Genomic DNA, 57,671 nt, shown 5'->3' with positions numbered 1-57,671 from the left:
CGGCTCGGCGGCCTCCTCGCTCACCACGGCCTGCATGGTGGTGAGCGGAGTGGTGCGCCGGAACGGCGACTTCCCCTCGACGGCCGTATAGAGCGTGGCCCCCAGCGACCACAGATCGCACCCGGGCCCCGGTTCCTGTCCGCGCACCCGCTCGGGGGCGATGTAGTCGACGGACCCGACGATCTCCCCGGTCCTGGTGATGGTCGTGTCGCCCTCGACCTGCGCGATACCGAAGTCGGTGAGCATGACCCGGCCGTCCTCGGCGAGCAGCACGTTCCCCGGCTTCACATCGCGGTGCAGCACCCCGGCGGCATGGGCGGCGCGCAGCCCGCGCACCACCCACATCCCGATCCGTGCCGCTTCCCGGGGCTCGACCCGCCCATGGTCCCGGATGGCGTCGGCCAGCGAGTCGCCCTCGACCAACTCCATGACGATCCACGGCCGGTTGTCGTGCTCCAGCACGTCGTGCACGGTGACCACGGCCGAGTGGTTGATCCGCGCCGCCGCGCGCGCCTCGGCCCGGGTCCGCTTCAGCAGGATCGTGTGCTCGTTCTCCGAGGCGTAGAGCGCGGCCGTCAACTCCTTGATCGCGACGGCCCGGTGGAGCACCACGTCGTGCGCGCGCCACACCCTGCCCATGCCGCCGCTGCCGATGACGTCGACGAGCCGGTAGCGGTCCGCGAGGAGCAGACCCTGCATCTGATTCACCTTGCCCCGCAATTTCTTGACAGGGTCAGATTAAGGAGCGGCCCTCACCCCGGGAAACCGGCACGGCCACACAGCAACAGCACTGTGACGGTTGTCGCAGCCCCCGCCCCCGCTCCCGGACGACAAGCTTCCGCTGCCCGGCATCCCGCTCAGCCGGTCTGTCACGACACGTCACGTCACGTCACCCGATACGTCGCCGAAGCCTGCTCGTACAGCCGTGTCACCTCATCCCGCTCGGCCTCCGGCCCCCGCAACTGCACCACGTGGTACCGCCCGTCGACGAGGATCGCGAGATTCCGTACGAAGATGCCGCGCCCGTCGGCGTCCTGCCAGGTGAACTGCCCCTCGGCCATGGTCACTCCACCGACCTCGATCAACCGCATCCCGGTGGAGGTGGCCCAGGTGGAATCCCGGAACGGCTGGAGTTCGCGCTCGTCCTCCCGCTGGTACGTCAGCGGATCGTCGCCGTACGTCTGCGCGCTGTCCCGCCCGGGGACGATGATCAGCTCGAACCGGCCCTGGGAGTACACGATCTGGCCGCGCCCGTTCTTGGCGCTGCGGCTCCACCCGTTGGCGACGGCGACCTCGAAGCCCTCGGGGTCCTTGCGCAGGGTGAACCCCTGGGCGACCTCGGTGTTGCCGTTCTCTGCCTCGCTCGCCCCGGACGACCCCGAAGGACTGGCCTGCCCCTCCCCCTCGCCCCCTCCATCCGGCGAACCGGTGTTCTGATCGGGCCGTGGCTCGCTGCTCGCCTGCGGCTCGGTGCTGGGCTGCGCGACGGTGTCGGTACGGGTGCCCGTGTCACCGCCGTCGCTGGTGCTCGGCTCGGCCTTCGGCATGAACACCAGGGCGTACGCGACGGCCGCGACCAGCGCCAGCAGTATCACCAGCAGCAGATTGCGGCCGAGGCTGCGAGGTTTCTGGGCCTTCTCCGGCCGGGCGCGGCGGTGACGGGCGTGGGTGCTGGTCGCGGGCAGCTTGGCACCGGCACGCCGCCGGCGCATACGGACCAGTTCGCCCCGGCGCCGTACGATCGGCAGCCGGCTCGCGTCGACGGGCGGTGCGGGGACGACATGCGTACCGGCGTCGGGCTCCGGCGCGGACCGTACGAGGGAGCGCAGCCAGCCGCGCAGTTCCTCGAAGTCCAGCCGCTCGGTGGGGTCCTGGCGCAGCAGCGACTCCACGACCGGCCGCAGCGGCCCGCACTCCTCGGCGAAGGCGGGCGGCTCCGAGCACACCAACTGCACCAGCTCGGCGGTGTTCTCCTCCGGATACGGCGCATGCCCCTGCACCGCGCGGAACAGCAGCGCCCCGAGCGCCCAGAGATCCGTGGCCGGTCCGATCGGCGCCGCCAACTGCCAGTTCTCATGCACCGGCCCGGCCTGCTCCGGCGCCCACCGCTCGGTGACGGGCCCCACAACCGCCATCCGAGCCTGCCGGGCCCGCTCAGCGGCCAGAGCGGTGGCCGGCCCCCGCCGGGGTCCGCCCCCGGAGGCGCCCCGATCCCAGGAGACGCCACCCGCCCCGGCACCGGCCTGCGCGGAAGCGGTGTACCCACCGTGCGGCGGCGTGGGCGCGACCACATGCCCATGGGCGGGCGTGAAGTGCGCACCGTGCGCCGGGGTGACGGCGGTGCCGTGGGCGGGGGTCGCTTGTGCGTACGCGTCCTGGGGGCCGGGGGCGCCTGGGGTTCCGTGTGCGTCGCCTTGGGCGCCATGCGAACCCGGTGTTCCGTTCCCGCCTCGGGAGCCGTACGCACCCTGGGTGCCGGGGGCGCCCTCGGCGCGGGCGTCGGCGAGCCTGAAGGTGTCGTCGCCGCCCCGGCCACCGGCGGTACCGGACGGGCGTCCGTACGGGCCGCCGCCGTAAGGCGAGTGGGGGCTGCCGAGAGCCCTGACGCCGAACTGGCCACCGCTGCCGGAACCCGTCGCGCCGCCTCCCCGGACACCGGGCCCGAGCGCGCCGCCGCCTTGAGGGCCGCCGTCACCGAGCGAGCCGTCGTTCCGCGTTCCGTATGCGCCGCCGTCGGGGAGCCCCTGGGAACCGCCACGGCCGGTGCCGTGGCCGCCGCCCCTGCCGGTGGCGCCGGTGTCATCGGCGGCAGGAAGGACCGGCCTCCCCGACCCCGCTTGGGCACCCTGCTCGTTGCCCTCGGCTTCGGCTCCGACGGCCGCTCTGTCCCCGGCCCCGGTCGCCCCGCCACGCGGCAACGCCCCGTGCCAGGCACCCCCGGAAACCCCGTTGGCGCGAACCCCGTAAGGGTCGGCTATCTGCCCGGGCGGCGTCGTGTTCGGCCCCGAGCCGACGGTCAACTCCCCCGCCTGGTCCTGGGTCAACTCACGAGCCTGCCCCGGGGCCGGTTCTCCGGCAGCGTCGCCGGCCGTCTCTCCGGCGGCGCCCTGGTCCAGCGCTCCGGCAGTACCCGAAGTCAGCTCCCCGGCGCTGCCCGAGGTCAACTCCCCCGCAGCCCCCGCGACCAACTCCCCGGCCCGGCCCGAAGTCAGCTCCCCGCCCCGGCCGCCGGCCGCAGACGGCACCGTGCCGTCCCGATCCGCCCCGGGCGCCGACCGCTGTACGGGCAACCCTCTGCCGCCGCCGGTCTGCTGATCCACGTTCACACGAGCCGCGGCCCGCGCCCCCGCCCGGTACGCCGCGATCGCCCCCGCCCGCGCCGCCCGGACATCGCCCCCGCTCTCCAACGCGCGCTGTCCCCCGGAGGCGTCCGCCACCGGCGTCGCGCTCCCGGCCCGAGCCTCTATCGCGGCCCGCCGAGCGGCCTCGGGATCTTCGACCCCACCACTGCCGGCGGCTCCGGTCCCCGTCCCGGCCCCGGCCCCGCCGAAGGTCCCACCGGCGACGGCTCCACCGCCCGCCCGAGCCCCCCCGGCCACGCCACCACCGGCACCCGACGCCCCGAGCGCTCCGACCGCCCCGGCGCCACCACGCCCTACGGCACCTCCGGGCGCCACCACGCCGCCACCGGTCCCGGCACCCCGAGCCATCCCGGAGCCACCACCCGGCCCCCCATCACGCCCCGGCCCGACAGCGCCCCGGGGCACCCCCGAGCCACCGCCCCGTACCCCAGCGCTCCCCGGCCCACCGGCGTTCCCCGGACTCCCAGGGCCCTCAGCGTCCCCAGGGCTCCCCGGGCCCCCGAACTCCCCCTCCCGCACCGGCACCGGGTCATACCCGCAAAGCGCCTCTTCCGCCGCCCCGACGGCCAGCCCGGTCAGCATCACCCGGCCGTCGTCGCAGACGAGCACGGTCCGGGCGGTGATGTTCCGGTGCACCCACCCATGCGCGTGCAACGCCCGCAGCGCGGTGAGCACATCGGAGGCCACCTCGGCCGCCCGGTACGGCGTCAGCGGCTGCTCCTCCAGCAGCGTCTGAAGCGTCCGCGCGGACACCCACTCGCTCACTATCCACAACGAGCCGCCCTCGGCGAACACGTCGAAGACCTGGTCGAGCCGTGGATGGTCGGGTATCTGCGCGGCGGCCTGCGCGGCCTCGACGGCCCGTCGCACGGCCGGATCGGTCGGCCGGCGGGTCGTCCGCGACGCCCCGCGCCGCGCCCCGCCGTCCCGTGGCACATACCCCTCGGGCAGCCCGTCGGCGCCGAGCACCTCCGCCTCGACGACCTCGGGCAACGGCACCTGCCGTATCAGTACTTCCTGCCCGCTGTAGGTGTCGAACGCCCGGGTCTCGGCGGCGGGTTCGTACTCGTCCGAGGGCGGCAGCGGCAGGCGGTAGCGGTCGGCGAGCACTCGCCCCGCGTATTCGTCCACGACACCCTCCCCCGGTCGCCCTGTCGGTCAATCCCGGTCGCCCTGCGTCCCGTTCCGTGCTGGATGCATCCGATCCGCAGCCATTCACGATACGTGCCGGAGGCAACTCCCATTGAGGGGATGGGACATCTCACCCGCCCCGAAAGCCCTCGAACGCCCTCGGTCTTCCCCGGAACACCCGTCCCCGAACTCGCACTCCGGGCACAACTCTCCACGCCGAACTCACATAGCCGAAGCTCACACCGCCCCGCGCCCCCTCACGCCCTTGCACGGCGGACCGAGCGCGACCAAGGACTCTCACATGTCGGTAACGACATGGGCACCGGCGCACAACGGCCCTCCGCCACCACCCGCCCGAGGTCCGTCCCCCATCCTCGAACACCCCGCGGGCGCATACCGTCGCACGGACGCACACCCCCGCACCGCCCGGCGGCAACCCCGCCCACGCAGCGCGTGTCTCAGGCCTTCGGCTGGAACGTCGTCGTGAACGTCTTCCAGGTGTCCTCGCGCAACTCATCGCCCCACGAGGCCGACTTGGCGGCGTACATCAACGCGTACCCCTGCGAGGAGTCGACCACGAACCCCCGGTCGATCGAGCGGAACTTCGTGCCGCTCTCCACATAGGTGAACTCCCAGTCGGCCGTGTTCCAGCCCCGGTAGTCCACCGCCTCTATTCGAATGCGCTTGTACTGCGAGCGCGTCATGTACCCCTCTTGGTTCTTCCAGTCCGCGACCGGGTCGTCCTTCGGCGTACTGGTCCACCCGACGAGCAGCCACTGCCCGTCGGGCCCGGAAAACCGCGCGCCCGCGTCACCGGTCGACTGGTACTTCCAGCCGTCGGGGAGCCCGATCGAGAACCCCTGGCTGCTCTTGTACGTCTCGGTGGCGATGGTCCCGGAACCGGTGGACCCGGAGGTGTCACCGCTGTCCGACCCGCTCGACGTACCCGACCCGCTGTCCGGCGACCCGCTCGCCGTCGTCCCGGCGGACCCGTCGGCCTCCTGTGTCCGGTCACCGTCCGGGCTGGGAACGGACTTGCCGGTGTCGGTCCCGTCCTGGTCCTCGCCGTCGTCGGCGCTCCCGGACTTCGCTCCGCTGGAGGCGGCGACCTTGGTGTCGCTCTTGCCCTGGCTGTTGTTCGAGCTGTTGTCGTCGCCGCCGTAGGTGAGCGCCAGCACGGTGCCGAGGACGGCCAGCACCACCGCGACCGCGATGAGCGCCAGCGTCCGCCGTGACACCACATCGGTGATCGGCGCCCTGGGCACGGGCCTCGGCGGCAGATCCGGCGGCGGCACCTGGGGCCACCCCGAAGTCCGCCCGGCCGAGACGGAGTTGCCCCCGCCGACCTCACCGCCTCGTGCCCCGGCCGTCGCGCCGACCGCCGTACCCGAGCCCGGCCCCGACCCGGCGCCGGCCTTCTCCCCGCTCGCCCGGCTCCCGGCGACGGACTCCGACGAGGCCCTGGGTGCCCCGATCCCACCCGAAACGGCGGTCGCCCCGGCGGAGCCCGAAGCGACGGCGGAGCCGGAGGTGCCGCCGGCACCGGCCGCCCCCAGAACACCCGAAGCGGCAGCCGGGGAAGCCCCCTTGACGCCACCGCCGCCACCGGAGCCACCCCGAGCGGAGCCGGTGGGCGCGGCGGCCGCAGCCGCCGAACCGGCCCCGGCCGCGGCCGCGGCCGCCGAGTCCCCGCTCCCGCTCTTCCGCATGGACCACCGAGGCGCCCGCGTCCGCTCGCCGCCCTTGGCCCCCGAGTCGGCCCCCCGCCCCGAGGCCCCCTTCTTCGAGCCCGACCCCGAACCGGAACCAGAACCCGACCGCGACCCGGACCCGGACGCCGAAGACTCCTCGGGGATCACCGGCAGCGGCACGAGCCTCGTCGCGTCCAGCGGCTCGGCCTCCTTCGGCTCCGGCGCGTGGATGACCGTGTTGAGCATGGCCCGCGCACCGGCGTCGTCGAGTCGTCGCTCGGGGTCCTTGGTGAGCAGCCCGAAGATGACGTCCTTCAGCGGCCCGGCGCTCTTCGGCTCGGGCACCGGCTCGGTCATCACCGCGGTGAGTGTCGCTATGGCCGAGCCCTTGTCGTACGGCGGTACGCCCTGGACCGCCGCGTAGAGCAGACCGCCGAGCGACCACAGGTCGGCCGCGGGGCCGGGCTTGTGACCGCGCGCCCGCTCCGGGGAGATGTAGGAGGGGGCGCCGACGAGCATGCCGGTCGAGGTGATGGAGGGGTCGCCCTCGACCTGGGCGATACCGAAGTCGGTGAGCACGACCCGGCCGTCGTGCTTGTCGATGAGCACATTGGACGGCTTCACATCGCGGTGCAGGATGCCCTCGCGGTGGGCGGCGCGCAGGACGTCGAGGATGGCGAGCCCGACCTCGGCGGCCCGCCGGGGCTCCAGCACCCCGTCCTCACGGATCACCTCGGCAAGGGACTTGCCCTCGACGAGTTCCATGACGATCCAGGGCCGGTCGTCCTCGTGCACGACATCGAAGACGGTGACGGCGGCGTTGTTGCGGATTCGGGCGATGGCCTTGGCCTCCCGCAACGTACGCGTGATCAGCCGTCGTTTCTCGTCCTCGTCGATGCTGGACGGGAACCGCAGTTCCTTGACGGCGACCGTACGGCCCAACGTCTCGTCCTTGGCCCGCCACACGGTGCCCATGCCGCCGCGACCGAGCACCCCTCCCAGCCGGTACCGCCCGGCGAGGAGACGTCCGTCCGTGTCCTGACGGGATTCCCCAGCCCGCTCCGCCTCCGACATGCGTCCCCTCATACAACCCGCCCTGACAGAGCCTCCATTGTCACCCACCGGGAAACCCCCCACACCCAGGGCCCCCCTCAACAAGCCAAGGCCTGCCGACATCAGCACCTCGACGGCCCCCTCAGCCAGCCGGCCACCCCTCCCGGCCCGTCCGGCGTTTCTCAGCCCGTCCGGCGTTTGAGGACGAGCCCGAAGGACCAAAGCGGGGTCTGGGGGCGCAGCCCCCAGGGACGGGTCGGGCAGGGGCGGCGGGGGCGAAGCAAAATCGGCCGACTACAGCGGCACGATGTCCGGCGCCCCCAACCGCGCCGCATCCGCCGTCAGATCATCCGGCTGACGCTGCGACTCCCGCTCCGCCTCCACCCTCTTCTCGTAATGCTGGACCTCCCGCTCGATCTGGTCCGCGTCCCACCCGAGCACCGGAGCCATCAACTCGGCGGCCTCCCGCGCACTCCGCGTCCCCCGGTCGAACGTCTCGATCGAGATCCGCGTCCGCCGGGTCAGCACATCATCGAGATGCCGAGCCCCTTCATGCGAAGCCGCGTACACCACCTCGGCCCGCAGATAGTCGTCGGCACCTCCCAGCGGCACCCCCAACGACGCGTCGGCCGCGATCAGTTCAAGCACCTCCTCCGCCGCCGACCCGTACCGGTTCAACAGATGCTCCACCCGCACCACATGAAGCCCACTGCTGGCGGCGATTCGCGCCCGCGCATTCCACAGCGCCCGATACCCCTCGGCCCCGAGCAGCGGCACATCCTCCGTCACACACTCCGCCACCCGCTGATCCAGCCCGTGCACAGCCGCGTCGACCGCGTCCTTGGCCATCACCCGATACGTCGTGTACTTGCCCCCCGCGACCACCACCAGCCCCGGCACCGGATGCGCCACGATGTGCTCCCGCGACAGTTTGCTCGTGGCCTCCGACTCTCCCGCGAGCAACGGCCGCAGCCCGGCGTACACCCCCTGCACGTCGTCCCGCGTGAGCGGCACCGCCAGCACCGAGTTCACATGCTCCAGCAAGTAGTCGATGTCCGCGCTGGACGCCGCCGGATGCGCCTTGTCGAGATCCCAGTCGGTGTCCGTCGTACCGACGATCCAGTGCCGCCCCCAGGGGATCACGAACAGCACGGACTTCTCGGTCCGCAGGATCAGCCCCGTCGTCGAGTGGATGCGGTCCTTCGGCACGACCAGATGGATGCCCTTGGACGCCCGCACATGGAACTGCCCGCGCTCGCCCACCATCGCCTGGGTGTCATCGGTCCACACCCCGGTGGCGTTCACCACCTGCCGCGCCCGGACCTCGTACTCACCCCCGGCCTCGACATCCCGCACCCGGGCCCCGACGACCCGCTCGCCCTCCCGCAGAAACCCGGTCACCCGCGCCCGGTTGGCGACCTTCGCCCCGTACGACGCGGCCGTCCGCACCAGTGTCGCCACATAACGCGCGTCGTCCATCTGGGCGTCGTAGTACTGCAACGCCCCCACCAACGTGTCCTTCTTCAAGCAGGGCGCCACCCGCAGCGCGTGCCGCCGCGTCAGATGGCGATGCAGCGGCAGCCCCCGACCGTGCCCCCGCGCCATCGACATCCCGTCGTACATCGCGACACCCGAGCCCGCGTACCACCGCTCCCACCCCTGATGCCGCAACGGGTAGAGAAACGGCACCGGCTTCACCAGATGCGGCGCCAGGCGCTCCAGCAGCAGCCCCCGCTCCTTCAACGCCTCCCGTACGAGCGCGAAGTCGAGCATCTCCAGATAGCGCAGCCCGCCGTGTATGAGCTTGCTGGAGCGGCTGGAGGTGCCCGAGGCCCAGTCACGTGCCTCGACCAGCCCCGTGGACAGACCGCGTGTCACGGCGTCCAGAGCCGTGCCCGCGCCTACCACTCCGGCGCCCACGACCAGCACGTCCAGCTCACGCTCGGCCATACCCGCCAGTGACTCGGCACGCTGTGCCGGTCCCAGTGCCGCTGTCCTCACCGCTGCCTCCCGCTGTCGTGTCGCGCCGGTCCCATCCGCCTCGATACCTGTCAGGCGGGACCCTGCTCACATTCCCCGTGCTCAGAATTCTGACCGCCTTGCCCGAATTCGGCCACCACCGGCCCTCAGCCTGTGGATAACTCCACGGAACCCACGGGACCGCACCGGAAACCCACCGGGACGCGCACGGAAAAACAACGCCCCCAATCCCGCATATCGGTCATATTTACTCCTAGTCTGACATTGCGCTCGCTCATCCAGTCCACAGGGCTTGCGCGTCTGTCCCGCTTCGGTTACTGGGAAGGACGGCCCACGCCATGCCCGCAGATCTCGCCGTCATCGGACTCGGCCAACTGGGGCTGCCGCTGGCCCGTGCCGCCGTGGCCGCCGGCATCCCGACCCTCGGCTACCGCGCCGGCCCCGATTGCGGCTCCCTCACCCCCGCCGAACTCCGCCACATGCTGAAACGAGGCTTCAAGCCCACCACCGGCTCCGCCGAACTCGGCCGCGTCCGCACCGCCGTCATCTGCGTCCCGACCCCCCGCGGCACGGACGGCGCCCCCGACCTCACCCAGGTCGAGGAGGCCGCCCGCACCCTGGCCTCCCGGCTGCGCCCCCACACCACCGTCATCCTGGAGTCCCCGGTCCACCCGGGCACGACCCAGGACTTCCTGCGCCCCCTCCTCGAAGAGGGCTCAGGTCTGCGCGCGGGCCGCGACTTCCACCTCGCCTACTCCCCCGTCCGGGCCGACCCCGGCAACCGCGACTTCGGCCTCGCCAACACCCCCAAGGTGATCGGTGGCCTCACCCCCGCCTGCACCGAGTCGGCCGCCGCCTTCTACGGCCGTCTCACCGACAAGGTGGTACGCGCGCGTGGCCTGCGCGAGGCGGAGACGGTCCACCTCCTGGAGACCAACTACCGCCACGTCAACATCGCCCTCGTCAACGAGATGGCCGTCCTCTGCCACGACCTCGGCATCGACCTGTGGGACGTCATCCGCTGCGCCGAGACCAAACCGTTCGGCTTCCAGGCCTTCCGCCCCGGCCCCGGCGTGGGCGGCCACGCCCTCCCCCAGGACCTCTCCGACCACGCCCCCCGCTCCCTGCGCATGGTCGAACTCGCCCAACGCGTCAACAACCGCATGCCCCAGTACGTCGTCCAGCGCGCCGCCGCCCTCCTCAACGAACACGGCAAGTCCGCCCGGGGCGCCCGCATCCTTCTCCTGGGCATCACCTACAAGCCCGACGTCCCCGGCCAACAGGGCACCCCCGCCCACGAGATCGCCCTACGCCTCCTGGAACTCGGCGCCCACATCAGCTACCACGACCCCCACATCCCCACCTGGCACATCCTCGACCGCCCGGTCCCCCGAGCCGACTCCCTCTACGAGGCCACAGCCGACGCCGACCTGACGATCCTGCTCCAGCAGCATCGGACGTACGACCTACAGGGGCTGTCGGTGAAGGCGCAGCTGCTGCTGGACACGCGGGGGGCTACGCCTACGGGGGCGGCGCATCGGTTGTGAAGGGGGGCGCATAGGCGGGGGTGCCTCTGAAGCTGGTGGCCTACGGGGCGCGCCGCGGGTATCTTACGGAAACAGGTGGGGTCAGCCGCAGCGGGTACTGCGGCAGGCTCGTGGATGGACCACGGAATGTCCGCCCCTGGGTTTTACAGGGACGGCCGTTCACCATCCCGCCAACAAGGTGGAGCCCACCGCAGTGGGTGCTGCAGCGGGCTCCTTGCCGGTTTACGGGTGTCCGCCCCTAGCTCACGTGGGGGCGGCCGCTCACCGGCCGTAAATTCGCAAGATCCACCTCCTCCGGAACTTCACCAGCCGAAGCCGAATCTGATCCCATCGAGTGGGCTTGCGGTGACGGCCCATGGGCACGCCCCCTTCCACGACACCGCCCTTATCCCGGTAGGCGGTCCGATTGGAGTTCGGGCCGGGCCCCGAGGGCGGGGTCCGGAACGTGCTCCTTGGAAGGGGGCGCCCCAGAGAGCGGGTCGCCGAACACAGACAGTACCGCCCCGCTACGCCCATTCAGCCCACATTCGCCCCAAACGCAACCACGCACCCCCTCCCCCAACTCACGCCCCCACCACCCCACTTGGCCACACAAAAGGGCCCGGTCACCCCCACGGGCAACCGGACCCCTCTCCCCCCCCTCAAGCCAACCGCAGCGTCACCTCACCGCCGGTGCTGCGAGTCCGCCACCGTCACCTCGACCCGCTGGAACTCCTTCAGCTCGCTGTACCCGGTGGTGGCCATCGCCCGCCGCAGCGCACCGAAGAGGTTCATGGAACCGTCAGGCGTGTGCGACGGCCCGGTGAGAACCTCCTCGATCGTCCCCACAGTCCCCAGATCGACCTTCTTGCCGCGAGGCAGCTCCTCGTTGACGGCCTCCATACCCCAGTGGTGACCGCGACCCGGCGCGTCGGTCGCCCGGGCCAGCGGCGAGCCCATCATCACCGCGTCCGCCCCACAGGCGATCGCCTTCGGCAGGTCACCGGACCAGCCCACACCACCATCGGCGATGACGTGGACGTACCGGCCACCGGACTCGTCCATGTAGTCCCGCCGGGCGGCGGCGACATCCGCGACCGCCGTCGCCATCGGCACCTGGATACCGAGCACATTGCGCGTGGTGTGCGCGGCCCCGCCGCCGAAGCCGACAAGAACCCCGGCCGCGCCCGTACGCATCAGATGCAGGGCGGCCGTGTAGGTGGCGCAGCCGCCCACGATGACCGGGACGTCCAGCTCGTAGATGAACTGCTTCAGGTTCAGCGGCTCGTGCGAGCCGGAGACGTGCTCGGCCGACACCGTCGTACCGCGGATGACGAAGATGTCGACACCGGCGTCCACGACGGCCTTGGAGAACTGGGCGGTGCGCTGCGGCGAGAGCGCGGCGGCGGTGACGACACCGGAGTCGCGCACCTCCTTGATGCGCTGCCCGATCAGCTCCTCCTTGATGGGGGCCGCGTAGATCTCCTGGAGGCGGCGGGTGGCGGCCTCGTCGGGCAGGCCGGTGATCTCGTCGAGCAGCGGCTGCGGGTCCTCGTACCGCGTCCACAGGCCTTCGAGGTTCAGTACGCCGAGGCCGCCCAGCTCACCGATGCGGATCGCGGTGGCCGGGGAGACGACCGAGTCCATGGGGGCGGCCAGGAAGGGCAGCTCGAAGCGGTAGGCGTCGATCTGCCAGGCGATCGAGACCTCCTTCGGGTCCCGCGTACGGCGGCTGGGGACGACGGCGATGTCGTCGAAGGCGTACGCCCGGCGGCCGCGCTTGCCGCGCCCGATCTCGATCTCAGTCACGTCTGTGGCCTTTCCTCTTCGTTTCTGCGCCTCCCAGTATCGCCGACGGGTCCGGCGGCGGCTGCCCCGGAGGCACGACAGGGGCGGCCCCGGAACTCCGGAACCGCCCCGACCGGGTCCGCTGCCTACTTCCGGTGCCTACTTCCGGCTGTAGTTCGGCGCCTCGACCGTCATCTGGATGTCGTGCGGGTGGCTCTCCTTGAGGCCCGCGGAGGTGATCCTTACGAAGCGGCCCTTGGTCTCCATCTCCTCGATGGTGGCGGCGCCCACGTAGCCCATGGTCTGGCGCAGACCGCCGACGAGCTGGTGCAGCACGTTGGCCAGCGGGCCGCGGTAGGGCACCTGGCCCTCGATGCCCTCGGGCACGAGCTTGTCGTCAGAGGCGACCTCGGCCTGGAAGTAGCGGTCCTTCGAGTACGACCGGCCCTGGCCCCGGGACTGCATGGCGCCCAGCGAGCCCATGCCTCGGTAGGACTTGAACTGCTTGCCGTTGATGAACTGCAGCTCGCCCGGGGACTCCTCGCAGCCCGCGAGGAGGCTGCCCAGCATCACGGTGTCGGCGCCGGCGGCAAGGGCCTTGCCGATGTCGCCGGAGTACTGCAGACCACCGTCGCCGATCAGCGGGACACCGGCCGGGCGGGCCGCGAGGGATGCCTCGTAGATGGCGGTGACCTGCGGGACGCCGATGCCGGCGACGACCCGGGTGGTGCAGATCGAGCCGGGGCCGACGCCGACCTTGATGCCGTCGACGCCCGCGTCGATCAGCGCCTGGGCGCCGTCACGCGTGGCGACGTTGCCGCCGATCACATCGACGCCGACGCTCGACTTGATCTTCGCCATCCAGCTGAGGGCGTTGCTGTTGTGGCCGTGCGAGGTGTCGACGACCAGGAAGTCCACCCCGGCCTCGGCGAGTGCCTGGGCCCGCTCCAGGGCCTCGGGGCTGGCGCCGACGGCGGCACCGACGATCAGGCGGCCCTCGGCGTCCTTGGCGGCATTGGGGTACTGCTCGGCCTTGACGAAGTCCTTGACGGTGATGAGGCCCTTGAGGACGCCCGCGCCGTCGACCAGGGGAAGCTTCTCGATCTTGTGGCGGCGCAGCAGCTCCATGGCGTCGGTGCCGGAGATGCCGACATGCCCGGTGACCAGGGGCATCGGGGTCATGACCTCGCGCACCCGGCGGGAGCGGTCGCTCTCGAAGGCCATGTCGCGGTTGGTGACGATGCCGAGCAGCTTGCCCTCGCCGTCGGTGACCGGCACACCGCTGATGCGGAACTTCGCGCACAGCGCGTCGGCCTCGGAGAGCGTGGCGTCCGGGTTGACCGTGATCGGGTCGGTGACCATGCCGGACTCGGAGCGCTTGACCAGGTCGACCTGGTTGACCTGGTCCTCGATGGAGAGGTTGCGGTGCAGCACGCCGACGCCGCCCTGACGGGCCATGGCGATGGCCATGCGGGACTCGGTGACCTTGTCCATCGCGGCCGAGAGCAGAGGGATGTTCACCCGGACGTTGCGGGAGATGCGGGACGAGGTGTCGACCGCGTTGGGGAGCACCTCGGATGCACCCGGCAGCAGCAGCACGTCGTCGTAGGTCAGCCCGAGTGTCGCGAATTTACCGGGCACTCCGTCGACGTTGGCAGTCATGACACCTTCCCCAAATGGCCTTGATCGGTGCGGATGTCCATGCTAACGGGAAGCGCGGAGCACACATTCCACGGTACGAAGGCGACCTCGGGCTTCGTATATTCGTACGGAAAGGGCGCCTCGCCTGTTCATACGGGGCGCCCTGAGTAGCGTTTTCAGCCAGGGATCGAACTGCGTCCCTACTGCTCGGCCAGCGCCCGGAGTCTGCTCAGCGCCCGGTGCTGCGCCACCCGTACCGCGCCCGGGGACATCCCGAGCATCTGCCCGGTCTCCTCGGCCGTGAGCCCGACCGCGATTCTCAGGAGCAGCAGCTCACGCTGGTTCTCGGGGAGGTTGGCCAGCAGTTTCTTCGCCCATTCGGCGTCACTGCTGAGCAGGGCGCGCTCCTCCGGGCCGAGGGAGTCGTCCGGGCGTTCGGGCATCTCGTCCGAGGGGACGGCCGTCGAACCCGGATGGCGCATCGCGGCGCGCTGGAGGTCGGCGACCTTGTGGCCGGCGATGGCGAAGACAAACGCCTCGAACGGGCGTCCGGTGTCCTTGTAGCGCGGCAGTGCGAGGAGGACGGCGACGCAGACCTCCTGCGCCAGATCCTCCACGAAGTGCCGTGCGTCACCCGGCAGCCGCGACAGCCGGGTGCGGCAGTAGCGCAGGGCCAGAGGGTGGACATGGGCGAGCAGATCGTGTGTCGCCTGCTCGTCCCCGTCGACCGCGCGATGCACGAGCGCACCGATCACTGTCGTCTCGTCGTCGCGCATCGGTCCATGGTGCCCTGAGGCCGTCCGGTCCGTGACGCCACGCCCGTGGTTGTGCACCGAAGCGTTATGAGCAGGCGCGCCGGAAGTCATCTCCTGCGCCCTCCCCTCCCGCTTGTTCGACTGCTCCCCGAGGAACTCCACACATCAAGGATGCGGCATCCGCGGCGAAACGAGCAGCGGGCATCCGGCGAGCCGTGGTGCCACCCCCGCCCACCTGCTGGTAGGCGGGGATTCTCCTACCCCCGTGACGGCTCACTCAGCGAACCAGACCCCAGCGGAAGCCGAGCGCCACGGCGTGCGCGCGGTCCGAGGCGCCGAGCTTCTTGAACAGGCGCCGGGCGTGGGTCTTGACGGTGTCCTCGGAGAGGAACAGCTCGCGCCCGATCTCCGCGTTGGACCGGCCGTGGCTCATGCCCTCCAGGACCTGGATCTCCCGCGCGGTGAGTGTGGGCGCGGCGCCCATCTCGGCCGAGCGCAGCCGGCGCGGGGCGAGCCGCCAGGTGGGGTCGGCGAGGGCCTGCGTCACGGTGGCGCGCAGCTCCGCGCGGGAGGCGTCCTTGTGCAGATAGCCCCGGGCGCCGGCGGCGACGGCGAGGGCGACGCCGTCCAGGTCCTCGGCGACGGTGAGCATGATGATGCGCGCGCCGGGGTCGGCGGACAGCAGCCGCCGTACGGTCTCGACGCCGCCCAGACCGGGCATGCGTACGTCCATCAGAATCAGGTCCGAGCGGTCGGCCCCCCAGCGGCGGAGGACTTCCTCGCCGTTGGCCGCCGTGGTCACGCGCTCGACGCCGGGCACGGTCGCCACCGCGCGGCGCAGCGCCTCTCGGGCAAGCGGGGAGTCGTCGCAGACGAGGACGGATGTCATGACCGTCCTCCGCAGCTGATGCGCGTCACCTTGAGCCTCCAGGCTGGTACGAAATCGTCACCTGTGCGGTCGACACTCACGAGCGGACACGAACGCCTGCCCGAGCGCTTGTTGCTTCAACCGCCTCCGCCCGTCTCAACGACGGTCACTCGAAAGAGTTACGGGATGGCTGGTCACCTTCGGCACTCTACGTGAGGGCGTGGACACGGTGCAGACATGCACAACAGACCCTCAACGTTTCATCACAACCTATGCCCCATTCAGACGTTTTTGTTCCTCTTTGCTGGTGTCCGGGGCTAGATTCGCAATGAGTCATATTTTCATCTCCTTAGATGGTCGATGTACGGTCATGGGTACAGATGACCCGGTATCTGCCCGGAACAGCAACAAGGGGACACGTAATGGCAGATTTCTCCCGCCTTCCCGGACCGAACGCCGATCTGTGGGACTGGCAGCTCCTCGCGGCATGCCGAGGAGTCGACAGTTCGCTCTTCTTCCACCCTGAGGGAGAGCGCGGCGCGGCACGGAGCGCTCGCGAGAACTCGGCCAAAGAGGTCTGCATGAGGTGCCCCGTGCGCGCCCAGTGCGCGGCCCACGCCCTCGCGGTGCGCGAGCCGTACGGCGTGTGGGGCGGCCTGACCGAGGACGAACGCGAGGAACTGATGGGCAGGGCCCGCCACCGGCTGGTGACCGCGTCCGCGCCCGGTGGCGACGCCCCGTCAAACGACTGAACAACTGAAGGAACGTTTCTTCACTCGCCCTCTCGGGCGGGTCCACCGGGCCGGTCCATCGCGCCCGTCTATCGGACGGCGGCCTCGGTGAGTCGGTCCAGCGTCGCGGCGACCGCGGGGACCCGGGCCAGGTCGGGCAGGGTGAGGGCGACGATCTCGCGGCGTACCGCCGGTTCCACGGCGACCGCGCGCACCCCCTTGGGGCGTACGGACTCGATGGCCAGTTCCGGCAGGACGGCGACGCCGAGACCGGCGCCGACCAGGCCGACGACCGCCGGGTAGTCGTCGGTGGCGAAGTCGATACGGGGCGTGAATCCGGCGCTCTCGCAGACGCGCACCAACTGCCCCCGGCAGCGCGGGCACCCGGCGATCCAGGGTTCCCCGGCGAGTTCGCCGATGCCGATGGAGGGCGTACGGGCCAGCCGGTGCCCTTGGGGGACGAGGCCCACGAGCCGATCGGTGAGCAGGGGCCGTACGACCAGGTCGTCCCACTCCTTCTCGTCATCGTCGGCGTTTTCGGCGTTCTCGGCGCCCGTCGTGCCCTCGTAGCGGAAGGCGAGGGCGATGTCGCACTCGCCCTCGCGGAGCATCTCGACGGAGTGCGGCGGTTCGGCCTCCTCCAGGGAGACCCGGGTGCCGGGGTGGGCGGCGCGGAGGGCGGCCAGGGCGGTGGGGACGAGGGTGGAGCTGCCGCTGGGGAACGAGACCAGGCGTACGCGCCCGGCCCGCAGTCCGGCGATGGCGGCGACCTCCTCCTCGGCCGCGGTGAGCCCCGCGAGGATGCCGACCGCGTGCCGCACGAGCGCCTCGCCCGCCTCGGTCAGGCGCATCTCCCGGCCGCCGCGGACCAGCAACGGCGTACCCACGGATGTCTCCAGCGCCTTCATCTGCTGGCTGACGGCGGGCTGGGTGCAGCCGAGTTCGCGGCCGGCCGCCGAGAAGGAGCCGGTGGCGGCGACGGCGCGCAGGACGCGGAGATGACGGGCCTCGATCACGCCGTCGAGCATAAGTGCGGCTTGGGTGCGACGCCGAATAATGCGTCGACGCTTTGATGTCTGTCGGCCTAGCTTGCTGAGTATGAAGCTGCTGTCACTGAACGTCGGACGTCCCAGGACCGTCGACATTCCGGAGGAGTCGAAGCATGTGACGGGTATCGACAAACGGCCGGTGCAGGGGCCGCTGCGGGTGGCGGCGCCCGGGCCCAAGGGGGTCGGGGGCAGCGGGGTGGCCGGCGACGCGGTGTGCAACAGGGAGCATCACGGTGGGGACGACCAGGCCGTGTACGCGTTCGCCCGTGAGGATCTCGACGGCTGGGAGCGCGCGCTCGGCCGTACGCTGCCGAGCGGTTCCTTCGGGGAGAACCTCACCACCGAGGGCCTCGATGTCTCCGGTGCCCTGATCGGCGAGCGCTGGCGGATCGGCGCCGAGGTGATCCTGGAGGTCACCTGCGGTCGCGTCCCCTGTCTCAACTTCCAGCAGCACATCGGCGAGCGGGGCTGGGTCAGGCGTTTCACCCGGGAGGGCGCCCCCGGCGCGTATCTGCGGGTGATCAGGCCCGGCGAGATCAGCGCCGGCGACCCGATCGAGATCGTCCACCGCCCCGACCACGACATCACCGTCGCCCTGTCCTTCCGCGCCCTGATGGGCGAACGCGCCCTGCTGCCAAGGCTGTTGGCATCCGGGGAGGCGTTGCATCCGGAGTTGGCGGAGACGGCGCGGAAGTACGTGGCGGCACAGGGGGCCGAGGAGGTGAGGGGCGGGGCCGAGGAGTGACGCGGTGCGGCCGGCGGTGTCGGACGCCCCGCGCCCCGGCGGCACGCGGATCACCACAGTCCAGGTCACTACCCTTGCGCCATGACAACGGCTCTGATTACGGGATCGACCGCGGGGATCGGTGCCGCCTTCGCGCGGCGGCTGGCGGCGGACGGGCACGACCTGGTGCTGGTGGCGCGTGACTCCGGGCGGCTGCGGGAGCAGGCCACGGAGTTGCACGACCGGCACGGCATCGAGGCGGAGGTCCTGACGGCCGACCTCGCCACGGACCCCGGGATCGAGTCGGTCGGGAAACGCCTCGCCGACCGGAAGAACACGGTCGACCTGCTGATCAACAACGCGGGCTTCGGCAACAAGGGCCGTTATCTGGATGTCTCGATGGCCGATGAGCTGAAGATGCTCAAGGTGCACTGCGAGGCGGTCCTGCGGCTGACGTCCGCGGCGGCGGAGGGCATGCGGGAGCGCGGCCGGGGCGGGGTCGTCAACGTGGCGTCGGTCGCCGCGTTCCTGCCTCGCGGCACCTACGGCGCCTCCAAGGCGTGGGTCGTGCAGTTCACGCAGGGGGCGGCGCGGGACATGACGGGCAGCGGGGTACGGCTGATGGCGCTGTGCCCCGGCTTCGTCCGCACCGAGTTCCACGAGCGGGCCGGGATGGGCACCGACAACATCCCGAGCTGGATGTGGCTCGACGCCGACAAGCTGGTGGCATCCGCCCTGGACGACCTGGCCCGAGGCAAGACCGTCTCCATCCCCGACCCCCGCTACAAGGCCCTGATGGGCGTGGCGAAGGTGGTACCCCGTGGGCTGCTGGGCGGGGTCAGTTCGAAGGCGGGACGGAAGTACGGGCCGCAGTAGGTCACCTGTCGTCGCGGGAAGGCGCCCCTGCTGTGTCCGTGAGGGCGGTCTGTTCCTGTCGGTCCGGTCGGTGTGTGTTCCGAAGTGCGTCGATCGCGATGGTGGCCATGGTCGGGTCGATGCTCAGCAGCGCCGGGAGGCAGTCCGGCCACCGCCCGTGGTGGAGGGCCAGGGCCACATGGGTACGGGCCTTGGATGGTTTCGCAGCACGGGCAAGAGTGAGATACGCCCGTGCCGCATCCTTGCCGCTCGTGATCCTTTGAGCCAAGGACTCGGCTCGACCGAGTTCGCCATGACGTACGTACGCCTCCACTAGATCGGCCCGGGCTGCAGCCTGTGCGGAGGGGCCGAAGACTCTGTCCACGAGTGATTCGGCACGGGAGAACGCACCGAGCGCGACCATCGCGCGAACGAGGTCACTCACTTCCTCTCCGGTGGCCCGCCCACTCTCCACGATGACTTCCGCTTGCCCCAGCTGAATCCGGGCGGTCTCCGTGTCACCGGCGAGGATCAGTGCTCGGACCAGGCCGGCGGCAGCGCGTGTCGACGGCATCTTGGCGAGGGCCACGGCTTCCGCCAGATACTCCTTTGCCTCGGAGAACCGTCCGGCGGCCCACAGGTGGTACACGATCTCGGACAGGGCCCAGGCATCGTGCTGCGGTTCGGTATGCCCCCTGGCCAGGCCGACGGCTCGGTCGAAGTCTCCGGCAGCGGCGAGGGCCACAGCCACCAGGGCGGGCAGTCTGCTCCGGCTGAGCTTCAAAGGGATGCGCGCGACCCTCTCCGCGTCGTCGAACCTGCGAAAACCGATCATGGACTCGGCGATCTCGGCCCACATCCGCTCCTGGCTCCGGGGATCGCCGGCTCCGCGTGCCAGTGACTCAGCTCGTGACAGGAGGCCCGCTCCGGCAAGTGCCCGAACCAGCGGGACCTCCAACTCCCCACGCTCGGGCTGCCCGAGTACCCAACGGTCCAGCGTCGCCCCGAGACCTCGCCCGGCCTCTTCCAGCAGTAGCCGCGCTTCATCGACGAGCCCTGCTTCGGCCAACGCCCTGGCAATCACACAGACATCACGAACCCTCGCCCGGGTACTCACCGTTCGGCGAGCGAGTTCCTCGGCGCCAAGGAGAACCTCACGAGCTCGATCAGGTGACGCGCCCTCAGCCAGCTCGACGGAGACTCGAACCAGGGCATCGACAGAACCGTCCTCCTTGGCCAGTAGTCGGGCTATTTTCAGAGGCTCTTCCACTTGCCCGCCTCTGATCATGGCCAGGGAGATTTCGAGAAGGACCCGGGAGAGATTTTCATCCTCAGTGACCAGTCGGGCCACTCGAAACGCTGTGTCGATCTCACCGGCGCGACACAGGGTCACGGCAACAGCCGCAGCACCCACAGAAAGCTGAGGCCCATCGGGCAGTAATCGAAGCAATGCCCTGGCCTGACCGATGTCACCGTAACCGGCGATTTCTCCTACTACTCTCGAAACTAGCTCCGAGCGCCAGTCGTCCAGTATCACTGAATTGACGACGTCCAGCGCGGCGGCCACCTCCCCCGCTGCCGCCAACTCCCGGACCAGGTCTTCGTCCGACATATAGGACCGAATGGCGAGCGCATCCCGCACAAGGCTCCCGGCCCGATCCTCATGCTTCATACGATGACAAATTCCGGCCAGCCGGAAAAGCGCCCTCTTCCGCACAGCGGGCTCGACAGCGTTGCGAGCAATGGACTCCGCCTCGCTCAGCCTCGCGAGTTCTGCCAGTGCGCCGGCCATGTGGATCGGAGCCTCCTCGGCGATCCCCAAGATCTCCGCCATCGCCTGAACCTGTGCGATTTCCCCTGCTTTCACCATCGTATCGATGATTTGATGAGCGACGGCTGACGTTACTTTCGGGTCAACGAGATCCATCGCCAGTTCCCGGGCCCGCGCGAATTGTTCTGTCCGTACCAGGGCCACAACGATCCGCAAGAGGAGACGGTCCCTCGTAGCCTCGTCCGTTTCCTGGCGAGCAACGCCCTCGGCCTCGTCCAGGACTTTGACGGCCTCGGCACCGGCCAGTCGCTCGCCGACTCCGGCGAGCGCGAGCACCCGCTCGGCCCTGCCGGGAAAGCTCCGGGCAAGTTCCTCACCCCGCCTCCGCTCACCTATGCGCACCCACGCCACCGGTATCGCAGGTGTCACCTTCGAGATTCGTTCCTCGAGGGCACTCCGATGGATGGAAATCCTCAGCATGTCCTGAAGTCTCTCACCCCCCTCATCGATGATCAGACGGCTCGCCACATCGATTTCCGCCAGTGCGAGAGCATCGCTTCCCGAGAAATAAAGAAGTCGCTCATGCCGATCGTGATCCGCTGCACACACGGCCAATCGATCAACGTCTCGGTGCGCCTGCAGCATCTGAAAATAGCCGCGGAGCAAATAATCGGGCGTATGGGGAGGCCAAGACCTTCTCCGATACTCATCGCACCAGCGATGAATCAGCTGACGATACGAGTCGATGACCGCAGCCCCGAGAATTTCTGTCGCCTGCTCCTGGATCTCCTCGTGCGCCAGCAGGTATACACCGTGCCCCGAACTCCCCTCGGGAGACGCTTCACGCATTGCGAAGGTCCTGCCCGCTCTCGTCCGGAGAATATCCTGTACGTGATAGGGGCTTTCTCCGGAAAGGTCGGCCAGGTCGGAGACGGCCAATCCGCCTTCGGCAGCAACCACGAAGCCCAGAAGATCACGGGCCACGCTGCTCTCAGCCAGGCATGCCTTCAACTCTCGCTCCGCTTCCGCGCGGATTGCCTGAGCATAGGGGGACGGAGTGAGCTGACGTAGATTCCGCTGATCTCGAATCGGATGGTCATGCGACACGTCGCTGGGAAGGGGTGGATTGAGACGACCGGACACAATGACACGGAGACCGAACTCCGGTCGGCTCGGCAGAATGCCCGCGATGCTGTGGGCAGCCGGACCCGTGGTCACACCTCGGTCCTCGTCCAAACCGTCGACCAACAGAACCAGCCGTTCCCCCCGTTCTTCGCACACGCGCGCGGCCTGGCCGTACATGCGCAGCAGATGTGCGTCGCGCGTCGCTTCCGTCAGATGCGCCGGAATACTGTCCCCGGCCAGTTCAGCGAGTTGCTCAAGGACCACATCGGCATAGGCCACCACGTCGTTCTGTGCTCGCGACCTCGCGGTCACGAAGAACGGAACGATTCGCACCTTCGGGGGCGGATGGAGAGCGAACCAGGACAACAGCGCGGTCTTGCCCGCCCACGCACCGGCTCGCCACCATCCGTAAGCGAGACCGGGATCGTCGTCCTGCTGACAGAACTCAGCCAGTTCGCATAGCTCCCGCTCTCTGCCGAGGAGTTCCGCCGGGGCGATCCGACGCACCTGCTCCCAGTAGGCCGACCGAACCCTTGGGGCCAATGACACATGGTTGTTGTCACCCGTGATCGCCAGCCCGATGTCCCGCCCCGCCGAGACGGACTGCTCCCCGCGCGCATGCATGACGCCATGGTGACAAGCCCGGATGCGTTTGTCTGCACGCCGTCAAGGCTGCTCGGGCTGAAGGCGACCCTGACCCCCCGGTGGGACAATGAAGCTGTTCAACCGGACCTAAGGGGGGCCGGGAGGCGACGGCGTTATGACCTTTGTGCAGCTCATCGACTGTAGGACCAGTCGGTTCGACGAGATGAACCGGCTGATGGACAGGTGGGTCGAGCAGACCAAGGGGAAGCGGACCGCGACGCACAACATGATCGGGAAGGACCGGGGCGACTCGGCGCACTTCGTGGAGATCGTGGAGTTTCCCTCGTACGAGGAAGCGATGCGGAATTCCAAGCTTCCGGAGACCGATCGGATCTTCCAGGAGATGGTCGCGCTCTGCGACGCGATGCCGACGTTCACGGATCTGGATGTCGTGCGGGACGAGCAGTTGTACGCGGACAACTCACGCAGGTTCTTCGAGGCGCTGGGCGCCAAGGGCGAGCTGCCGCCACTCGACGGCCTGGTCATCGAGGACTATCACAACCACGATCCGGCCACTCCACAGGACGCCATCGGTATGGACGCGATGAGGCGCGAGGTCGGGATGTGGCGGGGCGGGTTCGACTTCTCGTTCACGATCGAGGATCAGTTCGCGCAGGGTGACCGGGTGTGCACCCGGTGGACCTGGAACGCGACGCACAAGGGCGAGTTCCTCGGGATCGCGTCCACCGGGAAGAAGGTCTCCATGACCGGGACCACCGTCCACCGGTACACGGCGGACGGGAAGATCGCCGAGGGCTGGTGGCAGTACGACCGACTCGGGCTGATGGGGCAGTTGGGGGCCCTGGAGGGGCTGGAGCGGTGACGCGGTGACGACGCGGTGAGGCCCGGCACCCCCCGAGGGGTGCCGGGCCTCAAGCGCGGCTTGCCGACGTGTGTACGTCAGTGGGCGTGGCCGTGGCCGTGACCAGCGGCGGCCGGCTCCTCCTCTTCCTTCTTCTCGACGACCAGGGTCTCGGTCGTGAGGAGGAGGGAGGCGATGGAGGCGGCGTTCTCCAGGGCGGAGCGGGTGACCTTGACCGGGTCGATGACACCGGCCTTGACCAGGTCGCCGTACTCGCCGGTGGCGGCGTTGTAGCCGTTGCCCTTGTCCAGCTCGGCGACCTTGGAGACGATGACGTAGCCCTCAAGGCCCGCGTTCTCGGCGATCCAGCGCAGCGGCTCGACCGCGGCGCGGCGGACGACGGAGACACCGGTGGCCTCGTCGCCGGACTTGCCGAGGTTGTCCTCCAGGACCTTCACGGCGTGGACCAGCGCGGAGCCACCACCGGAGACGATGCCCTCCTCGACCGCGGCGCGGGTCGCGGAGATGGCGTCCTCCAGACGGTGCTTCTTCTCCTTCAGCTCCACCTCGGTGGCGGCGCCGACCTTGATCACGCACACGCCGCCGGCCAGCTTCGCGAGGCGCTCCTGGAGCTTCTCGCGGTCCCAGTCGGAGTCGGTGTTCTCGATCTCGGCCTTGATCTGGGCGACGCGGCCCACGACGTCCTCGGAGTTGCCGGCGCCGTCGACGATCGTCGTGTCGTCCTTGGTGACCGTGATACGCCGGGCGGAGCCCAGCACGTCCAGGCCGACCTGGTCGAGCTTGAGGCCGACCTCCTCGGAGATGACGGTGGCGCCGGTGAGGACGGCCATGTCCTGCAGCATCGCCTTGCGGCGGTCACCGAAGCCGGGGGCCTTGACCGCGACCGCGTTGAACGTGCCACGGATCTTGTTGACCACCAGCGTCGACAGGGCCTCGCCCTCGACGTCCTCGGCGATGATCAGCAGCGGCTTGGAGGCACCGGCCTGGATGACCTTCTCCAGCAGCGGCAGCAGGTCCTGGATGGAGGAGATCTTGCCCTGGTTGATGAGGATGTAGGGGTCCTCCAGGACGGCCTCCATGCGCTCCTGGTCCGTCACGAAGTACGGCGACAGGTAGCCCTTATCGAAGGCCATGCCCTCGGTGAAGTCCAGCTCCAGACCGAAGGTGTTGGACTCCTCGACGGTGATGACACCGTCCTTGCCGACCTTGTCCATCGCCTCGGCGATCAGCTCGCCGACCTGCTGGTCCTGGGCGGACAGCGCGGCGACGGCGGCGATGTCGGACTTCTCGTCGATCGGACGGGCCGAGGCGAGCAGGTCCTCCGACACGGCGGCGACGGCGGCGTCGATGCCCTTCTTCAGGGCGGCCGGGGAGGCACCCGCGGCGACGTTCTTCAGGCCCTCGCGCACCAGCGCCTGGGCGAGCACGGTGGCGGTGGTCGTACCGTCACCCGCGATGTCGTTGGTCTTGGTCGCCACCTCCTTCACCAGCTGCGCGCCGAGGTTCTCGTACGGGTCCTCGATCTCGACCTCGCGGGCGATCGTGACACCGTCGTTGGTGATGGTGGGGGCACCGAACTTCTTGTCGATGACGACGTTGCGACCCTTGGGGCCGATCGTCACCTTGACCGTGTCGGCCAGCTTGTTGACGCCGCGCTCCAGGGCGCGACGGGCGTCCTCGTCGAACTTCAGGATCTTCGCCATGACAGCGGGAGCCCTCTCGGAAATCTGTGGGCGGAAAGCTATGGGTGGAAAGACACTGCGCCCCGGACGCCCGGCTTCTCAGTGGTCGCGGGGGCCAGGGGCGCAGCTCGAAAAAACTCTGAGGTGGTCTTACTTCTCGATGATCGCGAGCACGTCGCGAGCCGAGAGGACGAGGTACTCGTCGCCGTTGTACTTCACCTCGGTGCCGCCGTACTTGCTGTACAGGACGATGTCGCCGACCTGGACGTCGAGCGGCAGGCGCTCGCCGTTCTCGAACCGGCCCGGGCCCACGGCGAGGACGGCGCCCTCCTGGGGCTTCTCCTTCGCGGTGTCCGGGATGACCAGGCCGGAGGCCGTGGTCTGCTCGGCGTCGAGCGGCTGGACCACGATGCGGTCCTCAAGCGGCTTGATGGCAACCTTGGAGCTGGCGGTCGTCACGATCCGACCTCCCCCTTCGGAGATCTCACGGGGTTAACTGTCTGAGGTGGCGACCAGGTCGATCCGTCGTCGCGGGTGCCGGACCTGCCCGTCGCGTTGTTGGCACTCTCCAGGGGTGAGTGCCAGACCTGAGACTATGACCGTGATTAGCACTCGGTCAAGCGGACTGCTAATCGAGTACGAACGGCGCGGCGCCGGGGGCGGCGTGAGCGGGGGTGCCGGGGGGTGCCGGGTGTGGGGTGAGCGGGGGCTCCGGGGGCGGCGCGGTTCAGTTCAGGTAGTCCTCCAGGCGCCCCACCGTGAGCCCCTGTTCCTGGATGCGGCGCAGCAGCCTCGTCGTCGTCTCGGCCGGGGAGTGGGGGAGGGCCAAGAGGATGTCACCGGGGTGGAGGCCGGTGGCCGGTGTCGACGCGCGCCACAGGACGACCGCCTCGATGCCGCAGTCGGCGGCGGCGCGGAGCGTGGTGGTGTCGTAGACGCCGTACGGCGGCCGGAAGAGGGTCGGGCGGACGCCGAAGCGCTGCTTGAGCTTGTTCTGCTGGCCGCAGATCTCGGCGCGCTGCCCGGCGTACGGCAGACCGCGCAGGGCGGTGTGGTCGAGGGTGTGGTTCTGGACACTCGCCCCGACCGCGCGCAGCCGGGCGAAGTGCGCGTACCCGGGCCCGACGACGCTGTCCGTGAGGAACACGCTCACCGGAAGCCGCAGTTCACGGACCATGTCGACAAACCTCGGGTCCTTCTCGACCCCGTCGTCGTACGTCAGGAACACCACCTTGTCGCGGGTGGGGACGTGGTCGACGACGGGCGGCAGCCCCGGGCCGGCGCCGCGCGGCATCGGCGGCCGGTGCGGGGTTGCGGGCGCGGGGGCGAGGGGGGCGGCGAGTCCCCAGCGGCGGTACGGGGGTGGGGAGGCGGCGGCGTCCGGGAAGGGGTGGGGCGTCGTGTAGGGGTGGGCGGGGGCGTCATCGGGGCGGCCCGCCGCGTCACCGCTGACCGTGTCCTGACCGGCCGTGTCGGGGCGGGCTCGGGCATCCGGGCGGGCTCGCGCATCCGGATGGGTGGCGCAGCCGGGGAGCGCGGCGGTGAGGAGCGCGGTGGCGGCCAACGCGCTCAGCGTCAGGGCGCGCACGCGGTTCACGCCCGGCTCGCGGGTCGTACGCGGTTCATGCCCGGCTCGCGGGTCGTACGCGGTTCACGCCCAGCTCGTGGGTCGTACGCGCCCCGCGCGCCCTCACAGGCGCGGCGCCTGGGGCCGAGGCCGGGCGGGAGCGGGGTGCGCTTCCCGGCGCCGACAGCGTGCCGCTCTCTTCGGGGCGGGCGCCGCCCCAGCGGCACGATTGCCCGCAGCTACGACGGCTCCGGCGCTCCCCCACATGCCGCTCCCCGCCTCGGTACTCGTCCGCACGGCGCACCCCGCCCCGACGCTCTCCCGAAAGGCATTCACCCATTTCCCACTCAATCCATCATCTTGTCGTACAAGTCGCATGGCGCCGCATCCTCGCAGCCCGCCCCCTCCCCACCGCCCCGACACCGCCACCATGGGCGCACCATCCACCGACTGGCCCACAATGGCCCGGTGAACGACCTGGACCCCACCGCCTCCCTCACCTCCCTCCTCACCCCGGAGGGCCGTGCCCTGCTCGACGAGGTGCGCGGGGTCGAACCGGCGCGGGAGTTGGCGGTGGCGACCCGGTTGCGGCGGGAGCACCCGGCGGAGCTGGTGTCGGCGGCGATGGGGCAGGCGCGGCTGCGGCAGCGGGCGGTGGCGAAGTTCGGGGCGGCGGACGCCGAGCGGATGTTCTTCACGCCGAACGGGGTCGAACAGTCGACCAGGGCGAGCGTGGCCACGTACCGCGCCGAGTGCTTCGAGGCGCTCGGCGTACGCTCCGTCGCCGACCTGTGCTGCGGGATCGGCGGTGACGCGATCGCGTTCGCACGCGCCGGTATCCGTGTCCTGGCCGTCGACCGGGACCCGCTGACGGCGGCGGTGGCCCGCGCCAACGCCGACGCGCTCGGCCTCGCCGATCTGATCGAGGTGCGCGAGGCGGATGTGACGGAGGTGGACACGGCCGGATACGACGCGGTCTTCGTGGACCCGGCCCGGCGTTCCTCCAGGCGCGGCCGGATCTTCGACCCCGAGGCGTACTCCCCGCCGCTGTCCTGGGCCGTGTCGGCCGCGCTCAAGGCACCGCTCGGCGCGCTGAAGATCGCCCCCGGCATCCCGCACGAGGCGATCCCGGCGGAGGCCGAGGCCGAGTGGATCTCGGACGGCGGTGATGTGAAGGAGGCCGTGCTGTGGTTCCGGGAGGGCGGGACACCGGGCGCGCGGCGGGCGATGCTGCTCCCCTCGGGCGCCGGTGTCGCGGCCACGCCCGCGACCGCGCTGCCCGACCCCCCGGTCCGTGCCGTCGGGCGGTATCTGTACGAACCGGATGGCGCCGTCATCCGCGCCCACCTGGTCGCCGAGGTCGCCGAGGACCTGGCGGGCGGCCTGATCGACCCGACCATCGCGTACATCACCGCCGACGCCCACCACGTCACCCCGTACGCCACCGCCTACGAGATCACCGATCAACTCCCCTTCAACGTCAAGAAGTTGAAGGCCCTGCTGAGGGAGCGGGAGGTGGGGGTGCTGACGGTGAAGAAGCGGGGTTCGGCCGTGGAGCCGGAGGAACTGCGGAAGAAGGTGAAACCACAGGGGCCCAATGCGGCGACGGTGTTCCTGACGCGCGTGGCCGGGGCCCCGACGATGCTGATCGGCCACCCGGCCCGGTGACACCGCCGGGGCTCGGTGCGGGGCGGCGCGCGCGTCGGCGCCGAGGCCGGCCCCCTCCCCCGAGTTCACTCCCCGTCAGCCGACTCCGCCCGCTCCAGCAGCAGCTGCCGCTCGCGCTCGTTCCGCGCCAGCCCGGCCGCTCGTACGAACTCGGCGCGGGCCTCCGCCGTACGGCCCAGCCGTCGCAGCAAATCGCCCCGCACGCTCGGCAGCAAGTGGTAGTCGCGGAGGGCGGGGTCGGTGGCGAGGCGGTCGACGATCTCCAGGGCGGGTGCCGGGCCCTCGGCCATCGAGACGGCGACCGCGCGGTTGAGTTCGACGACGGGTGACGGGGAGCGGGCCGCCAGCAGGGCGTACAGGGTGGCGATCCTCGGCCAGTCGGTCTCCTCGTAGGTGTACGCCTGGGCGTGGCACGCGGCGATGGCGGCCTGGAGGGCGTACGGGCCGGGGGCGCCCGGGGAGAGGGCGCTCGCGCGGCCGAGGGCGGTGAAGCCACGGGCGATGAGGAGGCGGTTCCAGCGGCGGCGGTCCTGGTCCTTGAGCAGCACCGGTTCCCCGCAGGGGCCGGTCCGGGCGGCGGAACGGGACGCCTGAAGCTCCAGCAACGCCACCAGCCCGTGCGCCTCCGCCTCCTTCGGCATCAACTGGGCCAGCACCCGCGCCAGCCGCAGCGCGTCCTCGCACAGTGCGGGGCGCAGGAGATCGTCGCCGACGGTGGCCGCGTACCCCTCGTTGAAGATCAGATAGATGACCTCCAGTACGGAACCCAGCCGGGCCTCGCGGTCGGGGCCGTAGGGGACCTCGAAGGGGACTTTCTTGCTGGCGAGGGTGCGTTTGGCGCGCACGATCCGCTGGGCGACGGTCGCTTCCGGGGCGAGGAAGGCGCGGGCGATCTCGGGTGTCGTCAGGCCGCCGAGGAGGCGGAGGGTGAGGGCGATCCGGGCCTCGGCGGAGAGCACCGGGTGGCAGGCGGTGAAGACGAGCCGGAGCAGGTCGTCGTCGATGTCGTCGGGGTCGGACGGCTCGTCCCAGTGATGCGGGTCCGCCTCCAGTTCCCGGCCGACCTCGACCAGCTTCCGCGCGTACCGCTCCCGCCGTCGTACGAGGTCGACGGCCCGGCGTTTGGCGGTGGCCGTCAGCCAGGCCCCGGGGTTGTCCGGCACCCCCTCCCCCGGCCACTGTTCGAGCGCCGCGACCAGCGCGTCCTGCGCCAGTTCCTCCGCGATCCCGACATCCCGCACGATCCGCGCGACACCGGCGATGATCCGGGGCGACTCCATACGGAAGACGGTCTCGATGGCGGCGGCTGTGGTGGGCTGCGGTGTCACAGCCCACCATTCGACACCCGTACGGGTCTCAGGGCCAACGACCCCACGGGGTTCAGGGCCGTCAGCCCTCCTGGATCTCCCGCACCTCGCACGTCACCGTCCAGTGCTCCTCGTGCACCTTCAGGAACCGCTTGGACCACTCGACGGCCTCGGCCATGTCCTTGCACTGCATCAGGGCATAGCCGCCCACGACCTCCTTGGTCTCGGTGAACGGCCCATCGGTGACCGACAGCTCACCGCCCTCCCAGCGCACCCGCTTCCCCTGCGCGGTAGGCATCAGCCCGGCGGTGTCGAGCATGACCCCGGCCTTGGTGATCTCCTCCAGCAGATCCCCCATCCGCTGCATCAGCTCAGGGCTCGGCCCCTCGGCGGGCATGGTGGACTCGTCGATCCTGACCATCGACAGATAGCGCGGCATGGTGACTCCAAGTACTCGGGTGGCCGGGGCTTCTCCCCGCCTCTCACCCATACGTCGAACGAACACCACCGGAATCGACAGCCGCGCCGAAGTTCCTCGAAGATTTTTTGGAACGCCCGTCAGCTCGTTTCAGCTCACTTCAACGACTCCCACAGCTCGCTCGCCTCCGGCTCGTTCGCGACCACGCGGTTGCTGTCCGAGGGGGACGGGACCACCGGCATGGTCACCGTCCTCGTCTCGGTCGAGGACAGGTCCTTCAGACTTTCGGCGAAGGTCATCAGTTCGGTGAGGGAGTCCAGGCCGGTGTCGGTGGTGAGGCTGTCGGTGATGGCGTCGGCGGTTTTGTAGAGCTTGGTGGGGCTGGTGAGGAGGCTGGTCGAGGTGATCTGGTCCAGCAACGCCTTCACCAGTTGCTGCTGGAGGGTTATGCGGCCCAGATCGCTGCCGTCGCCCACACCGTGCCGGGTGCGGGCCAGGGCCAGCGCCTGTTCGCCGTCCAGGTGGTGGGTGCCGGCGTCCAGGGTCAGATGGCTGTCCTCGTCGTCGATGTCCTCGTCCGTGGTGACCGTTACGCCGCCCAGCGCGTCGACCAGCTTCGCGAAGCCCGAGAAGTCGATCTCGATGTAGTGGTCCATGCGGACGTTCGTCATCGATTCGACGGTTTTCACGGCACACACCGCGCCGCCCACCGCGTACGCGCTGTTGAACATCACGTTGTACGCCGTCCGCGTCGAGCCGCCGGACTCCAGCGGGCAGGACGGGCGGGTGACCAGGGTGTCGCGGGGGATGCTGACGACCGTCGCCTCTGTGCGGCCCTCGTCGATGTGGACGACCATCGCCGTGTCCGAACGGGCGCCCGAGTCCTCACCGCCACCGCCGAGTTCGGCGTTCTCCTCGCCGCTGCGGGAGTCCGAGCCGAGGACGAGGATGTTCAACGCGCCGCTGGGCAACGACTCGGTGGTGGTGGCGGAGGAGGAAGAAGAGGTCGAAGGCGAGGTCGTCGACCGGAGTTTCGCGGGGCGGTTGTCGCCGAGGGCGGCGTTGATGTCGACGCTCGTGATGTTGTCGTTGAGCCGCCAGAACGCCAGGCCCGCCCCGCCCGCGCCGAGTACGAGGACGCCGGCGAGTGTGACTCCGATGACCTTCAGCCACCGTGACCGTCCGCCCGCGCCCCCGTTGCCGTCGTTGTCGTCCTCGCCCCCGTACTCGCTTTCTTCACCAGTCACACACATGAACGTACGTCCGAATTGTTACGGGCGAGAACCGTCTGCCGCCTTTCCTTCGGGAATTCTCAGACTTCTCAGGCCCCGTAAGGGCGTCAGAAAGGGCCTCCGCAACGGCGTCAGAGGCACAGCTCAGCCCAGTGTCACCGTCGGCACCGGATTGCTGCCGCTCCACGTCGCGTTGAAGCCGAAGGACACCGAACCGCCGCTCGGGACGCTCCCGTTCCAGGAGGCGTTCGAGCAACTGACCGCCGTGCCGGACTGGGCGCAGGTCGCGTTCCATGCCTGGCTGATCTGCTGTCCGGCCCCGAACGTCCAGTTGACGCGCCAGGAGGAGAGCGAGGACCCGGCGGCGCAGCTGATCGTCACATTGCCGGTGAAGCCGGTGTTCCACTGGCTCGCCACGGTGTAGGCGGCCGTGCAGCCGTCCGTCGACGGCGGAGGCGTGGTGCCCGTACCGCCGAGCCCGGTGACGATGCCGTAGTACGCGGGTTTCGGGTTGTAGTTCTCGTCGTACGGGGTCGCCGCGCCCTGGCCCGGGAAGGTGTCCGGAATCCAGGAGTCGGAGTCGGTGAAGCCCCACACCGTGACGCCGGTGCACCGGGTCACCGCCACGCATGCCTTCACGACCGCGTCGTACTCGGTGCGCTGCTGGGCCAGCTTCGCCTCGGTGGCCGGGAGTTGCATCCGGATGTCGAGTTCCGTGATGGCCACGTCCACGCCGAGGTCGGCGAAGCGCTGGATGTTCTGCTGGAGCGTGGAGGGGACCTGGCCGAGGATGAGGTGGGCTTGGAGGCCGACGCCGTCGATCGGGACGCCTCGCGCCTTCAGGTCTGCGACCAGGTTGTAGAGAGCGGTGCTCTTCGCGTTGACGCCCTCGACGTTGTAGTCGTTGATGTAGAGCTTGGCGTCCGGGTCGGCGGCGCGGGCGGCGGTCAGCGCCTGGGCGATGTAGTCGGCGCCGAGGCCGTTGTACCAGAGGGTCTGACGGTAGGTGCCGTCCTCGTTGAAGGGCTCGTTGACCACGTCCCAGGCGGCCAGCCTGCCCTTGTAGCGGCCGACTTCGAGCGCGATGTGGTCGTTCATCAACTGGCTGAGCTGGGCGGACGTCCAGGTGCCGTTGGTCAGCCAGCTGGGGTTCTGGCTGTGCCAGACGAGGGTGTGGCCGCGTACGTCCTGGTCGTGGGCCTCGGCGAAGGCGACGATCTGGTCGGCCTCGGTCCAGTTGAAGGTGCCCTGGGTCGGTTCGACCGAGCCCCACTTCATGGCGTTGCCGGGGGTGAGCCAGTTGAACTCGCGGCCGGCGATCTCGCCGTATGTTCCGGTGAGCTTGGAGCCGGTCACCGCCGTGCCGATCGCCTTGCCCTTGGCGGCGGCGAGGTCTCTCAGGGGCGGGTCGGCCGCGTGGGCGGCGGGGGCCGCGACGAGCAGGGCGGCGAGCGCTGCCGCGCCGGTGAACAGGGCGGTGAGGGATAAGCCGGTTCTCAGAGTTCTCATGCGGGCGCCTCCGAAAGTTTCGGTTGTGCAACCGATTGGCTTCGGAGCAGTGTGGGGGGCCGCACCACACTCGTCAATACAGCAACACAACCACGCGGCTAAACCGCCGGAGGCACCCCCGTGCTGCTCCGCACCACCAGGCTCGTCGCCAGCTCCACCCGCGTCGCCGACGACGAACCGTCCTGGCGGCCCAGGTCCAGCACCAGCCGGGCCGCCGCCTCGGCCATCTCCATCAGCGGCTGCCGTACGGTCGTCAGCGGCGGGCCCACCCAGCGGGCCACCGGCAGATCGTCGAACCCGACCACGCTCACGTCCTCCGGGATGCGCAGCCCCAGCTCGCGCGCGGCCTCGTACAGGCCGAGCGCCTGGAGGTCGTTGCCCGCGAAGACGGCGGTGGGGCGGTCGGGGCGGCGCAGCAGTTCGAGGCCCAGCCGGTAGCCGGTCTCGTGGTGGAAGTCGCCCGCCTTGATCATGCCCGGGTCGACCGGTAGCCCGGCGGTTTCCAGCGCCGCCCGGTAGCCGTCCACGCGCGCGCGGCTGCACATCATCCGCGAGGGGCCGCTGATCGCGCCGATGCGGGTGTGACCGAGTTCGATCAGATGCCGGGTGGCGGCGAGGCCCCCCTGCCAGTTGGTGGCGCCGATCGAGGGCACGTCGTCGCCGGGGTCGCCCGCCGGGTCCATCACCACGAAGGGGATGGAACGGCTGGTCAGCAGCGCCCGCTGCGACTCGTCCAGCCCGGACAGCACGAGTACGACTCCGTGCGGGCGGCGGGCGGCGACCTGGTCGGCCCAGGTGCGGCCGGGGGTGAGCCGGCCCGCGCTCTCGGAGAGGACGACGCTCAGGCCCTCCTCCCGCGCCACGTTCTCGACACCCCGGATGACCTCCATCGCCCAGGCGCTCTCCAGTTCGTGGAAGACCAGGTCGATCAGCGGGGACCGGGTCGCCTCCGCGCGGCGGCGCCGGTAGCCGTACTCGCGCAGCAGCTCCTCGACCCGGGTGCGGGTGGCGGGGGCGACGTCCGCACGGCCGTTGAGCACCTTCGAAACAGTCGGAGCCGAGACCCCGGCCTGCCGGGCGATCTCGGCCAGCGTCGCCGTCTGTGTGGAGTGCGACGAACGCGCTCTTGTCTGAGCTGTCTGAGTTATCTGCGTTGTCTGCGTTGTCTGCGTTTCCTCGGACTTCACGGGCTTCATGGGCGGGATCGTATCCCTGCGCGACCTCTTGACGAACCCTTTCGACGGCCATACGTTCCCGGAACGTTCGAAGAAACAGCCGAAACATTCGCACCACCCCACGCACTCACCCTCCGGCAAGTCCCGCAATGCCCGTACTCGCCACCCGCAATGTTCGTGAGAGGTGCTGTCATGGAGTCGAACAGAGGCCGGACGTTCAGCAGGCGCTGGGTGCTCGGCGCCGGCGCCGCCTCATTGGTCACCGCCGGTACCACCGGCCTCACCGCCTGCGGCTCCGGCAGCTCCGCCGGAGGCGACGGCAAGACGATCACCGCGTTCGTGTACGGCGACGACGCGGTGAAGGTCCAGCAGGCCTCGGTGGACCGGTACAACAAGTCGGCCGCGGCGAAGAAGGCCGGCGGCACCGTCAAACTGACGGAGGTCCCCGGCTCCGACTACTCCCCCAAGCTCCGCACCGCCATGGGCTCCCCGAGCGCCCCCGACGTCTTCTTCAACTGGGGCGGCGGCTCCATCAAGGCGTACGAGGAGGCCGGCAAGCTCGTCGACCTCACCGACATCATCGAGGGCGACCCGGTCCTCAAGGACGGCTTCCTGCCCTCGATCCTCGCCGCCGGCGACCTCAAGGACCGCCACTACGGCATCCCCATGCGCGGTATGCAGCCGGTCATCCTCTTCTACAACAAGTCCGTCTTCGCCGAGCACAAGCTCCAGCCGCCCACCACCTGGGACCAACTCCTCGACACCAACGCCAAGTTGAAGAAGGCGAAGATCACCCCGTTCGCACTCGGCGGCTCCGACATCTGGCCGGAACTGATGTGGCTGGAGTACCTGGTCGACCGCATCGGCGGCCCCGAGGTCTTCAAACGCATCCAGAACGGCGACGCCGAGGGCTGGGGCGACCCGGCCGTCCTCAAGGCCGCCGAACTCGTCAAGGAACTCATCGACGACGGCGCCTTCGGCTCCAAGTTCACCTCGGTGTCGTACGTCAACGGCGGCGCCCCCGCGGTCTTCGCGCGCGGCAAGGCCGCCATGCACCTGATGGGCTCCTGGGACTACTCCACCCAGCTCGGCAAGTTCCCCGACTTCGCCAAGAAGAACATGGGCTGGGCCGCCTTCCCCACCGTCGAGGGCGGCACGGGCGACGTCCGCAACGTCGTCGGCAACCCCACCAACTACTGGTCCGTCAACGCCCGTACGAAGAACCAGGACCTGGCGATCGGCTTCCTCAAGGACTGCGCCTCGAAGGAGTACGCCCAGGCCCTCATCGACAACGGCGACGTCCCCACCACCTCCAACGCCGCCGATCTGCTCGCCTCCGCCCCCAACCCCGAGTACGCCACGTTCCAGTACGACATGGTCCAGCAGGCCCCCGCGTTCACCCTCTCCTGGGACCAGGCCCTCGGCGACGCGCTCGGCACCAAGATGCACACGGAGATAGGCAAGCTGTTCGCGGGCCAGTCGTCGCCGAGCGAGTTCGTGACGGCGTGCAAGGGGCTCAAGTGACCACGAAGGTCAGCCGGGTAGGCCGCCCGAGCGCCGCCTGGGCCCTCCCCGGCGTCCTCTTCTTCACCTTCTTCGCGGTCGTCCCGATGGCCCTCGCCCTCTACCTCTCCTTCACCAGCTGGGACGGCCTCGGCGACCCGCGACCCGTGGGCCTCGCCAACTGGCAGAAGCTGCTCGACGACCCCCGACTGACCCAGTCCCTGTGGCTGACGGTCGTCCTGACGCTCGCCAGCTGGGCGTTCCAGACGGTCGTGGCCCTGCTCCTGGGCGTCTGGGCGGCGGGCCGTCAACGCAACCGCGCCGTACTCTCCGCGATCTTCTTCGTCCCGTTCCTGCTCTCCTCCACCGCCATAGCGATCCTCTTCTACGCCCTTCTCGACCCGAACTTCGGCATCATCCAGAAGGACACCCTGGGCAGCCAGAGCGGCGCGTTCCTGGCGATCGTGTTCGTCGGCGGCTGGCAGTTCATCCCCTTCCACACCCTGATCTACCAGGGCGGGGCCCGCCAGATCCCCGACGTCCTCTACCAGGCCGCCGCCATCGACGGCGCCGGCCGCTACCGCCAGTTCTTCTCGATCACCCTGCCTCAGCTCCGCAACACGATCACCACGTCCACGGTCCTGATCGTCGTCGGCTCACTGACGTATTTCGAGACCGTCCTGATCCTCACCAAGGGCGGCCCCGGCACGGACACCGCGATCCTGCCTTACCTGATGTACGAGGCGGGCTTCAAGACGTACGACTTCGGCTACGCGTCCGCCATCGCGACCTTCCTGGTCATCGCGGCAACGGGCCTGTCCCTCGTCCTGGTCAGGCTGTCGGGCTTCGGCACCATGCGCAGTACGCGCGAAGGGATGTGACGAGGTGTCACACGATACGTTGCCGCGTCCCGCGAAGACCGAAGAGCCCCCACCGGAGCGCGCGATGAGCAGCCCCCGCCGCCGACGCCACTGGACGAGACGCGCCAATCCGGTGGCCGGCCTCGGCGCCTTCCTCTGGCTGATCGTCGTCCTGGTCCCCATCTACGCGATGCTGTCGGCGTCCTTGACGGGGGTCGACGACAGCGGCAGCAGCAATCCCCTCCGCCCGCCCTCCGACCCCACCCTCGACAACTACAACACGGTCCTCAACAACGGCTTCGGCCACCTGCTCAGCAACACGGCGATCGTCGCGGTGACGGTGGTCGGCATAGTCCTGGCCCTCGCGACCCCCCTCGCCTACGCGGCCGTACGCACCCGGAACCGCTGGTCGAACGCCGCGTTCCGCCTCTTCCTCCTGGGAGTGGCGATCCCGGCGCAAGCGGTCGTGGTCCCCCTGTACTTGCTGATCGCGAAACTGGACCTCTACGACACCCTCCTCGCCGTCATCCTCCCGACGGCGGCCTTCGCGATGCCGGTCTCGGTACTGGTCCTGGTCGGCACCCTGCGGGACGTCTCGGAGGACCTGTACGAGGCGATGGCCCTGGACGGCGCCTCACCCCTGCGGATGCTGTTCCAACTGACGATCCCCCTGGCCAAGGGCGGCATCAGCACGGTCGTCATCTACGCCGCGCTCCAGGCCTGGAACGGCTTCCTCTTCCCCCTGATCTTCACCCAGTCCGACGGCCCCCGAGTCCTCACCCTCGGCCTCTTCAACTACGTCAGCCAGTTCGGCATCAACATCCCGGCACTGCTGGCGTCCGTCGTCCTCTCCGGGGTTCCGATCTTCGCGGTTTATTTGGTGGCGCGGAGGGCGTTGGTGGGTGGGTTGATGGGGGTGGGGGGCAAGTGACGGATGACGGCTGACAGATAACAGATGACGAAATCTGTCATCTGAAATCCGACATCTGATATCCGTCGCCTGTCATCCGAAATCCGTCATCCGTCATCCGTCATCCACCGTCTGTCATCCGTCATCCGATCTCCGAAATCTGTCATCCGCCATCTGCCATCCGTCATCCGTCATCCGCCACTCGCCCTCCGACCCGGCACCTGACAGGAGTTCCATGACCACCGCCGCCTGGCGTGACCCCGATCTGTCGCCCGAGGTCCGTGTCTCGGACCTGCTCTCCCGGATGACCCTCGAAGAGAAGACCGCGCAGTTGTACGGCGTGTGGGTGAAGAGTGATGCGAACGGTGAGGACATCGCCCCCGATGAGGAGGGGATGTCGGAGGCGTTCGACTTCGATGAGTTGATCACCCGGGGCCTGGGCCAGCTCACGCGGGCGTTCGGTACGGCCCCCGTGGACCCGGCGCTGGGCGCGCAGGCACTGGCCCGCGCCCAGCGTCGCATCATGGCCGCGAACCGTTTCGGCATCCCGGCGGTCGCCCACGAGGAGTGCCTGGCCGGCTTCACCGCCTGGCGGGCCACCGCCTACCCGGTCCCCCTGGCCTGGGGCGCGACGTTCGACCCGTCCCTGGTCGAGGAGATGGCCCGGCACATCGGCGAGGACATGGCGTCGATCGGCGTCCACCAGGGGCTGGCCCCCGTCCTGGACGTGGTCCGCGACCCGCGCTGGGGACGGGTCGAGGAGACGATGGGCGAGGACCCGTACCTGGTGGGCACGATCGGCTCGGCGTACGTACGGGGCCTGGAGTCGGCCGGAATCGTGGCGACGCTGAAGCACTTCGCCGGGTACGCGGCGTCCGTCGGCGCCCGTAATCACGCGCCGGTGCGGGCCGGGGTACGGGAGTTCGCGGACATCGTCCTGCCGCCCTTCGAGATGGCGTTGCGGGAGGGCGGCGCCCGCTCGGTGATGGCGGCGTACACGGAGACGGACGGCGTCCCGGTGTCGGCGGACCCGAGCCTGTTGACCGAACTCCTCCGCGAGCAATGGAAGTTCACGGGGACAGTGGTCTCCGACTACTTCGGCGTCGGCTTCCTGGAGACGAACCACCGCGTGGCGGCGGACCGCGCGGAGGCGGCCCACGCGGCGCTCGCCGCCGGCATCGACGTGGAGCTGCCCACCCTGCGCTGCTACGGCGAACCCTTGGTGACGGCGGTACGCGCGGGCGAGATCCCCGAGTCCCTGGTGGACCGGGCCGTACGCCGGGTCCTGCTCCAGAAGTGCGAGTTGGGCCTGCTGGACGAGGACTGGACCCCGGAGCCCACCGCGACCGGAACCGCCTCCTCCGTCGCCTCCGTGCCCGCGGTCGACCTCGATCCCCCGGTGAACCGTGCCCTGGCCCGCCGTCTGGCCGAGGAGTCGGTGGTGCTGCTGGACAACCCCGACGCCGTACTCCCCCTCGCCCCCGACATCAGGATCGCGGTGGTGGGCCCACGGGCCGACGACCCCCTGGCCATGCTCGGCTGCTATTCCTTCCCCTCCCACGTCCTCCCCGCCCACCCCGGCACCCCCCTGGGCATCGAGATCCCCACGGTCCTGGACTCCCTGCGCACGGAACTCCCCGACGCGAAGATCACGCACGCGCACGCGTGCGACGTGGACGGCGACGACACAGGAGGCTTCCCGGAAGCGGTCGCGAGAGCCTCGGAGGCCGACGTCTGCGTGGCGGTACTCGGTGACCGGGCGGGCCTCTTCGGCCGAGGCACGTCCGGGGAGGGCTGCGACGCGGAGGACCTGCGCCTCCCCGGAGTCCAGGCGAAACTGCTGGACGCCCTGATCGCCACAGGCACCCCGGTGGTCCTTGTCCTCCTCACCGGCCGCCCCTACGCCCTGGGCCGCTGGCAAGGCCAACTGGCCGCCTCCGTACAGGCGTTCTTCCCCGGGGAGGAGGGCGGCCCGGCGGTGGCGGGAGTGCTGTCGGGCCGCGTCTCCCCCTCGGGCCGCCTCCCGGTGAGCGTCCCGAACCGCCCCGGCGGCCAGCCGTGGACGTACCTCCAGCCACCCCTGGGCCTGGTGGGCAACGCCAGCAACCTGGACCCCACCCCCCTCCATCCCTTCGGCCACGGCCTGTCGTACACGTCGTTCGAGTGGACGGACTTCGAGGGCCGGGGCTCTGAGGGCGAGGCCGCCACCGGCAGCCCGGTCCCGGAGATCGCCACGGACGGCACGTACGACATCTCACTCACCGTCCGCAACACCGGCGACCGCCCCGGCGCGGAAGTCGTCCAGCTCTACCTGCACGACCCGGTGGCCACGGTGACCCGCCCCGACATCCGCCTGATCGCGTACCACCGCCTGGAGTTGCCCCCGGGCGAGGCCTCCCGCATCACCTTCCGCTTCCACGCGGACCTGTCGTCGTTCACGAGCCGCGCGGGCAACAGGGTGGTCGAACCGGGCGCCCTGGAACTCCGGTTGGGCGCATCGAGCACGGACATCCGCCACACGGCCCGCCTGACACTCACAGGCCCCGTACGCGAACTGGCCCCGGATCGCCGCCTGCACTGCGAAACGGAGGTCCAGCCGACGGAGGGCTGACATCAGAAGCGCTGCTTCAACCGCCGCCCCGGCTGCCCCTCCGCGATCCCGGGGAGTACGACGTCCATCTCACACCACACCGCCTTGCCGACGGTCAGCTCGTCCACCCCCCACCGGTCGGCGGCCTCCCCCACGATGAGCAGCCCGCGCCCGAACCTGTCGTCCACGGCGGCCTGGCGCGGGCTCGGCATCAACTGACCGCGCGGCCTGTCGCCGGAACAGAGGACGCGTCAAACGCCCCGGAGAAGATCGAGGTCAAGAAGGCGGTTCGCCGCTGCAGCCGCCCGCCCACAGGTCCTCGTCCTGCTCGTCAGGCAGCAAACCCCTCCCTTCTCCGCAGGACTTGAGACCCCGGCCGGCAACGAGGCGATACGAACGGTTGTCGCTGACGAGCAGCACATCGCGGACCAGCGGCGTGAGAAGGGCGCGCTGCCCAACGAGCTCCGGGGCGTCCAGGAGCGGAACAGCCGCTTCCCGAACAACTGGGTCCGGAGCGTGGAAGAAAGCAGCCGCAGCCTGAAAGAGCCCGGGACGCAGTGCCCGGACCTGTACGGACTCGGGATGCTCCTCCAGGCAAAGCCCCACACGCGCCATGTGCGTCTCTGCCTCGCCACCGACCTCGGTGGCCACCGACTCCACTCAGCTCAGCAGATCCGTGATCGTCACACGTCGAGTACGGCTGTTACTCGCCCCCACCCCCTCAAGCCCCGCTGTCACAAAGCTCCGTGATGGTGCGCCACTCGCGAGGTGACATGCCGTATGCCATACGGAAGGCCCTGCTGAAGTGCGGGTAGCTCGTGAAGCCGTAGCGGTGGGCTATGGCCGTCAGGGCCGGGGGGTTGTGGGCCGGGCGGCTGAGGGCCCGGCGGCAGGCTTCCAGGCGGCGGTGCTGTATCCAGCGGCTCACGGTCGTGCCCTCGTGCTGGAAGAGCCTGTGGACGTGGCGTACGGAGATGTGGTGGGCGGCGGCGATGGTCCGGGGGGTGAGGTCCGGATCGGTGAGGCGGTCCTCGATGAAGCCCTTGATCCGCAACCGCAGCACCGTGCTCGCGACATCGGCGCCAGTGCTCGCGGGGTCGGCGCCGTCGCCGTTTCCGGCGCCGGCCCCGGAGCCACCGCCGCTGCGTACACCGTCCAGTTCCAGTCGCTCGGCGGCCAGCGTGGCCAGCAGGTCGGCCGTGTTGCGGGCGAGCAGGGGGCGCAGGTGGGGCCCGTAGGTGGCGGCGCGGTCGGCGAGGCGGGAGAGGAACGGGATGACCAGGGCGGCGGCTTCGGTGTGGGGCTGGACCGGCGCCTCGGTGATGCGCCGCCGGTCGGCCTCCCGTATGCCCAGCCACTGGGTCGGTAAGCGGAACGCGTGCGTGCGGGAGCGGTCCGGGCAGGTGAGGGTGTAGGGGCGGGTGGTGTCGGTGAAGGCGAGACTTCCGGGGCGGAGCAGGGTCCGCCGGTCGTTCTGGTCGATGATCACGGAGCCGCTGTCCTGGAGCAGCACCACGACGTGGTCGTCGCGCGTGGAGTGGACAGTCGTGCGTGCGGACTTCTGGACGCGCAGAGGGCCAGCCTCGGTCGAGGTGATGCGCAACGGACCGGCCTCGGTGGTCGTGACACGCAGGGGGCCGAACCGGTAAGTGGTGACGGTGTCGCCGAGCATGACCGTTCTCCTCACGAGCTGTGGTCTCTGCCGCAGCTAGACGGGTGGGGAGGCGGCCCGGTTCATGGCCGTGGAGGCGTCCTTGTGGGGCATGTCCTCTGGCGCGGTCGGGCAACTCGGCCCCCGCATTGGCCCATACCTTCGTGCCGCCCCTCCCAAGTCCCAGGAGTCGCGTGCGATGACCACTGCCCGCTACGAACCTTCGCCCGCGCACAGTGGACCCGCCGAGCCAGGCGCCCTCGGGGCACGGCAGTTGGAGACGGTCATCGCGTATATGCGGGCTCATCTCGCCGACCGTATCGGCCTGGACGATCTCGCCCGCGAAGTCGCGCTGAGCCGATTCCATTTCCTGCGTCTTTTCTCCGCGACGACCGGCCAGACACCCCATCGATTTCTCACCGGGCTACGGATCGAGACCGCGCGCCGATTACTGGAGTCCACCGACGAACCCGTCGGCAGAATCGGCCTGCGCTGCGGATTCAGTACGGCCAGTCATTTCACCGCGGTGTTCCGTCGGCATATCGGCCATACGCCCACGGGCTATCGACAATTCCGACGCGGCGTCGACTGAGCGGTGAACAACGAGGAAAGGCCCGGCCGTTGGGGACACCCGGCCGGGCCTGACGACAGAACCGATCAGAAGCCAACTCGGCTTCGACGATCAGACGCTCACTCCGCTTCGACCCACGTCGTGTAGAACCGCCCGACACCCAGATCGCGCAGCCTCTGGAACGCGGCGGGGCTGAGGTCCACGTCGTTCGGCGCGCACCCCGCGCACCTGTCGACGACCGTCACGGTGATGACCGGCTTCGACCAGCTCCCGGCCGCGTCGCTGAAGACGACCATCTTCCGCCCGCACACAGGGGAGTTGTTGGGGTTGGGGTAGCTGCCGTACACCTGCGGGGAGACGGCCGCCACCATCTCGTTGTCGCTGTTGTACCAACCGCACGCCCCGATCCCGGCGCTCGGGTTGTACCAGGTGGCGTCGCCCCAGTGCTGGGTGCCCGGGGTCCACGCGGCGGCGGGGGTGGCACCCACCAGGGCGGTGGCGAAGGCGCCGAGGGAGACGACGCCGACCGTCATGGAACGACGGGTGGTGCTCTTCATGGATCTGAGCGAATTCGCTATGCGGGACACGTTCAACTCCTGGAAGAGAAGGTCACTTGCTGTGGCCAGCAGTGACAATACGCACGTCCCGCACAGGAACTCTGTCGCGAAATTGCGGTCAACTATTGGGAAATTGCGGAGTTGATCCCATCGACTCGAACCGACTCGAACCGCCAACGATGGACCGCCCGGGTCACCAACTCACCCGCCGGCTCGGGCAATTCAGGCAGCTCGGCGTCGTACTCGGCGTCCCACCAGGTGATGACCAGTACGCGGTCCTGGGGCGCCCGGAAAATCTCGCGGCGCAGGAACCGGCCGCCGGATTCCTCCGGCAGTTCCTGCGCCAGCGTCCAGGCGAGCAGTTCGGCCCCGCGCCCCTCGACGGCACGGGCCTCCCACATCAACGCGACGGTCACGAGTACAGGTTCTCCCGCGCGACCTCGTGAACATGGTCATGTGCGTGCTCATGAGAGTTCCCCGGCACATGCGGGTCCGTCACCGGCAGTGAGGAGTCCGCCGACAGATCCCAGTCCGACGCGGCCCGCCCACGCGCCACCATCTCGGCGCCCAACGCGGCCACCATCGCCCCGTTGTCCGTGCACAACTTGGGCCGGGGCACCCGGAGTCGAATGCCGGCCGTCTCGCACCGCTCCCGCGCGAGCGCCCGCAGCCGGGAGTTGGCGGCGACCCCACCGCCGATCATCAGATGATCGACCCCCTGGTCCTTGCAGGCCCGCACGGCCTTGCGCGTCAGCACGTCAACAACGGCCTCCTGGAAGGACGCCGCCACATCCCGCACCGGCACCTCCTCCCCCGCCGCCCGCTTGGCCTCGATCCAACGGGCCACAGCCGTCTTCAGCCCGGAGAAGGAGAAGTCGTACGCGGGGTCACGGGGGCCCGTCAGCCCGCGCGGGAACGCGATCGCGCCCGGGTCGCCCTCGCGCGCGTACCGGTCGATCACCGGCCCACCCGGGAACCCGAGATTCAGCACGCGCGCGATCTTGTCGAACGCCTCCCCCGCCGCGTCGTCGATCGTCGCCCCCATCGGCCGTACGTCCGAGGTGATGTCCGTCGACAGCAGCAGCGACGAGTGCCCACCACTCACCAGCAGCGCCATCGTCGGCTCGGGCAGCGCCCCGTGCTCCAGCTGGTCCACACAGATGTGGGACGCCAGATGGTTGACCCCGTACAGCGGCTTGCCCAGTGCGTACGCGTACGCCTTCGCCGCCGACACACCGACCAGCAGGGCACCGGCGAGCCCCGGACCGGCGGTCACGGCGATGCCGTCGAGGTCCTTCGCGCCGACCCCCGCCTCCTTCAGCGCCCGGTCGATGGTCGGAACCATCGCCTCCAGATGGGCCCGTGAGGCCACCTCCGGCACGACCCCACCGAAACGGGCGTGCTCGTCGACACTGGACGCGACGGCATCGGCCAGCAGCGTGTGGCCCCGCACGATCCCGACACCGGTCTCGTCGCAGGAGGTCTCGATCCCCAGGACCAGGGGTTCGTCAGTCATGGTTCTTGTTCTCGGTTTCTTCTGCTTCTTCTACGGAGGTCGGTGCCGCTTCTTCTACGGAGGGCGGTGCCGCGCCGCTGTCCGACTTGGTGTCGAGGCGCATGACGAGGGCGTCGACGTTCCCCGGTTGGTAGTAGCCGCGGCGGAAGCCGATCGCCTCGAAGCCGAAGCGCTCGTACAGCCGTTGCGCGCGGATGTTGTCGACCCGGCATTCGAGCATCACCTGGGGGCACTCGAACGCGGTCGCGGCCCGCAGCAGTTCGGTCAGCAGCAGCGCGCCGAGCCCGGTGCCCCAGTGCTCCCGGGCGACGGCGATGGTCTGTACGTCGGCGATGTCCCCGGCGGCGGCCAGCCCCCCGTACCCGACGATCCGCCCGCTCTCCGGGTCCTCGGCCACGTAGTACCGCCGGGTCGCCCGCGGTCCGCGCGCATGGGCGAGGTCCGACCAGAACATGCCCCGGGACCAGGCGTCCTCCGGGAAGAGGACCTTCTCCAGCTCCAGTACGGGCTCGATGTCCCACCAGCGCATCTCGCGCAGCACAGGTGTCGTCACTTGGGGGTGACCACCTTGTAGTTCTTGGGCACCTGGGCGTCGGGCCGCCGCAGATACAGCGGCCGGGGCGCCTCCAGTTCCTCACCGGCGGCCAGCCGTTCGGCGGCGAGCGACGCGAGCGAGGCCGCCGACACATGCTCGGGCCCCCGCGCGTCCGGGAACGTGTCCGGATACAGCCGCGCCCCCGCCCCCACGGCCGGCATCCCGGCCACGACGTCCGCGATCTCACCCGGTCGATCGACGGCCGGTTCGGTCACCCGCGCGCGCGGACTCTCGTACCGCGCCCAGTAGACCTCTTTGCGCCGGGCGTCGGTGGCGACCACGAACGGCCCCTCGATCCCTTCGGCCCCGGCCTCATGGGCAAGACCGTCGAGGGTGCACAGGCCGTGGACGGGGACCCCGAGGGCGAGGCCGAAGGTGTCGGCGGTCATCAGCCCGACACGCAGCCCGGTGTACGGTCCGGGCCCGACGCCCACGACGATCCCGGTGACGGCGTCGAGGCGGACGCCCGCCTCGGCGAGGACCCGGTCGACGGCGGGCAGCAGCAGTTCCCCGTGCCGACGCGCGTCCACCTGGCTCGACGCGGCGACGACATCCGTCCCGTCGTGCAGGGCGACGGTGACGGCGGGGGTGGCGGTATCCAGAGCGAGCAAGAGCACGCAAACAGCCTACGGCGCTTCGGCCGGGCCCACGGCCGACCCAGTCCACCCTCCCTCTGCTGCTACCGTCACAGCACAGAGGTATTTCACAGGCGTACAGGGGTACGAGAGGTGGGCGCAGAAGGTGGCCAGTAGCAGCTCGGGATTCGTGGCCGGGCTCACGGCGGCGGCCATCGCCGCAGTCGGTTTCCTCACCTACCAGGCACAGGCGAGCGTGCCGAAGGACCTGGGCAAGCCGAACGCCTCCGAGTCCCCGGCGGCCAAGAAGTCCAAGGCCCCCGCCGAGAAGGAGAAGGACGACACCGAGTCCCTCCCCGAGAACTCGGGCACGGGCGAGCGGGTCGTCTACTCCCTCGACGAGGACCGCGTCTGGCTGATCGGCGCCAACGAGAAGATCACCCGTACGTTCGAGGTCACGCCCAGCACGGTCGACCCCACCCCCTCCACCTACGCGGTCACCTCCCGCTCGGCCGCCGTCACGGGCTCCGACGGCACCCCCATCGAACACGTGGTCCGCTTCGCGACGGTAGACGGAGTCTCGATCGGCTTCAGCGCGGCGGTGGACGGCTCAACCCCCCAGCCCGACCCGACCACCAAAACGGGCGGCATCCGGGAATCAAGGGCAGACGGCAAGGCGATGTGGGAGTTCGCGGCCATCGGCACACAGGTGGTCGTGGTCGAGTAGGAGTGCCTGGGAGCGTCGATGAGGGGCGCCTGGGGCAGATGAGGGGCGCCTGGGCGCCGAGGGGCCACTGCTGCTTTCAGGGGCGCGGGGCCGTATCGATATGCGGCTCCGCCGCGTGGGCGCGACCAGCCCCCACCCACCCGCAGCCGCGATACGCCCCCCATCACCCCTCCCAGGGCGCAAACAGTCACGCAGCCTCGGGGCACCGCCCAGCCACAGGGCGCCGTTCCACGGCCTTCACCGGCGGAGCCACAGGCGGAGCCGGAGGCGTGGACACCGCCTTCGCCGCCGCACAAGAAGCCAAAAGGTCCCGCATCGACACCCCACCCACCCCGGAGGGCTTCCGCTCAACGGTCGACATGGACGCCTCCTGGTGCACCCGGCGAACCAAGTTAGGTAGACCTAACCAAGGACTGGCTACCATGTGACCACGCCGAACACGCCCAACGCAACACGTTGCCGACACCTTGTCGGAACGCACACAAGCCCGGACACAGCCGCGTAAGCGAAATCCGCCCGGCGACAAGCGGCCTCAGGCCGAGAGCGCCCCCAGCTCCACCGATGCCCACCGCTCGCCCGCCCCGGTGACGGTGACATGCCGTACTTCGTCGGTCGTGTCCCCGACGGCCCGGTGGATGACGACATTCAGCCGGTCGTCGGTCAGCTCCTCGACCTTGCCCTCGCCCCACTCCACCACGATCACCGATTCGGGCAGCGAGACATCGAGATCGAGGTCCTCCATCTCGTCGAGCCCGCCGCCCAGGCGGTACGCGTCGACGTGGACGAGGGGCGGCCCGTCGCCCAGCGGGGGATGCACACGGGCGATCACGAACGTCGGCGAGGTGACGGCCCCCCGCACCCCGAGCCCTTCCCCGAGCCCACGCGTGAGCGTCGTCTTCCCGGCCCCCAGCTCCCCGTTGAGCATCACCAGATCCCCGGCCCGCACCACCTTGGCCAAACGACGCCCCAGCTCAAGCATCTGCCCGGGCGCATTGACGGTGATCTCGACGGACGACGAGGACGACGAGGACGGGAACGGGGACGACGAAGGCGACGACGCCGAGGACGGCGAAGACGACGACGCGGACGACGACGAGGTGGCGGGGGCCACGGTCTCACCCACCCCGCGCGGTGCTGCTGGCGCTTCCATAACCACTTACGGTAGCCCCCGCCGGCACGGCCCCCGCACGCGTGAGCAGATCGGCGAGCCGGTCCGTCACCACCTCGGGGTGCTCCAGCATCACCAGATGCCCGGCATCCGGCACCAGCACCAGCTCGGCGTCCGGCAGCACATCGGCGATGACCTCGCTGTGCTCGCTCGGTGTGATGAGGTCCTTGACCCCGGCCAGCACGAGCACCGGCAGCTCGGCGAACGCCGCCAACGCCTCCGTCTTGTCGTGGTCGGTGAACGCCGGGTAGAACTCGGCGACGACGTCGATGGGCGTGCCCTCGATCATCCGTTCGGCGAAGCGGGCGATCGCCGGATCGACGTCCCGTGACGCGAACGAGTACCGCTTGATGATCCCGGCGAACAGATCGGCGGTGGCCCGCCGCCCCCGCTCCACCAGCGCGGCCTGCTGTCCCATCGCCTTCAGCACCCCCGGCAGCACCCGCCGCACCGCGTTGACGCCCGCGACGGGCAGCCCGAAGTTGACCTCGCCGAGCCGCCCCGACGACGTACCGATGAGCGCGACGGCGACGACCCGCTCACGGATCAGCTCGGGGTACCGGTCGGCCAGCGCCATAACGGTCATGCCGCCCATGGAGTGCCCGACGAGCACGATGGGCCCCTCGGGCACGGCCGCGTCGATCACGGCCTTGAGGTCGTCGCCGAGTTCGTCGATGGAGACGGACGTACCGTCGCGCAGTTGGGTGACCCCGCGCCCGGAGCGGCCGTGGCTGCGCTGGTCCCAGTGCACGGTCCGGACGACTCCGCGCAGCGCGGCGCGCTGGAAGTGCCAGGAGTCCTGGTTGAGGCAGTAGCCGTGGCTGAAGACGACGGTGACCGGGGCGGGCGCCTTGCGGCCGAAGAGCCGGCGTCTGCGGCCCGCCGGTCCGCCCTGGGGTTCGACGTCGTCGACCTCGTAGTACAGCTCGGTGCCGTCGTCGGCGTACGCCTTGCCGGGGGTGCCGCGCAGCGCCCCGTACGGGCCGGTGGAGTCGAGGGCGAGGCGGGCCTTCCTGCGCATGCCGCGCCCCACCGTGAGGCGCTCTATGGCGACCCCGGCGGCGGCGCCCGCGGCGACCACGCCTATCGCCGCACCCGCGATGCCGGCCCGCCGCCAGATCCCGTCGGCGGCGGCCGACGCGGCGGACGCGGCCGTGGCGGCCGCGTCCGCGACGGCCTCCACGGCCTCCGCGTTGCTCTCGCTCACGTCCCGTTCCCTTTCGCCGACTTCCGGGCCCCGGTTCCGGTCCCGGACACTGCCATCCGACCGCTCCGCGTCCGTACGGAGCTACCCGTCCCGTTCGCCCTTCACTTACTCGTGTTCAGGCGTATTCACGCATTCCCGCGTCTTCATACATCCCCGATATCCATCCCGATCGGCGTACCTCCCGATCGGCGACTCGTGCCCCGCCCGGGACCCGTGCGCCGCTTGGGACCCGTACGCCCGGGGGCGCAGCCGTCTCACACCCCCGTGTCGACATAGACGCGCGGAACGCGGGTTCCGATGCGGGTGACGATCTCATACCCGATGGTTCCGGCCGCCTGCGCCCAGTCCTCGGCGGTCGGCTCGCCCTCGTCGCCCGGCCCGAACAGCACCACCTCGTCCCCGGCGGGGGGTTCGTCCCCGCCGAGGTCGACGATGAACTGGTCCATGGCGACCCGCCCGGCGACGGTCCGCCACTTGCCGCCGACCAGGACGGGCCCGGTGCCGGAGGCGTGCCGGGGGATGCCGTCCGCGTAGCCGACGGGGACCAGGCCGAGGGTGGTGGCGCCGGGGGTGACGTAGTGGTGCCCGTAACTCACGCCGTGCCCGCCGGAGACGTGCTTGACCAGCGCGAGGGAGGCGCTGAGCCGCATCACCGGGCGCAGTCCGAGGTCGGCGGAGCTGCCCAGCTCGGGGCTGGGCGAGATGCCGTAGAGGGCGATCCCGGTGCGGACGAGGTCGTAGTGGGAGTCGGGGAGGGTGAGCGTGGCCGGGGAGTTGGCGATGTGCCGCACCTCGGGGCGTGCGCCCCGCTCCTCGGCGTACGCGACCATCTCGCGGAAACGGTCGAGCTGGGCGGCGATGGACGGATGCCCGGGCTCGTCGGCGCAGGCGAGGTGCGACCAGAGGCCGGTGACGGTGAGGAGCCCCTCGGCCTGCGCGCGCAGCGCTTCCGTCACCAGTTCGGCCCAGTCACCGCCCGGCTGGCAGCCGTTGCGTCCGAGACCGGTGTCGGCCTTGAGCTGCACGCGCGCGCGTGCCCCCGCCCGCCGGGCCGCCTCGGTGACCTCGCGAAGGGCCCACATTCCGCTGACGGTGACGTCGATGTCCGCCTCGATCGCGTCCCGCCAGGGCCCGCCGGGGGTCCACAGCCAGCACATGATCCGCCCCGGCAGCCCCGCCGCGCGCAGCGCCAGCGCCTCCTCCGGGGTGGCCGTGCCCAGCCAGCCCGCCCCCGCCTCGACCGCCGCCCGCGCACACCGCACCGCGCCGTGGCCGTACGCGTCCGACTTCACGACGGCCATCAGGGCGGCGCCCGGCGCCGCCGCGCGGAGCGTGCGCACATTGGCCCGCAGGGCATCCAGATCGATCTCGGCCCGGGCCCGCAGGGGCGCGGTCGCGAGGGGTTCGTTCTCAGTCATGGCAGGGCCAGTGTCTCAGAGAGCACCGACGGCGCAGCGGGTCACCCGATCCCCGCGCGGGAGGTCACCCGATATGAGGGCGGCAGGTCACCCGGTGCGAGAGCGCACCGAGCACCCCATGAGGGCACACCGGACGCCCCGCTGTCAGACATGTCACGTACAGTCACAAGAGACACACCACAGGCCATGACCGGGACGGACGCAGGGGTTGATATGTGCGGAATCGTGGGATACGTCGGCTCGCAGTCCGCTCTGGACGTGGTCCTGGCCGGTCTGAAGCGGCTGGAGTACCGGGGGTACGACTCGGCGGGCGTCGCGGTGCCGGCCGACGGGGGCCTGGCCGCCGCCAAGAAGGCCGGGAAGCTGGTCAATCTGGAGAAGGAGCTGGTCGACCGCCCGCTGCCCACCGGCACGACCGGCATCGGCCACACCCGCTGGGCCACCCACGGCGCCCCCACGGACGCCAACGCCCACCCGCACCTGGACAACGCGGGCCGGGTCGCGGTCGTCCACAACGGCATCATCGAGAACTTCGCCGCACTCCGCGCCGAGTTGGCCGAACGCGGCCACGACCTGGTCTCGGAGACCGACACCGAGGTCGTCGCCCATCTCCTCGCCGAGGAGTTCTCGTCGTGCGACGACCTCGCGGAGGCGATGCGGCTGGTGTGCCGTCGGCTGGAGGGCGCGTTCACGCTGGTCGCGGTGCACGCGGACGCCCCGGACGTGGTCGTGGGCGCCCGCCGCAACTCCCCGCTGGTGGTCGGCGTCGGCGAGGGCGAGGCCTTTCTCGCGTCGGACGTCGCCGCGTTCATCGCCCACACCCGCTCGGCGATCGAGCTGGGCCAGGACCAGGTGGTGGAGCTGCGCCGCGACGGGGTGACGGTGACGACGTTCGACGGCCGCCCCGCCGACATCCGTTCGTACCACGTGGACTGGGACGTCTCGGCCGCCGAGAAGGGCGGCTACGACTACTTCATGCTCAAGGAGATCGCCGAGCAGCCGAAGGCGGTCGCCGACACGCTCCTCGGCCGGATCGACGCGGCGGGCTCGCTGACCCTCGACGAGGTCCGGATCTCCGCCTCGGAGCTGCGCGAGCTGGACAAGGTGGTCATCGTGGCGTGCGGTACGGCGTTCCACTCCGGCCTGATCGCCAAGTACGCCATCGAGCACTGGACGCGTATCCCCTGCGAGGTGGAGCTGGCCAGCGAGTTCCGCTACCGCGACCCCATCCTCGACCCGCGCACCCTGGTCATCGCCATCTCCCAGTCCGGCGAGACGATGGACACGCTGATGGCGCTGCGCCACGCCCGCGAACAGGGCTCCAAGGTCCTGGCGATCTGCAACACCAACGGCTCGACGATCCCGAGGGAGTCGGACGCGGTCCTCTACACCCACGCGGGCCCTGAGGTGGCGGTGGCGTCGACGAAGGCGTTCCTGACCCAGCTGGTGGCCTGCTACCTCGTAGCTCTGTACTTGGGCCAGGTACGGGGCACGAAGTGGGGCGACGAGATCTCGGCGGTCATCCGCGACCTCTCCCGTATCTCGGACGCGGTGGAACGGGTCCTGGAAACGATGGAGCCCGTACGGGAGTTGGCGCGCACCCTCGCCGCGAAGAACACGGTGCTGTTCCTGGGCCGCCACGTCGGGTACCCGGTGGCGCTGGAAGGCGCCCTGAAGCTCAAGGAGTTGGCGTACATGCACGCCGAGGGCTTCGCGGCGGGTGAGCTGAAGCACGGCCCGATCGCCCTGATCGAGGAGGACCTGCCCGTGGTCGTCGTGGTCCCGTCCCCCGCCGGGCGCTCGATCCTCCACGACAAGATCGTCTCCAACATCCAGGAGATCCGCGCGAGGGGCGCCCGCACGATCGTCATCGCGGAGGAGGGCGACGACACGGTCACGCCCTACGCCGACCACCTGATCCGCATCCCCGCCACACCGACCCTCCTGCAACCCCTCGTCGCCACGGTCCCCCTCCAGGTCTTCGCCTGCGAACTGGCGACGGCGCGGGGCAACGAGGTGGACCAGCCGAGGAACTTGGCGAAGTCGGTGACGGTGGAGTAGGGAGCACATCCGGAAATCCGTAGGTGCCCTAAGGTGCGGGGCATGCCCATCATCGGAGTCGGCATCGACGTCGCCGAGATCGACCGCTTCCAGGCCGCCCTGGAACGCACCCCCACCATGGCCGAACGGCTCTTCCTGGAGACCGAGTTGTTCCTCCCGAGCGGCGAACGCCGAGGCATCGCGAGCCTCGCGGCCCGCTTCGCGGCCAAGGAAGCCCTGGCCAAGGCCCTCGGCGCCCCCGCCGGCCTCCACTGGACCGACGCCGAGGTCTACGTCGAGGACTCCGGCCAACCCCGCCTCCGAGTAACCGGCACGGTCGCCTCCCGCGCCTCCGAACTGGGCGTCAAGTCCTGGCACATCTCCTTGAGCCACGACGCGGGGGTGGCTTCGGCAGTGGTGGTGGCGGAGGGCTGACCGGCGACCGCGTTGCTCCGCTTCGCCGCGGGCAATCGCGCCGCTGGGGCGGCAGCCCACCCAGCAGCCGCCATAGCCACGGGCAACCGCAGCCGTCGTAGCTGCGGGCAATCGTGCCGCTCGGGCGATGGGGGCACCTCCCGCGCGAGCGAAGCCGAGCGTGGGGGAGGGTGGGCGCAGCGGCACCCTGTAAGCGCCGGTAAGCGAAACCCCGGCCCGGCCGGCACCACCCCCGAGCACCCGACACCCAAGGCCCACCCCACCCTCGGCACCACCCCCGAGCACCCAACCCCCAAGGCCCACCCCACCCAAGCTGCACCCGGCCCCCACCCCAAGGCAGACTCACCCCATGCGCTCAGCCCACCGCGTAGAAACCGTCCGCACAGCCGAACGCACCCTGATGTCCCGCCTCCCCGACGGCGCCCTCATGCAACGCGCCGCCGCAGGACTGGCCGCAGCCTGCGCGACCACCCTCCCCCGCGTCTACGGCACCCGCGTCGTCCTCCTCACCGGCAGCGGCGACAACGGCGGCGACACCCTCTACGCAGGCGCCCGCCTGGCGAAACGAGGCGCGGGAGTGACGGCGATCCTCCTGAACCCCGGCCGCACCCACCCCGAAGCCCTCAAAGCCCTCCTCCGGGCAGGCGGCACCACAGCCCCCCACACCCCCGAAACCGCCGCCGCCCTCCTCGCCAACGCCGACCTGGTCCTAGACGGAATCGTGGGCATCGGCGGCAGGGGCGGCCTCCGCCCCGAAGCCGCCCACCTGGCCCCCCTCACCGCCACAGCCCGAGCCACCGTGATCGCCGTCGACCTCCCCAGCGGCATCGAACCCGACACCGGCGAGGTCCACGGCCCCGCCATCCACGCCGACCTCACCGTCACCTTCGGCACCCACAAGCCGGGCCTGCTGATCGACCCGGCGCGCGAGTACGCCGGTTCGGTCCGTCTGATCGACATCGGCCTGGACGACACCCTCCCGGCGACCCCCGCCCTGGAATCCCTCCAGCACACCGACGTGGCCGCCCTCCTCCCCCGCCCCACCCCGGAGAGCGACAAGTACCGCCGAGGAGTGGTGGGCATCGCGGCGGGCTCGACCCGCTACCCGGGCGCGGCGGTCCTGGCGGTCGCGGGCGCCCTACGGGGTGGCGCGGGCGCCGTCCGCTACGTGGGCGCCGCCGCCGACGCGGTCCTCGCCCGCTTCCCGGAAACCCTGGTCTCCGACGGCGGCCCGAAGAGGGCGGGCCGGGTCCAGGCCTGGGTGGCGGGCCCCGGCGCGGGCGACGACGCGACCCCGATCGCCGAGATCCTCTCCACGGACGTCCCCGTCCTCCTGGACGCCGACGGCCTGCGCCTCGCCGACCGCGAAACGGTCCGCGCCCGAACGGCCCCCACCCTGATGACCCCCCACGCCGGAGAGGCGGCGGCCCTCCTGGGCATCTCCCGCGAGGAGGTGGAAGCGTCCCGCCTGACCGCCGTACGCGACCTGGCCCGCGCCTACAACGCCACGGTCCTCCTCAAGGGCTCCACCACCCTCATCGCCACCCCCGACGCCCCGGACACCACCCCGGTCCGCGTCAACCCCACCGGCACCCCCTGGCTCGCCACAGCCGGCAGCGGCGACGTCCTCTCCGGCCTGGCGGGCTCCCTCCTGGCCGCGGGCCTCACCCCGCTGGACGCCGGGAGTGCGGCGGCGTATCTGCACGGGCTGGCGGGACGGTACGCCGCCAAGGGGGCTCCGACAGGCGCCCAGTACGTGGCGGAGGCCATCCCCGCAGCCTGGCGCGACATCACGGCCTGAGCCGCACGCACGGACGGCGTCCCTCGCAGGGAACGCCGTCCGTCACTTGTCTCAGCCGGTCTTGATCACCACTTGTCCCAGCCGGTCTCGATCACCCGGCCGGCGGCCCCATGGGGATCTGTTCGGACCAGTTGAAGGTCATCTTCAGATCTCTCTGGCCGTTGGGGAACGCCATGCCCGCGGCCTTCGAGATCATCACCGCCTTCGCGTCCTTCTCCCCGCTACCGTCGTACCCCTCCTTCGAGACACCTCGGGTCAGGGACTCCACGGTCATCGACTGCGTGATCTCGAACTCGACCGTTCCACGCCGGGTCAGCGTGTTGTAGCCGCTCACCGTCGCCTTCAGGTTGAACGAGCCGAGCGCCGCCCGGGTGGCTCCCTCCGCGGTCTCCGGGGACCTGTCGCCGAAGAGCTGGCTGATGGCATCGGCCAGTTCGCCCATCATCATGCCCTTGAGCGGCTCATCGCCCGACACCAGCTCCTTGATCGGCAGTTCGTACATCGCGGCGCCGTACGCGGTCTTGTAGTCGAGCCCCTTGATGGTCTCCCCGGCCTTCGTCCCCTTACGGACCGTCAGGAACCGGCGCACAATGTCCATCCAGATATGCCGTTTGACGTCCTTGGTTCGAACAGCCGGGATGGTGACCTGCGGCCAGGAAGCCTCGGCAAGGATGCGCACATGAACGATCGCGACTGGTACGACGACAGCGACCACGAGGACGCCGTCCAGCGGGCCCGACGTGCGACACGGGTCGGCTGGGCGGCGATCGCCGGCGTGACAGGGCTGCTCGGACTGGTCCTGATCGCCCTCGTCGTCATCGGCGTCGTCGTGGCCGTCGCACTCGGCTACTCCATGGCGGCCATGGACTGAGGCCTGTCCGACGCGCCGACGCCCTCACCGACGCCTCAGTCGCCCTCCTCGATCCGGTCGGCCGCCTCCCGCAGCATCCCGAGGTACTCGGCCTCCTCGCACCGCGGCTTACTCCCCATCCGGTACATGTCAATCGCATCGTCCGGACACTCCCCCAGATCCTCGTCCGGCAGATCCGCCGCGAGCTCGCTGCACACACGCCCGGAGAGATCGGGCCGGTCGGCGCGCGTGGATATTCGGCGCAGAACATTCGGTATGTACATACGACAGACCCCCCAAAGCGTCGTGGACGGCCGGAAGGAAGCTCCCTCCCGACTGCCCGGACGCTAGACCCGCCAACCATCCGAGGTCCATACGGCGCACACACTTCACGCACAGTGGCGACACAACGAGACCGCGCCCACTCGACCACCGACCCCCAAAGCGCCTTCCGCGGCCGTCGCGGCGTGACGGAGCACACCCCGCCACCCGTTCAAACTCCGTTAACAATGGACTGTGATCTCTCCGGTCTCCTCGATGCCCCGGAGCGCCCACCGGCAGCGGCCGGAGGCGACTCCCTACGTCGACCTCACCCGTTCCGAGTGGAGCGCGCTGCGCGACAAGACGCCGCTGCCACTGACCGCCGAGGAGGTCGAGCGGCTGCGCGGCCTGGGCGATGTCATCGACCTCGACGAGGTACGGGACATCTACCTCCCGCTCTCCCGTCTCCTCAACCTCTACGTCGGCGCCACCCACGGCCTGCGCGGCGCACTGAACACCTTCCTGGGCGAACAGGGCTCCCAGTCCGGCACCCCCTTCGTCATAGGCGTCGCCGGCTCGGTGGCCGTCGGCAAGTCCACCGTGGCCCGACTCCTCAAGGCCCTCCTCGCCCGCTGGCCCGAACACCCCCGCGTCGAACTGGTCACCACGGACGGCTTCCTGCTCCCCATGAAGGACCTCCAGGAACGCGGCCTGGTCTCCCGCAAGGGCTTCCCCGAGTCGTACGACCGCCGCGCCCTCACCCGTTTCGTCGCCGACATCAAGGCCGGCAAGGACGAGGTGACGGCCCCCGTCTACTCCCACCTCATCTACGACATCGTCCCCGGCGAGAAACTCGTCGTCCGCCGCCCGGACATCCTCATCGTCGAGGGCCTGAACGTCCTCCAGCCCGCCCTTCCCGGCAAGGACGGCCGCACCCGCGTCGGACTGGCCGACTACTTCGACTTCAGCGTGTACGTGGACGCCGGCGTCGACGACATCGAGCACTGGTACCTCAACCGCTTCAAGAAGCTCCGCCAGACCGCGTTCCAGAACCCCGACTCGTACTTCCGCACGTACACCCAGGTCTCCGAGGACGAAGCCCTCGACTACGCCCGCACCCTCTGGCGCACCATCAACAAGCCGAACCTCGTGGAGAACATCGCCCCCACCCGGGGCCGGGCCACCCTGATCATCCGCAAGGGCCAGGACCACAAGGTCCGACGCCTCAGCCTCCGCAAACTCTGAAGCCGCGCCCCACACCCTCTCGGCCACCTGCTATGAAGACGCCATGCTGCATCTGCGCCTGATCACCCCGCCCGACAGGACCGACGACGTGGTCCACCTGATCGAGAAGACGATCGGCACGACCCATCTCGTCGTCATGCCGGGCACCGCCCGCAACCCGGCCGGGGATGTCGTGATGTGCGATGTGGCCCGCGAGGCGGGCGACGAACTGATCGGCGCGCTACGGGCGTTGGAGCTGGACAGGACCGGCTCGATCGCGGTCGAGAACATCGACCTGTCGCTGTCCAGCCGAGCCGACAAGGCCGAGAAGGAGGCACCGGGCGAAGGCGCGGACGCGGTCCTGTGGGAACACCTGGCCGACGCGACGCACGAGGAGTCGACGCTCTCCCTCACCTACGTCGCCTTCATCACCCTGGCGACGATGATCGCGGCCTGCGGTGTGGTCCTCGACAACGCGATCCTGATCGTCGGCGCGATGGCGGTGGGCCCCGAGTTCGGCCCCCTGGCCGGCCTCAGCACGGCACTCGTCCAACGCCGCCCACGCCTGGCCGTACGCTCACTCGTCGCCCTGCTGGTGGGCTTCGCCGTGGCGATGGCGGTGACCGTGGGCTTCAGCTTCTTCATGGACGCGCTCGGCTATTTCACCGAGGCCAAGCTGGAGGCCGACCGCCCCAACACCGCCTTCGTCTACGCCCCCGACGCCTTCTCCTTCATCGTGGCCGTCCTGGCGGGCATCGCCGGCACCCTCTCCCTGACCTCGGCCAAGTCCGGCGCCCTGGTGGGCGTGGCCATCTCGGTCACCACGGTCCCCGCAGCCGCCAACGCGGCGGTGGCCCTGGCCTACGGCGACACCAAGCAAACAGTCGGCTCCACCAACCAACTCCTACTGAACCTCTTGGGCATCATCCTGGCGGGCACCCTGACCCTCATGTTCCAGAAGTGGCTGTGGTCAAAGGCGCGTTGAGGCCCCGGAGGGAACTGCCAGGGCCGTAGGCCCGGCAGTTCAGGGGCGCGGGGCTGTGAGTGGGCGGTTCGTAAGGTGATGTCCGTTTCTGGCTGGGGTTGGGGCAAGGTCGCTGGTGGAGGGTGGGTCGGCTATTGCTTCCTGGCGAAGT

At 70.1% G+C, this 57,671-nt stretch carries 49 protein-coding genes (1 of these 49 running past the window's edge); 18 read left to right on the top strand and 31 right to left on the bottom strand.

What is annotated here, in order from left to right:
• From ACWD4G_RS25475 to ACWD4G_RS25460, 4 genes are all read right to left on the bottom strand, one after another.
• A protein-coding gene (locus tag ACWD4G_RS25475; protein ID WP_451297153.1) for a serine/threonine-protein kinase crosses the window boundary here: on the bottom strand, positions 1-699 show its 5' portion. Its footprint begins 1,335 nt before the window's first position; 699 of the gene's 2,034 nt are visible here — the first part of the coding sequence; its start codon is at positions 697-699; its stop codon lies off the left edge, out of view.
• Positions 700-884: 185 nt separating this feature from the next.
• Positions 885-4,493 carry a protein kinase domain-containing protein gene (locus ACWD4G_RS25470; RefSeq protein ID WP_451297151.1) on the bottom strand — a complete coding sequence of 1,203 codons (3,609 nt, stop codon included), beginning with the start codon at positions 4,491-4,493 and terminating at the stop codon, positions 885-887.
• Positions 4,494-4,951: 458 nt separating this feature from the next.
• Entirely contained in the window at positions 4,952-7,258 is a 2,307-nt protein-coding gene (locus ACWD4G_RS25465; protein WP_451297149.1) for a serine/threonine-protein kinase, read from the bottom strand.
• Between the two features lie 273 nt (positions 7,259-7,531).
• A complete protein-coding gene (locus tag ACWD4G_RS25460) occupies positions 7,532-9,238 on the bottom strand; it encodes a glycerol-3-phosphate dehydrogenase/oxidase (RefSeq protein ID WP_451297147.1) in 1,707 nt (568 codons plus the stop codon).
• A 317-nt stretch (positions 9,239-9,555) separates the two neighbouring features.
• Here ACWD4G_RS25460 and ACWD4G_RS25455 point away from each other — a divergent pair, with 317 nt between their 5' ends.
• Complete coding sequence (locus ACWD4G_RS25455; RefSeq protein ID WP_451297145.1) at positions 9,556-10,764, top strand: nucleotide sugar dehydrogenase; 1,209 nt, start codon at positions 9,556-9,558, stop codon at positions 10,762-10,764.
• A gap of 663 nt (positions 10,765-11,427) precedes the next feature.
• On the opposite strand, the gene ACWD4G_RS25450 is transcribed toward ACWD4G_RS25455, so the two are convergent.
• The 4 genes from ACWD4G_RS25450 to ACWD4G_RS25435 form a co-directional block, all read right to left on the bottom strand.
• A complete protein-coding gene (locus ACWD4G_RS25450) occupies positions 11,428-12,552 on the bottom strand; it encodes a GuaB3 family IMP dehydrogenase-related protein (protein WP_451297143.1) in 1,125 nt (374 codons plus the stop codon).
• A gap of 138 nt (positions 12,553-12,690) precedes the next feature.
• Positions 12,691-14,193, bottom strand: a complete 1,503-nt coding sequence (guaB, locus tag ACWD4G_RS25445) for an IMP dehydrogenase (RefSeq protein WP_451297141.1) — start codon at positions 14,191-14,193, stop codon at positions 12,691-12,693.
• A gap of 179 nt (positions 14,194-14,372) precedes the next feature.
• Positions 14,373-14,948: a sigma-70 family RNA polymerase sigma factor gene (locus ACWD4G_RS25440; protein WP_005481141.1), complete on the bottom strand. Its 576-nt coding sequence runs from the start codon at positions 14,946-14,948 to the stop codon at positions 14,373-14,375.
• Positions 14,949-15,204: 256 nt separating this feature from the next.
• Complete coding sequence (locus ACWD4G_RS25435) at positions 15,205-15,816, bottom strand: response regulator transcription factor (RefSeq protein WP_003948568.1); 612 nt, start codon at positions 15,814-15,816, stop codon at positions 15,205-15,207.
• Between the two features lie 401 nt (positions 15,817-16,217).
• Between ACWD4G_RS25435 and ACWD4G_RS25430 the strand changes: the two genes are divergently transcribed.
• Entirely contained in the window at positions 16,218-16,547 is a 330-nt protein-coding gene (locus ACWD4G_RS25430; protein ID WP_451297139.1) for a WhiB family transcriptional regulator, read from the top strand.
• A 68-nt stretch (positions 16,548-16,615) separates the two neighbouring features.
• On the opposite strand, the gene ACWD4G_RS25425 is transcribed toward ACWD4G_RS25430, so the two are convergent.
• Positions 16,616-17,542 carry a LysR family transcriptional regulator gene (locus ACWD4G_RS25425; protein ID WP_451297137.1) on the bottom strand — a complete coding sequence of 309 codons (927 nt, stop codon included), beginning with the start codon at positions 17,540-17,542 and terminating at the stop codon, positions 16,616-16,618.
• Positions 17,543-17,624: 82 nt separating this feature from the next.
• Here ACWD4G_RS25425 and ACWD4G_RS25420 point away from each other — a divergent pair, with 82 nt between their 5' ends.
• Positions 17,625-18,320 (top strand): MOSC domain-containing protein, encoded by a 696-nt coding sequence (locus ACWD4G_RS25420; protein WP_451297135.1) that lies wholly within the window; start codon positions 17,625-17,627, stop codon positions 18,318-18,320.
• 81 nt (positions 18,321-18,401) lie between these two features.
• Positions 18,402-19,175: an SDR family NAD(P)-dependent oxidoreductase gene (locus ACWD4G_RS25415; RefSeq protein WP_451297133.1), complete on the top strand. Its 774-nt coding sequence runs from the start codon at positions 18,402-18,404 to the stop codon at positions 19,173-19,175.
• Position 19,176: 1 nt separating this feature from the next.
• Here the strand turns inward: ACWD4G_RS25415 and ACWD4G_RS25410 are convergent, their stop codons facing one another.
• Entirely contained in the window at positions 19,177-22,674 is a 3,498-nt protein-coding gene (locus ACWD4G_RS25410) for a hypothetical protein (RefSeq protein ID WP_451297131.1), read from the bottom strand.
• A gap of 136 nt (positions 22,675-22,810) precedes the next feature.
• On the opposite strand from ACWD4G_RS25410, the gene ACWD4G_RS25405 reads away from it, so the two are divergent.
• Complete coding sequence (locus ACWD4G_RS25405) at positions 22,811-23,518, top strand: ester cyclase (RefSeq protein WP_451297129.1); 708 nt, start codon at positions 22,811-22,813, stop codon at positions 23,516-23,518.
• Between the two features lie 77 nt (positions 23,519-23,595).
• Here the strand turns inward: ACWD4G_RS25405 and groL are convergent, their stop codons facing one another.
• The 3 genes from groL to ACWD4G_RS25390 all read right to left on the bottom strand — a co-directional run bounded on the left by groL (position 23,596) and on the right by ACWD4G_RS25390 (position 26,797).
• Positions 23,596-25,221, bottom strand: a complete 1,626-nt coding sequence (gene groL, locus ACWD4G_RS25400; RefSeq protein ID WP_451297127.1) for a chaperonin GroEL — start codon at positions 25,219-25,221, stop codon at positions 23,596-23,598.
• Positions 25,222-25,350: 129 nt separating this feature from the next.
• Complete coding sequence (groES, locus tag ACWD4G_RS25395; RefSeq protein WP_381101379.1) at positions 25,351-25,659, bottom strand: co-chaperone GroES; 309 nt, start codon at positions 25,657-25,659, stop codon at positions 25,351-25,353.
• 268 nt (positions 25,660-25,927) lie between these two features.
• Positions 25,928-26,797: a polysaccharide deacetylase family protein gene (locus ACWD4G_RS25390; RefSeq protein ID WP_451297124.1), complete on the bottom strand. Its 870-nt coding sequence runs from the start codon at positions 26,795-26,797 to the stop codon at positions 25,928-25,930.
• A 438-nt stretch (positions 26,798-27,235) separates the two neighbouring features.
• Between ACWD4G_RS25390 and ACWD4G_RS25385 the strand changes: the two genes are divergently transcribed.
• The gene (locus tag ACWD4G_RS25385) at positions 27,236-28,435 is read left to right on the top strand and encodes a class I SAM-dependent methyltransferase (protein ID WP_451297122.1); all 1,200 of its coding nucleotides are present in this window, start codon (positions 27,236-27,238) and stop codon (positions 28,433-28,435) included.
• Between the two features lie 65 nt (positions 28,436-28,500).
• Here the strand turns inward: ACWD4G_RS25385 and ACWD4G_RS25380 are convergent, their stop codons facing one another.
• The 5 genes from ACWD4G_RS25380 to ACWD4G_RS25360 all read right to left on the bottom strand — a co-directional run bounded on the left by ACWD4G_RS25380 (position 28,501) and on the right by ACWD4G_RS25360 (position 34,097).
• The gene (locus ACWD4G_RS25380; RefSeq protein WP_451297400.1) at positions 28,501-29,715 is read right to left on the bottom strand and encodes an RNA polymerase sigma factor; all 1,215 of its coding nucleotides are present in this window, start codon (positions 29,713-29,715) and stop codon (positions 28,501-28,503) included.
• Between the two features lie 109 nt (positions 29,716-29,824).
• Positions 29,825-30,181 carry a YciI family protein gene (locus ACWD4G_RS25375; protein WP_451297120.1) on the bottom strand — a complete coding sequence of 119 codons (357 nt, stop codon included), beginning with the start codon at positions 30,179-30,181 and terminating at the stop codon, positions 29,825-29,827.
• 134 nt (positions 30,182-30,315) lie between these two features.
• A complete protein-coding gene (locus ACWD4G_RS25370; protein ID WP_451297118.1) occupies positions 30,316-31,413 on the bottom strand; it encodes an LCP family protein in 1,098 nt (365 codons plus the stop codon).
• Positions 31,414-31,536: 123 nt separating this feature from the next.
• Complete coding sequence (locus ACWD4G_RS25365; RefSeq protein WP_451297116.1) at positions 31,537-32,901, bottom strand: endo-1,4-beta-xylanase; 1,365 nt, start codon at positions 32,899-32,901, stop codon at positions 31,537-31,539.
• 98 nt (positions 32,902-32,999) lie between these two features.
• Positions 33,000-34,097 carry a LacI family DNA-binding transcriptional regulator gene (locus ACWD4G_RS25360; protein ID WP_451297114.1) on the bottom strand — a complete coding sequence of 366 codons (1,098 nt, stop codon included), beginning with the start codon at positions 34,095-34,097 and terminating at the stop codon, positions 33,000-33,002.
• Between the two features lie 171 nt (positions 34,098-34,268).
• On the opposite strand from ACWD4G_RS25360, the gene ACWD4G_RS25355 reads away from it, so the two are divergent.
• The 4 genes from ACWD4G_RS25355 to ACWD4G_RS25340 all read left to right on the top strand — a co-directional run bounded on the left by ACWD4G_RS25355 (position 34,269) and on the right by ACWD4G_RS25340 (position 39,960).
• The gene (locus tag ACWD4G_RS25355) at positions 34,269-35,600 is read left to right on the top strand and encodes an ABC transporter substrate-binding protein (RefSeq protein WP_451297112.1); all 1,332 of its coding nucleotides are present in this window, start codon (positions 34,269-34,271) and stop codon (positions 35,598-35,600) included.
• Positions 35,597-36,460 carry a carbohydrate ABC transporter permease gene (locus tag ACWD4G_RS25350; RefSeq protein ID WP_451297110.1) on the top strand — a complete coding sequence of 288 codons (864 nt, stop codon included), beginning with the start codon at positions 35,597-35,599 and terminating at the stop codon, positions 36,458-36,460. The genes ACWD4G_RS25355 and ACWD4G_RS25350 overlap by 4 nt, the downstream gene beginning before the upstream one ends.
• Before the next feature lie 64 nt (positions 36,461-36,524).
• A complete protein-coding gene (locus tag ACWD4G_RS25345; protein ID WP_451297108.1) occupies positions 36,525-37,370 on the top strand; it encodes a carbohydrate ABC transporter permease in 846 nt (281 codons plus the stop codon).
• A gap of 214 nt (positions 37,371-37,584) precedes the next feature.
• Positions 37,585-39,960, top strand: coding sequence for a beta-xylosidase/alpha-l-arabinosidase (locus ACWD4G_RS25340; protein ID WP_451297106.1), 2,376 nt, complete (start codon positions 37,585-37,587; stop codon positions 39,958-39,960).
• Positions 39,961-39,962: 2 nt separating this feature from the next.
• Here ACWD4G_RS25340 and ACWD4G_RS25335 read toward each other — a convergent pair whose 3' ends face one another.
• From ACWD4G_RS25335 to ACWD4G_RS25325, 3 genes are all read right to left on the bottom strand, one after another.
• Entirely contained in the window at positions 39,963-40,151 is a 189-nt protein-coding gene (locus tag ACWD4G_RS25335) for a hypothetical protein (RefSeq protein WP_451297104.1), read from the bottom strand.
• 64 nt (positions 40,152-40,215) lie between these two features.
• Positions 40,216-40,590, bottom strand: coding sequence for a hypothetical protein (locus ACWD4G_RS25330; RefSeq protein WP_451297102.1), 375 nt, complete (start codon positions 40,588-40,590; stop codon positions 40,216-40,218).
• A gap of 70 nt (positions 40,591-40,660) precedes the next feature.
• Complete coding sequence (locus ACWD4G_RS25325) at positions 40,661-41,611, bottom strand: helix-turn-helix domain-containing protein (RefSeq protein WP_451297101.1); 951 nt, start codon at positions 41,609-41,611, stop codon at positions 40,661-40,663.
• A gap of 178 nt (positions 41,612-41,789) precedes the next feature.
• On the opposite strand from ACWD4G_RS25325, the gene ACWD4G_RS25320 reads away from it, so the two are divergent.
• A complete protein-coding gene (locus ACWD4G_RS25320) occupies positions 41,790-42,182 on the top strand; it encodes a helix-turn-helix domain-containing protein (RefSeq protein WP_451297099.1) in 393 nt (130 codons plus the stop codon).
• Between the two features lie 98 nt (positions 42,183-42,280).
• On the opposite strand, the gene ACWD4G_RS25315 is transcribed toward ACWD4G_RS25320, so the two are convergent.
• The 5 genes from ACWD4G_RS25315 to tsaB all read right to left on the bottom strand — a co-directional run bounded on the left by ACWD4G_RS25315 (position 42,281) and on the right by tsaB (position 45,446).
• Entirely contained in the window at positions 42,281-42,718 is a 438-nt protein-coding gene (locus ACWD4G_RS25315) for an RlpA-like double-psi beta-barrel domain-containing protein (protein ID WP_451297097.1), read from the bottom strand.
• Between the two features lie 122 nt (positions 42,719-42,840).
• Complete coding sequence (locus tag ACWD4G_RS25310) at positions 42,841-43,134, bottom strand: hypothetical protein (RefSeq protein WP_451297095.1); 294 nt, start codon at positions 43,132-43,134, stop codon at positions 42,841-42,843.
• A complete protein-coding gene (gene tsaD, locus ACWD4G_RS25305; RefSeq protein WP_451297093.1) occupies positions 43,131-44,234 on the bottom strand; it encodes a tRNA (adenosine(37)-N6)-threonylcarbamoyltransferase complex transferase subunit TsaD in 1,104 nt (367 codons plus the stop codon). Before tsaD ends, ACWD4G_RS25310 begins: the two co-directional genes overlap by 4 nt.
• Positions 44,227-44,787: a ribosomal protein S18-alanine N-acetyltransferase gene (gene rimI / locus ACWD4G_RS25300; protein WP_451297091.1), complete on the bottom strand. Its 561-nt coding sequence runs from the start codon at positions 44,785-44,787 to the stop codon at positions 44,227-44,229. The genes tsaD and rimI overlap by 8 nt, the downstream gene beginning before the upstream one ends.
• On the bottom strand, positions 44,784-45,446 hold the full coding sequence (tsaB, locus tag ACWD4G_RS25295) for a tRNA (adenosine(37)-N6)-threonylcarbamoyltransferase complex dimerization subunit type 1 TsaB (RefSeq protein WP_451297089.1): 663 nt from the start codon (positions 45,444-45,446) through the stop codon (positions 44,784-44,786). Before tsaB ends, rimI begins: the two co-directional genes overlap by 4 nt.
• A gap of 124 nt (positions 45,447-45,570) precedes the next feature.
• Here tsaB and ACWD4G_RS25290 point away from each other — a divergent pair, with 124 nt between their 5' ends.
• Positions 45,571-46,131 (top strand): L,D-transpeptidase, encoded by a 561-nt coding sequence (locus ACWD4G_RS25290; protein ID WP_451297087.1) that lies wholly within the window; start codon positions 45,571-45,573, stop codon positions 46,129-46,131.
• A 532-nt stretch (positions 46,132-46,663) separates the two neighbouring features.
• Here ACWD4G_RS25290 and tsaE read toward each other — a convergent pair.
• From tsaE to alr, 3 genes are all read right to left on the bottom strand, one after another.
• Complete coding sequence (gene tsaE, locus ACWD4G_RS25285) at positions 46,664-47,110, bottom strand: tRNA (adenosine(37)-N6)-threonylcarbamoyltransferase complex ATPase subunit type 1 TsaE (protein WP_451297398.1); 447 nt, start codon at positions 47,108-47,110, stop codon at positions 46,664-46,666.
• 136 nt (positions 47,111-47,246) lie between these two features.
• Positions 47,247-48,506 (bottom strand): alpha/beta fold hydrolase, encoded by a 1,260-nt coding sequence (locus ACWD4G_RS25280; RefSeq protein ID WP_451297085.1) that lies wholly within the window; start codon positions 48,504-48,506, stop codon positions 47,247-47,249.
• 254 nt (positions 48,507-48,760) lie between these two features.
• Complete coding sequence (gene alr, locus ACWD4G_RS25275) at positions 48,761-49,924, bottom strand: alanine racemase (RefSeq protein ID WP_451297083.1); 1,164 nt, start codon at positions 49,922-49,924, stop codon at positions 48,761-48,763.
• A 213-nt stretch (positions 49,925-50,137) separates the two neighbouring features.
• Here alr and glmS point away from each other — a divergent pair, with 213 nt between their 5' ends.
• From glmS to ACWD4G_RS25260, 3 genes are all read left to right on the top strand, one after another.
• Complete coding sequence (glmS, locus tag ACWD4G_RS25270) at positions 50,138-51,985, top strand: glutamine--fructose-6-phosphate transaminase (isomerizing) (protein ID WP_451297396.1); 1,848 nt, start codon at positions 50,138-50,140, stop codon at positions 51,983-51,985.
• A 42-nt stretch (positions 51,986-52,027) separates the two neighbouring features.
• Positions 52,028-52,399, top strand: a complete 372-nt coding sequence (locus tag ACWD4G_RS25265; RefSeq protein ID WP_451297081.1) for a holo-ACP synthase — start codon at positions 52,028-52,030, stop codon at positions 52,397-52,399.
• A gap of 349 nt (positions 52,400-52,748) precedes the next feature.
• Positions 52,749-54,200: an NAD(P)H-hydrate dehydratase gene (locus ACWD4G_RS25260; RefSeq protein ID WP_451297079.1), complete on the top strand. Its 1,452-nt coding sequence runs from the start codon at positions 52,749-52,751 to the stop codon at positions 54,198-54,200.
• A gap of 91 nt (positions 54,201-54,291) precedes the next feature.
• Here ACWD4G_RS25260 and ACWD4G_RS25255 read toward each other — a convergent pair whose 3' ends face one another.
• On the bottom strand, positions 54,292-54,798 hold the full coding sequence (locus ACWD4G_RS25255) for a hypothetical protein (RefSeq protein WP_451297077.1): 507 nt from the start codon (positions 54,796-54,798) through the stop codon (positions 54,292-54,294).
• A gap of 81 nt (positions 54,799-54,879) precedes the next feature.
• On the opposite strand from ACWD4G_RS25255, the gene ACWD4G_RS25250 reads away from it, so the two are divergent.
• A complete protein-coding gene (locus ACWD4G_RS25250) occupies positions 54,880-55,071 on the top strand; it encodes a hypothetical protein (RefSeq protein ID WP_451297075.1) in 192 nt (63 codons plus the stop codon).
• A 35-nt stretch (positions 55,072-55,106) separates the two neighbouring features.
• On the opposite strand, the gene ACWD4G_RS25245 is transcribed toward ACWD4G_RS25250, so the two are convergent.
• Positions 55,107-55,334 carry a hypothetical protein gene (locus tag ACWD4G_RS25245; protein WP_451297073.1) on the bottom strand — a complete coding sequence of 76 codons (228 nt, stop codon included), beginning with the start codon at positions 55,332-55,334 and terminating at the stop codon, positions 55,107-55,109.
• Between the two features lie 253 nt (positions 55,335-55,587).
• Here ACWD4G_RS25245 and coaA point away from each other — a divergent pair, with 253 nt between their 5' ends.
• Positions 55,588-56,556 (top strand): type I pantothenate kinase, encoded by a 969-nt coding sequence (gene coaA, locus ACWD4G_RS25240; RefSeq protein ID WP_451297071.1) that lies wholly within the window; start codon positions 55,588-55,590, stop codon positions 56,554-56,556.
• Positions 56,557-56,599: 43 nt separating this feature from the next.
• A complete protein-coding gene (locus ACWD4G_RS25235) occupies positions 56,600-57,520 on the top strand; it encodes a DUF389 domain-containing protein (protein ID WP_451297069.1) in 921 nt (306 codons plus the stop codon).
• The last annotated feature ends 151 nt before the right edge of the window (positions 57,521-57,671 follow it).

This window comes from Streptomyces sp. NPDC002643 (assembly GCF_053592555.1).
The sequence above is the reverse complement of the archived record's forward strand: the minus strand, read 5'-3'. Positions and strand labels throughout refer to the sequence as shown.

Bases quoted from the DNA above. Each gene is read 5' to 3' on its own strand.
- ACWD4G_RS25465 (WP_451297149.1), bottom strand. From the start codon at position 7,258: ATGTCGGAGGCGGAGCGGGCTGGGGAATCCCGTCAGGACACGGACGGA.
- ACWD4G_RS25455 (WP_451297145.1), top strand. From the start codon at position 9,556: ATGCCCGCAGATCTCGCCGTCATCGGACTCGGCCAACTGGGGCTGCCG.
- guaB (WP_451297141.1), bottom strand. From the start codon at position 14,193: ATGACTGCCAACGTCGACGGAGTGCCCGGTAAATTCGCGACACTCGGG.
- ACWD4G_RS25440 (WP_005481141.1), bottom strand. From the start codon at position 14,948: ATGCGCGACGACGAGACGACAGTGATCGGTGCGCTCGTGCATCGCGCG.
- ACWD4G_RS25435 (WP_003948568.1), bottom strand. From the start codon at position 15,816: ATGACATCCGTCCTCGTCTGCGACGACTCCCCGCTTGCCCGAGAGGCG.
- ACWD4G_RS25430 (WP_451297139.1), top strand. From the start codon at position 16,218: ATGGCAGATTTCTCCCGCCTTCCCGGACCGAACGCCGATCTGTGGGAC.
- ACWD4G_RS25420 (WP_451297135.1), top strand. From the start codon at position 17,625: ATGAAGCTGCTGTCACTGAACGTCGGACGTCCCAGGACCGTCGACATT.
- ACWD4G_RS25415 (WP_451297133.1), top strand. From the start codon at position 18,402: ATGACAACGGCTCTGATTACGGGATCGACCGCGGGGATCGGTGCCGCC.
- ACWD4G_RS25410 (WP_451297131.1), bottom strand. From the start codon at position 22,674: ATGCATGCGCGCGGGGAGCAGTCCGTCTCGGCGGGGCGGGACATCGGG.
- ACWD4G_RS25405 (WP_451297129.1), top strand. From the start codon at position 22,811: ATGACCTTTGTGCAGCTCATCGACTGTAGGACCAGTCGGTTCGACGAG.
- groL (WP_451297127.1), bottom strand. From the start codon at position 25,221: ATGGCGAAGATCCTGAAGTTCGACGAGGACGCCCGTCGCGCCCTGGAG.
- ACWD4G_RS25380 (WP_451297400.1), bottom strand. From the start codon at position 29,715: ATGGAGTCGCCCCGGATCATCGCCGGTGTCGCGCGGATCGTGCGGGAT.
- ACWD4G_RS25375 (WP_451297120.1), bottom strand. From the start codon at position 30,181: ATGCCGCGCTATCTGTCGATGGTCAGGATCGACGAGTCCACCATGCCC.
- ACWD4G_RS25370 (WP_451297118.1), bottom strand. From the start codon at position 31,413: ATGTGTGTGACTGGTGAAGAAAGCGAGTACGGGGGCGAGGACGACAAC.
- ACWD4G_RS25365 (WP_451297116.1), bottom strand. From the start codon at position 32,901: ATGAGAACTCTGAGAACCGGCTTATCCCTCACCGCCCTGTTCACCGGC.
- ACWD4G_RS25360 (WP_451297114.1), bottom strand. From the start codon at position 34,097: ATGAAGCCCGTGAAGTCCGAGGAAACGCAGACAACGCAGACAACGCAG.
- ACWD4G_RS25355 (WP_451297112.1), top strand. From the start codon at position 34,269: ATGGAGTCGAACAGAGGCCGGACGTTCAGCAGGCGCTGGGTGCTCGGC.
- ACWD4G_RS25345 (WP_451297108.1), top strand. From the start codon at position 36,525: ATGAGCAGCCCCCGCCGCCGACGCCACTGGACGAGACGCGCCAATCCG.
- ACWD4G_RS25340 (WP_451297106.1), top strand. From the start codon at position 37,585: ATGACCACCGCCGCCTGGCGTGACCCCGATCTGTCGCCCGAGGTCCGT.
- ACWD4G_RS25335 (WP_451297104.1), bottom strand. From the start codon at position 40,151: ATGCCGAGCCCGCGCCAGGCCGCCGTGGACGACAGGTTCGGGCGCGGG.
- ACWD4G_RS25325 (WP_451297101.1), bottom strand. From the start codon at position 41,611: ATGCTCGGCGACACCGTCACCACTTACCGGTTCGGCCCCCTGCGTGTC.
- ACWD4G_RS25320 (WP_451297099.1), top strand. From the start codon at position 41,790: ATGACCACTGCCCGCTACGAACCTTCGCCCGCGCACAGTGGACCCGCC.
- ACWD4G_RS25315 (WP_451297097.1), bottom strand. From the start codon at position 42,718: ATGAAGAGCACCACCCGTCGTTCCATGACGGTCGGCGTCGTCTCCCTC.
- tsaD (WP_451297093.1), bottom strand. From the start codon at position 44,234: ATGACTGACGAACCCCTGGTCCTGGGGATCGAGACCTCCTGCGACGAG.
- tsaE (WP_451297398.1), bottom strand. From the start codon at position 47,110: ATGCTTGAGCTGGGGCGTCGTTTGGCCAAGGTGGTGCGGGCCGGGGAT.
- alr (WP_451297083.1), bottom strand. From the start codon at position 49,924: ATGACTGAGAACGAACCCCTCGCGACCGCGCCCCTGCGGGCCCGGGCC.
- glmS (WP_451297396.1), top strand. From the start codon at position 50,138: ATGTGCGGAATCGTGGGATACGTCGGCTCGCAGTCCGCTCTGGACGTG.
- ACWD4G_RS25265 (WP_451297081.1), top strand. From the start codon at position 52,028: ATGCCCATCATCGGAGTCGGCATCGACGTCGCCGAGATCGACCGCTTC.
- ACWD4G_RS25260 (WP_451297079.1), top strand. From the start codon at position 52,749: ATGCGCTCAGCCCACCGCGTAGAAACCGTCCGCACAGCCGAACGCACC.
- ACWD4G_RS25255 (WP_451297077.1), bottom strand. From the start codon at position 54,798: ATGGACATTGTGCGCCGGTTCCTGACGGTCCGTAAGGGGACGAAGGCC.
- ACWD4G_RS25250 (WP_451297075.1), top strand. From the start codon at position 54,880: ATGAACGATCGCGACTGGTACGACGACAGCGACCACGAGGACGCCGTC.
- ACWD4G_RS25245 (WP_451297073.1), bottom strand. From the start codon at position 55,334: ATGTACATACCGAATGTTCTGCGCCGAATATCCACGCGCGCCGACCGG.
- coaA (WP_451297071.1), top strand. From the start codon at position 55,588: ATGCCCCGGAGCGCCCACCGGCAGCGGCCGGAGGCGACTCCCTACGTC.
- ACWD4G_RS25235 (WP_451297069.1), top strand. From the start codon at position 56,600: ATGCTGCATCTGCGCCTGATCACCCCGCCCGACAGGACCGACGACGTG.